Consider the following 44,587-nt stretch of genomic DNA (forward strand, 5'->3'; position numbering starts at 1 on the left):
GGGTTTTTGGCATTGTCATCCGGGGTGACGGTGCCTTCGAAGCCGTCGAGAAGCCCGGCGTCCATGCCGGGTGCGTAGACGACGTTCGAACAGCCGCGCTCCTTGAGGATGCCCACGAGGGTGGAGTTCAGTTCAGACTCATCGGTGACGTGCACATCAGCCTTGTAGTCTTCGAGGCGGTCCACCAGCATCTCGCGCAGCTCATCTTCGTTGAGCGTGCCTTCCTTCTGGTACTCGCGCGGGATGTCTACGTGGTCCGGCAGGCCGGCCTGCTTCTGGGCGGCGGAAATGCGGTTGAGGATTTCCTCTTTGGCGGTGGTCACTTGATGCCCTCCTTCTTGGCTTGGGCGAGGAGTTCTTGAGCTTCGTCAGTGTTGAACCATTGGCGGAAGGACTTCTTCGGCGGAACGGCAGTATCGCGTACCTCGGACCAACCAGACATGAACAGCGGCAGCTTGTCGATGACTCCGTTGAAACCACCGAGGACACGGCCGAGTGCCACCATGTGGGTGATCTGGTTCCAGATCTTCGGGTTCTTCCACACCAGCTCCACGACCTGGAAGAGCTTCTCCTCGACCGGCGGGGTGGCGTGGGTGACCTTCTGGTAGCGGTTTTCCAGAATGACCTGGGAGAGTGGGATGCGCACCGGGCACACCTCGTCGCAGCGGCCGCACAGGGAGCAGGCATAGGGCAAGCTTGCCGACGGATCGTTGTGGTCCTTCATGCCAGTCAGCTGCGGCGTCAGGGAGATGCCGATCGGGCCTGGGTAGACCGAGCCATAGGCGTGGCCGCCGGCGCGCTCGTAGACCGGGCAGACGTTCAGGCAAGCAGAGCAACGGATGCATTTGAGCGCCTCGTGGCCGACGGGGGAAGACAGAGCAGCGGTGCGGCCGTTATCCAGCAGCACGATGTGGAAGTTCTGCGGGCCGTCGCCCTCGGTAACACCCGACCACATGGAGGTGTACGGGTTCATGCGCTCCGCGGTGGAGGAGCGCGGCAGCAGCTGCAGGAAGACCTCGAGGTCCTGGAAGGTCGGGACAAGCTTCTCAATACCCATCACGGTAATGAGGGTCTCCGGCAGGGTCAGGCACATGCGGCCATTGCCCTCGGACTCCACGATGTTGATGGTGCCGGTTTCTGCCACACCGAAGTTAGCGCCGGAGATGGCGACCTTGGCCTTCATGAACTGCTCGCGCAGGAACTGGCGGGATGCCTCAGCCAGTTCCGCCGGCTCGGCCTTGAGGGAGTCATCGGTATTCGGCATCTTGTTGACAAAGATGTCGCGAATCTCCGCGCGGTTGCGGTGGATAGCCGGGACCAGAATGTGGGAAGGCTTGTCCTCACCCAGCTGGACGATGAGCTCCGCCAGGTCAGTTTCCTGGGCGTGGATGCCGGCCTCTTCCAGGTGCTCGTTGAGCGCGATTTCCTGGGTGGCCATGGACTTGATCTTGACCACCTCGGTCTCACCGGTCTCGCGGATAAGACCCTCGATGATCTCGTTGGCTTCCTTGGCGTCGCGTGCCCAGTGGACGATGCCTCCGCGCTTGGTCACCTGCTCTTCGAATTGGAGCAGCAGTTCGCCCATGCGCACGGCGACGTCATCCTTGAGTGCCGAGCCGGCGTCGCGAAGCTGCTCCCAGTCCGGTGTTTCATCCACGGCGTGCTGGCGCTTGTCACGAATCGTGGTGGTGGCGTGGTGCAGGTTGCGGCGCTGGGTGGCGTTGTTGAGGCCCACGTGAGCCAGCGGCACGAAGGCCTTCGAGCCGCGCAGGTTGCCGTAGCCTTCAGGAGCGCGCGGAGGAGTGGTGTCGAGGAAGGAAGTCATTAGAGCATCTTCTCCTTGGAGTAGGCCGCAGAGGTAGGAGTCCACGGGTGTTCCTTGGTGGAGGCGAGGATTTCCGCCAAGTGGATAGCGCGAACACCGGAGCGCTGGCGGGCCAGGGCACCACCGATGTTCATCAGGCAGGAGGAGTCACCGCCGGTGACGTATTCGGCCTCGGTTTCGCGGATGTGGCGGGTTTTGTCACCCACCATCGCGGCAGAAACCTCGGCGTTCTTGAGCGCGAAGGTGCCGCCGAAGCCACAGCACTCTTCAGCATTAGGCAGCGGGGCGAGGTCGATTCCTTCGACCTCCTTAAGAAGCTGGTAGGGGCGGTCACCCAGTTTGAGGAAACGTAGGCCGTGGCAGGAGGGGTGGTAGGTCACGCGGTGAGGGAAGAAGGCGCCGACGTTGGTGACACCGGCGACGTCGACAAGAAACTCCGGCAAGTCCAGGGTCTTGCCGGCTGCCTTCTTGGCGCCGTCCACATCAGCGGAGGTGCCGAAGCGGTCCGCGATCATCTCGTGCTGCTCGCGCACGGCGCCCACGCAGGAGCCGGAGGCAGAAACCACGTAATCAATGGAGGGATCCGCGAAGGCGTCCGCATAGGTGCGGATCATGCCCAAGGTCTGCTCCTGGTAGCCGGTGTTGATGTGCATCTGGCCGCAACAAGTCTGTTCCTCGGGGAAGACGACGTCGTAGCCCAGGCGGGAGAGGATCAGGGCCGTGGCCTTGTGGGCATCGGGGAAAAGTGAGTCACCGATGCAGGTGGAAAACAATGCTATTCGCATTTGTGAGCGCTCCTTAATCTGCCTCCATGTGGCTTGTCCCGTGCTGTGCACAGCGGAGTTGTGCTCGGATGCGCGCTACCAGGACAGCCGCACTGGGCATTTTTCGAGTGTGTACCTTTGAGCCTACCGCCCAAAACTCACATTATCGACACGGGATTACCCCTCCTACCTGGCTTTTTATCGCAACACTAATGTTGTGAAATTCCTAACGTGCGGTGATGGTCGCAGCGGTCGCGGCCGATATGAGGCAACCCCCAGACTGGGCGATGAAGACGCCCGAATCTGGGGGTAGTTAGTGGTGTAGAACTTTATGGCTAAACCCTTTTAGGGGACCAAGAAGCCCAGCACGTTGGTCATGAGGAAGACGATGACGCACACGACGGCGAGGAAGGCGACGGAGTAGCCCACGACCGCCTTGAAGATGCGGGATTCCTCGCCCTCCATCTGCACGGCGGTGGCGGCGATGGCCAGTGACTGCGGGGAGATCATCTTGCCCACAACGCCACCGGAGGTATTGGCGGCCAGCATGAGGTCCGGATTGACGCCGATGCGCTCGGCGGCGGTGACCTGCAGGTTGGCAAAGAGTGCGTTGGCGGAGGTATCCGAGCCGGTGACGGCGGTGCCGATCCAGCCCAGGACGGGGGAGAAGAGCGCGAAGATGCCGCCGACAGAAGCCACGAACTGGCCGATGGAGATGGTTTGGCCGGAGTAGTTCATGGTGTAGGCCAGTGCGAGGACCAGGATGATGGTCAGCGCGGAGAACTTCATGCGGGAGACAACCTCGCCGAACTTGGTCAGCGGCGCGGAGGCGTCCAGCTTGTAGCGGCCGTTCTCGTTGAAGGTCATGTAGATAAGGGCCACGATGATGCCGGAAATCAGCAGTAGGGTTCCCGGGTTGCCCAGCACGTTGAACGTGAAGGCGGTGTCCATGGCGTGGCCTTCGGCGTCGAAGACGGTGCCGTCGAGAAGCGGCCAGGCAACGTTGACCTGGAGGAAGCCGAAGATGGCCGGCCATGCGGTGGCGATGGCGAAGACAGCGGTGACCACGGCATAGGGCAGCAGGGCCATCCAAATGCGGCTGCCGTTGAGATCCGTGACCTCCTCCTGGGCGGGCAGCTCCATGCGCTCGCGCAGGCTGTCGACACCCTTGGGCTTCCACACATGCAGGAAGATGAAGCCCGCGCCGAGGGAGACGATGCAGGCCACGACGTTGGTGAGCTGGTAGGCGAAGAAGGTAGCCGCGGCCCACTGGGCAATGGCGAAGGAGATGCCGATGACGGCCGCGGCGGGGCCGGCCTCCTTAACACCGCGCATGCCGTCAAGGATAAAGAGGATGAAGAAAGGCACGACGGCGGCAATGAGCAGGACCTGGAGGGAAATCAACGCGGCGATGTCAGCGGTCTGCTCGGCGGTGCGCCCGCCGACCGAGCCCGCGGTGGTGACTGGGATGCCCACCGCGCCGAAGGCCACGGGCGCGGTGTTGGCAATGAGCACCGTGGTGGCCGCCTTGAGCGGCTTAACACCCAAGGCCAGGATCATGGTCGCCGTAATCGCGACGGGAGCGCCGAAGCCGGCGAGGGCCTCCAGCAGGCCACCGAAGCAGAAGGCGATGAGGATGGCCTGGATGCGGATATCGCCATCGCCCAGCAAGTCAAAGGTCTTGCGCAGGTCATTGAATCGTCCGGAAGCCACGGTCACTTCGTAGAACCAGATGGCGGTGATGATCACCCAGACGATGGGGAAGAGGCCAAAGAGTCCGCCGCGCACCGCGGAGGACAGGGCCATGCCGGTGGGCATGTCCATGCCAAAGACTGCGATGAGGAGTGCCACGAGAAGCGCTACCGCACCCGAGGTATGGGCGCGGGCCTTGAGGCCCAAGAGCATGATGAAGAACGCGATGAGCGGCAGCGTGGACACCAGCGCGGTAAGCCCCACGTTGCCAGCAATGGCGTCGGTGGTGATGTTGAAGGTTGACATAAATCTCAATTCCAGTTGGCTCCCGCTGGCGTCCTCGTGGAGATCCCCAGGATGCGGCACCGCATGTTTCGGCCGAGCGAGAGGGCGAAAGATTGAATCGATTCAGATAACGCCTTTTAGGGTAGAACTTGGCGCTTCGCTGTGCTGCATTGTTCACCCGATGGGGGTGAGTGACCTTGCTAACGTCTGAGACCTGGTAGCGCCTCCAAGCGGCGGAGACGATAGACTTTGGCCCTATGAATCCTGAAGATCTTTCCGTCCTGATCAAGAACACTGCCGCCGCCGTGCTCACCGAGCATGAGCTGGACTCCTCCGTCCTGCCGGAGACCGTGAGCGTGGAGCGCCCGCGCAACCCGGAGCACGGCGATTACGCCACCAACCTGGCACTCCAGGTGGCCAAGAAGGCCGGCACCCAGCCCCGCGAGCTGGCGCAGTGGCTGGCGGATGCCCTCGCCGGCAATGACGCCATCGATGAAGCATCCATCGCGGGCCCGGGATTCCTCAACATTCGCCTCGCTGCTGCTGCCCAGGGCGCCATCGTGGCCCAAGTCCTTAGCGCCGGTGCGGACTTTGGTAGCAACTCCACCTACCAGGGCAAGAAGATCAACCTGGAGTTCGTCTCCGCGAACCCGACTGGCCCGATCCACCTGGGCGGTACCCGCTGGGCCGCTGTGGGCGACTCGCTGGGCCGCGTGCTCGAAGCCTCTGGTGCGGAGGTGACCCGCGAGTACTACTTCAACGATCACGGCGGACAGATCGACCGCTTTGCGCGTTCGCTGGTGGCCGCAGCTAAGGGCGAGCCCACCCCGGAGGACGGCTACGGCGGCGATTACATCAAGGAGATCGCACAGGGAGTCCTCGCGCAGAACCCGGACGCCCTCGAGGGCAGCGATGCCGAGGTGCAGGAAGCCTTCCGCTCGGCGGGCGTGGAGATGATGTTCGCCCAGATTAAGGAGTCCCTCCACGAGTTCGGTGTGGACTTCGACGTCTACTTCCACGAAAACTCCCTCTTCGAGTCTGGCGCCGTGGAGAAGGCCATCCAGAAGCTCAAGGACAACGGCAAGCTCTACGAAGCTGAGGGTGCATGGTGGCTGAAGTCCACCGAATACGGTGATGACAAGGACCGCGTGGTCATCAAGTCCGATGGCAACGCGGCCTACATCGCCGGCGATATCGCCTACGTGGCCGATAAGTTCGACCGTGGGCACGACCTAGCCATCTACATGCTGGGCGCGGATCACCACGGCTACATCGCCCGCCTGCGAGCCTCGGCCCAGGCTTTGGGTTATGACCCGGAGGCCGTCGAGGTCCTCATCGGCCAGATGGTCAACCTGGTCCGCGATGGCCAGGCGGTCAAGATGTCCAAGCGTGCCGGCACCGTCATCACCCTTGATGACCTTGTCGAGGCCATTGGCGTCGACGGCGCCCGCTACTCCCTGGTGCGCTCCTCCGTGGATTCCAGCCTGGACATCGACTTGGGCCTGTGGGCTTCCCAGTCGGCGGATAACCCGGTCTACTACGTGCAGTATGGCCACGCCCGTATTTGCTCCATCCTGCGCAAGGCAGCAGAGCTGGGCTTCGACACCGCCGCGCTTGCCGACGGCCCCCTCGACCTCCTCACCCACGAGAAGGAAGGCGACCTCATCCGCACCCTAGGCGAGTTCCCCGAGGTTGTGGCCACCGCCGCTACGCTGCGTGAACCGCACCGCATCGCGCGTTACGCCGAGGAGCTTGCCGCCGTGTTCCACCGCTTCTATGACCAGTGCCAAGTGCTGCCGAAGGCTGGTGAAGAGACCGAGCCGATTCACTCCGCACGCCTCGCCCTGGCCAGCGCCACCCGCCAGGTCATGGCCAATGCCTTGACCATGGTCGGGGTTAGCGCACCGGAGAAGATGTAAGAAAAGGTATCGATGACTGATTTCAATTCTCTTCCGGCCCACGTGTGGCCGCGCAACGCAGCGCGTGACTCCGATGGCGTGGTCTCGATTGGTGGCGTTTCCCTGACCGAGCTGGCCGAAGAATACGGCACCCCGCTCTTTGTTTTCGATGAACAGGACTTCCGCTCGCGCTGCCGGGACATGGCCCAGGCCTTCGGCGGCCCTGACCACGTGCACTACGCCTCCAAGGCTTTCATCACCAAGCGCATCGTGCGCTGGGTAGACGAGGAGGGCCTGTGCCTCGACGTCGCCTCCCTCAATGAGGCCAAGCTAGCGCTCGCCGCGGACTTCCCGCCCGAGCGCATGACCGCGCATGGCAATAACAAGGAAGACGAGTACCTCGAGCTGTGCGTTAACGAGCGGATTGGCCATGTGGTGCTGGATAACGCGGAGGAGCTCTCGCGCCTCAACAGCATTGCTGCGGCCGCCGGCCGCGTGCAGCCGGTGATGATTCGCGTGAAGCCTGGCGTGGATGCCCACACGCACGAATTCATCGCCACGGCTCACGAGGACCAAAAGTTCGGCATCTCCCTGTCCACCGGCGCTGCCTTCGAGGTGGCTCGCACGGTGCTGGAATCCGCGAACCTTAAGCTCGTGGGATTGCACTGCCACGTGGGCTCCTCGGTGTTTAATGCCGATGGTTTCAAGCTGGCAGCCGAGCGCGTGCTGAGCCTGTACAAGCGCATTCACTCCGAGCTCGGCGTTGCCCTCGAGGAGTTGGACTTGGGCGGCGGCTTCGGCATTCCCTACATGGAATACGAGGAAGCCCTCGACGTCGCCACGCTGGCCAAGGACCTGCTCGACGCCGTGGAGCGCACCGCTACTGAGCTCGGCATCAAGCCGCCTTTCGTGTTGGTGGAGCCCGGCCGCTCGCTGGTGGGGGCCTCCGCGGTCACCGTCTACCGCGTGGGCACGGTCAAGGATGTGGAGACCGGCAAGGCGGATCTGCCGATGCGCCGCTACCTCTCCGTGGACGGTGGCATGTCCGATAACATCCGGCCGGCGCTCTATGGCTCGGAGTACGACGTGCGCGTGGTCAACCGCCGCACCCAGGGCGAGCCCGTAGATTCGCGCATCGTGGGCTTCCACTGCGAGTCCGGCGACATTCTGGTCAACGAGCGCCGTTTCCCCTCGGATATCACTACCGGGGATCTCCTCGCTTTCGCCACCACCGGTGCCTATCAGTACATGATGGCCTCGCGCTATAACGGTGCTTTGCGCCCGGCGGTCGTCTCCGTGCGTGACGGCAAAGCCTCGCTCATGCTGCGCCGGGAAACGGTGGAGGACTTGTTGGCGTTGGACGTCGACTAGCGCGGCGTTGCCACAGCTCACCGCATTTTATTCACAAAGATATGGCCGGTCGCGCGTTGTGCCGGCCACTTCGCGTAGAAATAGACAGCTCGTTCTGTATAGTGATGGGCTAGCACGTAACAATCATTCGCAATTTCAACAAGGGGACACCATGACGATGACGAACCGTAGCAAGAAACCCGAAGGCGAACCCGTAGGAATCGCGCTGCTTGGATTTGGCACCGTGGGCGCCGAGGTTTTCCGCCTCGTGCAGGAAAACGCTAACGCTTTTGCGCACCGCATTGGCGGCCCCGTGGAGATCCGCGGCGTCGCCGTGCACAACAAGAACAAGCTGCGCCCGGGCGTGCCGGCGGAGCTACTGACCGACGACGCCAAGGCACTTGTCCTGCGCGATGATATCGACCTCGTCGTCGAGGTCATCGGCGGCATTGATTTCCCGCGCGAGCTCGTCCTCGCGGCCCTCAACGCCGGCAAGTCCGTGGTTACCGCCAACAAGGCTCTCGTGGCCGCGCATGCGGATGAGCTCGCTGAGGCCGCCGACCGCGCTGACGTCGACCTTTATTTCGAGGCCGCCGTGGCCGCTGCCATCCCGGTGGTCGGCATGCTGCGCCGTTCCCTGGCCGGCGACAAGATCCAGCGCATCTCCGGAATCGTCAACGGCACCACGAACTTCATCCTGGACGCCATGGAGTCCACTGGTGCCTCCTATGAGGACGCACTGGCTGAGGCCACCCGCCTGGGCTACGCCGAGGCCGATCCCACCGCTGACGTGGAGGGCCACGACGCTGCCTCCAAGGCCGCCATCCTGGCTTCCCTGGGCTTCTACACCCGCCTGACCTTCGACGATGTCTACTGCGAGGGTATTTCCAAGATCACCGCGGATGACATCAAGGCTGCCAACCAGGCTGGCTACTCCATCAAGCTGCTCGCCATCTGCGAGCGCCTCGTCGATGAGGAGACCGGTGCGGAATCCGTTAATGCCCGCGTGCACCCGACGCTGGTTCCGAAGGAGCACCCGCTGGCTTCGGTCAGCCAGTCCTACAACGCCATCTTCGTTGAAGCGGAGGCCGCTGGCTCTCTGATGTTCTACGGCAATGGTGCCGGCGGTAACCCCACGGCATCCGCTGTGCTGGGTGATGTCATCGGTGCGGCACGCAACATTGTCCACGGCGGCCGTGCGCCGGGGGAGAACACCTACGCCAACCTACCTATTGCGGAGTTCGGAGAAGTGGAAACTCGTTATCACGTCGACATGGAAGTTGAAGACCGCACCGGCGTGCTCTCCGCCATCTCCGGTGTCTTTGCCCGACACGGGGTCTCCCTGCGCACCGTGCGCCAGGAAGACGGCGACGCCACCGCTCGCCTCATCGTGGTCACCCACGCGGCGAAGGAAGCGGTGCTTGAGGACATCGTCGCCGCCCTCGGCGAGCTCGATGAGGTCAAGGCCGTCCACTCCGTCATCCGCCTCGGCGTCTAAGGGTCTTAGGTACAACAATGAGTATCGATATCGAAGTAGGCACCAAGGTCACCGTCCAGGTCCCGGCCTCCTCGGCCAACCTGGGCCCCGGCTACGACACCCTCGGCATCGCGCTGAGCCTTTACGACACCGTGGAGGCAGAAGTCACCCGCTCCGGCTTGGAGGTAGAAATCTTCGGCGAGGGCGCCGAAGAGCTGCCGCGCGACGGCTCCCATCTCGTGGTCAAGGCCATCCGTTCTGCGCTCAAGGCTGCCGACGTTGAAGTCTCCGGCCTGCGCGTGGTGTGCACGAATAACATCCCTCAGTCCCGTGGCTTGGGCTCCTCAGCGTCTGCCGCGGTGGCAGGTGTTGCCGCGGGCAACGGCCTGGCTGGGTTCCCGCTCTCGGAGGAACAGGTCGTGCAGCTGTCCTCGGCGTTTGAGGGTCACCCGGATAACGCCGCGGCCTCAGTATTGGGCAATGCCGTGGTCTCCTGGACCACCGTGCCTGTCGACGGCCGCTCGCTTCCGGAGTACCGCGCCGCCACCTTAGAGGTGCACCCAAGCATCAAGGCCACGGCCTTGGTCCCGGACTTCCATGCCTCGACGCAGGCAGTGCGCCGCGTGCTGCCCTCGCACGTCACGCATGCAGACGCCGCCTTCAACGTCTCCCGCACCGCGGTGAACGTGGCGGCGCTGACCGCTTACCCGGACCTGCTGTGGGAGGGCACCCGCGACCGTCTGCACCAGCCTTATCGCGCTGACGTGCTGCCAGTTACCGCGGAGTGGGTCAACCGCCTGCGCAATCGCGGCTATGCCGCCTACCTGTCGGGCGCTGGCCCCACCGTCATGGTCCTGCACACCGAGCCCATAGAGGAAGCGATCCTCGACGATGCCCGCGAGCAGAACCTGCGCGTACTGGAGCTGGAGGTCGCCGGGCCGGTCTCCGTCGAGCGTGGTTAGGCTAGCTAGCTGGGCTTTTCCACGCTGATCCGGCACACACCGTTGCCGGACTTGGGGATAAGTTTCAGGCTCAGCCGCCCGCCGGAATCGGCCGCCGCCTGCTCCAAGTAGCCATCGTGGATGGCGCAGACGAAGGGGGAGGGCTCTACTCCGGCGGTCACAAACGGGCAGGCGTGCAGCTCCACATCGGTGCGGCCCTCCTGGTCGAATTGCTCGGCTGAGGTTACTGGGTCAAAGCCCATTTCGCGCATCATCCGATGAAGCGAACCGAGCGCCTCAGCACCATGGCTGCTGGCAGCGGTCTTCGCCCACTCGCGGCCAAGCTCCCGCGCCTGCTCTGAGGCATAATCATTGAGCTGCTCCTTAGCCGCCAGGGCTTTAATCAACACACTGATCAGCGTGACGTACTCCTCCGCGACCGAACGGTTGTCCGGCACCCGCACTTGGAAGATCAGGGAGGGGCGCCCGCGCCCCTGCGCTGGGGCGGTGACTACTCGCACCGCGCCAGCGTTGACGAGTTCATCCAGATGCCCGCGCGCGGTGTTAACGTGCATGCCCATTTTCTTAGCAACTTCTGCGGCCCGTGCTCCTTGCGGGAACTTCTGCAAAACCGAGAGGACTTCGCGCTGCTTGGGGGAGAGCTTCATCGTGTCGGGAAAGAGCTCGGTCGATGAGCGAGGACTTTGTGTAGAAAATGTGGACATGGACTGTAGCTCCTTGATTAACGCTACGAGGATCCTACATCCAGACCGCTGTTTTTCTACTATTGCGGTCAGTACATATACCGAGATCTCCCTCACGACATGGGTAAATACACTGGATTAAGTACGGGTGTAGACCGTGAGGGCGCTGGCGTCGAGGGCCACGGGCACCACCTGGCCGGGAGCGTTTCTACGCGCTGGCTGGCCCACCGTGACCCGTTGGCCGTCAATATCAACGAGGGTAGTGCTTCCCAAATCAGCCACAATGGTGGCACTCAAACTGGTGGCGCCCTGCGCGCCAATGGGGTCGAAGCACAGCGCGGTTTGAGGGAAGGCCGCCCAGTGTTCGCCGTTGCGGTCTGGAGCAAACGTGTCTCCTCTGAAGGAACCGCGCAGTACATTAACGCCCGCTAGTTCTGCCATGAAGCGGGTGGTAGGTTGCTCCAGTAGTCGGTCTGCAGGGCCCTGGGAGACAATGTCGCCAGCTTCCATTACAGCGATATCGTCTGCCAGAGTTTCGAGGTCCACACGGCTGTGGGTGACAATGACCGTGGTGCGATCAGCGGCTGAGATACGCAGAAGGTGGCGCCACCGGGCGGCGGATTCGACGTCCATAGCGGCAAAGGGCTCGTCCACAATCAATACCTCTGGACGAGCGGCAAGCGCGCGCAGGAGGGCGACCTGCGCGGCTTGCCCGCCGGAAAGCTCGGAGACATGCCCGAGCTTCTGCAATCCGGCTGCGCTCAGAAGCTCCTGGGTGCGTCGTGCGTCCTTGGTCACCATGGTCAACGCTTGAGCCACGGTGGCAGTGGGTGGTAGCCCGGGGTCTTGGGAGAGCATGACCACGCGCTCGGCGTTAGTCTGGGCTCCTTGCAAGCGCCCGCTAATAAAGCGCATCAGCGTGGTCTTGCCGGCGCCGTTGGGGCCAACCACCGCGGTTACGCGCCCGCCACGGAAAGTTGTGGTGGTGTTGTCGACCGTTACGGAAAGCTCGTGGGGTGGCGCCAGCGGGGCAGTCGCCGCGCGGAGTGCATCTGGGTCCATCGGTTTCAAAGCGCGTACAGCCTGCTCGCGGCGGCGCCGCAGTAGCAGAGGCATTCCGGCTGCGGTGAGGGTGAGGATGGCTATCCCGATTAACACGGCCGACAGAGCATAGGCATTGTCCGCGCTGACCTCACGCTCAAGATAGATACCGCTCGGCATGGTTCGGGTAGAACCGGGCAGGGAACCGGCGAAGGTGATCGTCGTTCCGAATTCGCCCAGTGAGCGTGCGAATGCGAGCGCACCGCCAGTAAGCACGGCAGGAAGGATAGCGGGGAGGATGATGCGCCGAAGGATGGTCCCTGAGCTCAGGCCGATGCCCCGGGCGCTGGCCACGACCTCAGGATCGAGCTGCCGCAGCGCAGAATCCACCGCCACCACCACGAAGGGCAGGGTGACAAAGAGATGCGCTGCCACAACACCTGGGAAGGCGAAAGACACGTGCAGCCCGGCTTGCTCTAAAAACGGGCCAAGGAGTCCGCGGCGCCCGAGCAGTGCGGTGAGTGCCAAGCCGCCCACCACGGGAGGCATGGCCAAAGGGAGGTAGACCACCAGCCGCACAAGGTGAGATACGCGGCGCAGCTGCTGGAGCCACAGAGCCAGGCAGGTGCCTAGGAACGTGGATAGCAAGGTTGACAATACCGCTGCGGACAGACTGACCCGGAGGAGGTCATGGGTCGTCGGTGCGTTCAGCGTGTCTGAGAGCTGTCCCCAAGGCACCCGCAGGCCCAGGGCGAGGACAGGGGCAAGGATGTAAATAGCGGCGAGCGTGCCGGCGGCGATGACCGGCCAGGTTGTCCGCGGGCGCTGCTCGCGCAAAAACGTGGGTGACACTTAGTTCACCGGGGTGAAACCGTACTTTTCCCAGGTGCTATCAAAATCCGACTCGAGGAGGTTGAGGACTTCTTGGGCTTCTTCGTGGCGGGGTGAATCAGACACCACCGCGCCCATGATCTCGTTACGGAAGTCTTCCGCGTGGTCGAGCGGGATGGCTTCGACATCTTCGCTAGCGGCGGCGTCGGTGGAATAGACCCATCCGGCGTCCGCCTCGCCGGAGGCGACCTTACCTAGGACGTCAGCTACCTGTCCCTCCAGGGAGGAGGCGTGCAGGTCCCAGTTGTTGGCCTCCATGATGCGCGTGGAAATGGCACCGCACGGCACGTTTGGGTCGCAGAGGACCAAGCGAGCGGAGGAATCCAGGTCTGCCGCGGAGCGCAGACCTAAAGGATTGCCCTTCGGCACGACCATGACCATGACGTTGCTCGCGAGGGCCACGGGGGCGTCAACGTTTCCCTGAGCGGTTGCATCATCCATGGTCTCGCGAGAGGCAGTAAGCAGCAGATCTGCGGGAGCGCCTTCATTGATCTGCTGAACGAGCGCGGAAGAGCCGCCATTGTTGAAGGCCAGCGGAGTTTCAGAAGCACTGGAGAGGTCGTCGTTGAGCACGCGCGTGGAGGACGCTGCAAATACCTGCAATGGCTCGTCGGAGCTGGAGGCACAGCCGGCAACAGTCAGCGCGGCGGCAAGGACGGGGACGGCAATTTTCAAACGGCGCATGGTCAGTTACGTTACGGCATCTTTACGCGGTCCGCGTGAATTTAATATGGACTTCCTTTGGTTCCTTCTTGAGGTATTCACGGTCGAAGGATTCTTCGCGCTGGTCCACCTCTGTGAGCAACGGAAGCGGGTCGTGCGGAGCGATGAGAATCATGGATTCGCCCACGTTGAGGGTGCCCAGCGCTCCATGGATGGCGCCGTGGCGCACCGCGTGGGGAATTTCGGAGGCGTTGAGGGTGGGGATGTCGTGGCCCTTGGAGGCGTCGAAAAGCGGCAAGTTCATTGATGGATTCCTTTCGAGTTCTAGCAGAGTGGGCGTTGCTGCCCGGGCCATCAATTTACTACGATTATATCCGTGCAAATAACAATGTCAGATATGTCTTTGCGTGATGTCTCCCTGGCTTCGCGCCGGCGCTGGCACACCATTGCTTTCAGCCTCGTCGCGTTCTGGATTGTGGCAGGCGTGGGGATCACCGTGGCGAATATCTGGGGCGCGCCCGTCGTATGGTGGGACCTCATTCATCCTTTCACCCTCGGGGCGCTGACCACCGCCATCCTCGTATTCAGCACCCACTTCACGGAGGCGCTGACCCGCACTCCGGCCGCCGGTTTCCGCGGGGTGGGCGCGCGGGTAGGGCTGGTCCAGGTGGGGCTGGTTCTTCTACTCGTTGATCGCGCAGGCTACGACTGGGGCGTGCTCTCGGATAGTGGCTCCGCTCTCGTCATCGCTGCCGTTGCGTGGCACCTGTGGGCGCTGTGGGGCAAGCTCCGGGGGTCATTGTCTGGTTCCTTCGCCGTCACCGTGCCCTTTTATCTGGCTGCGGCCTGCTTCATGATCTTCTCAGTAGTCCTGGTGATTCTGGCTGCGCACGGGGTAGGGAATTACTCGCTGCTGGTGGCCGCGCACTCACGCGGGATGGTGTGGGGCTTCGGCCTGCTTACCATCCTGGGCACGGTCATCACGCTTGTGCCGACGTTTACCCGGACCCCCATTTCCTCGGTGGCCCGGGCGCGGTGCAGCCGGGCTTTGGCAGTGCATTGCGTGGGCCTAGCGGCGGCCATGCTTGCCGACGCCTCCGGGCTCACCCGCGCCGCCGGTATGGCGCAGCTGCTCACCGTGCTTGCTGCCGTGCTCATCATCCAGCCCGTGCTTGCCAGCGCTCTTGGCGGCGAAAAGACGACGGCAAGCGTGTCCGCGATGGCAGGCCTGGTGTGGATGGTGGCGCTCTGCGCCGGTGATGCCGCCGCTACCGTCGCAGGGGCCTACCCGCGTGCGGTTACCTTGCTGCTCATGCCGGCATTTCTCGGTGCCGGCCTACTGCAGCTCGTGACCGGGGTGCTCCACCACATGCTGCCCATCCTGGCCGGGGCGGCACGTCCCGCACGTGGGCACCTCGCAGGGTTCCTGCGCGTGGCACTCATCAATCTCGGCGGCGTGCTCAGCCTCCTTGGCATTGCTGGCGTGTCCTTCGCCGGGCTTATCATGATGGGGCTAGGCCTCATCGCCAATATTGTGGCCCTGGTGTGGGCCGTCTCGTCACCTCAAGGAGAAGTTCATGTCAAGCGTGCCCGTTAAACAGGAGCATTCTGAGAAGCAATGGGCATCCTGGCTCATTATCATCGTGGCGCTTCTCGCCGTCATTGGGCTGGCGGTGTTCAACTCGGCCACAGGCAAGCAGGACCCAGCTACGGTGGCATCCGCCGACGCCGTGACTGTTGATGTCTCCGTGGACGGCATGGCCTTTGTCCCGTCCTCCATTGACGTGGCCGCGGGCAGTCACCTCGTAGTGAACTTCACCAACACCGGCGACCAGGTACATGACCTGAAGATCGGACGCGAGGAGACCGGACGGGTAGAACCGGGCGAGACCGTGCAGCTGGATGCCGGGGTCATCGAGGAGTCCATCGAAGGATATTGCACGATCGCCGGCCACAAGATGCAGGGCATGACGTTCATGGTCAACGTCGATGACTCCGCTTCGAGTGGGCATGATCATGCGGGGGCGTCGGAAAGCACGGGCTCTGCCGCCGCACCCGCGACGGTGCCCTCGGTTGCCGAGCGCATGGCAGCCCGCGAAGGATTTGAGGCTTTTGATGCTTCCCTTGCCCCTGCTAAAGGTGACCTTCATGAGGAAACGTGGGTGATGACTGAGGAGGAGATGGAAGTCGCCCCAGGAGTCCGCCAAACCCGGTGGCTCTTCAACGGGCAGGCACCCGGCCCAACCCTTCGCGGCAAGGTAGGGGATACGTTCCGCATCACCATCAAGAATGAAGGCTCGATGGGACACTCGGTGGATTTTCACGCCGGTGAGGTCAACCCGGATGAGAACATGAAGACCATCCAGCCGGGCGAATCGCTGACCTATGAATTCGAGGCCCACAGGGCGGGTATCTGGATGTATCATTGCTCGACCATGCCGATGAGTCTGCACATTGCCAACGGCATGGCGGGAGCGGTCGTCATCGATCCGCACGGGAAGGATGCATTGACAGACGTCGATGCGGAGTACGTTATGACGGCGAGCGAGGTCTTTTTGGCCTCCGCAGGCAAGGAAGCTGAGGGCGCAAACGCGCAGCGAGTCAGCGACGGCGACTATGACCTTACGGCCTTCAATTACTATCCCAACCAATACGACGAGGGCTTAGCACCGCTGCGCGCCAAGGTGGGCGATACCGTGCGTATCTGGCTGCTTAATCTCGGCCCGGATTTGCCTCTGAGCTTCCACGTCGTGGGCGAGCAATTCGACACCGTGTACAAGGAAGGAGCCTATCTGCTTAAGGGCGCGAAGGATTCCGGTTCCCAAGCGCTCGACCTCTTGCCCGCCCAGGGCGGATTCGTGGAGATGACCTTCAACGAGCCGGGGACCTACTCCTTTGTCAACCACCTCATGACGAATGCGGAGAAGGGCCAGCACGGGCAGATCATCGTTGAGTAGCTCGCCGCTCGCGGAGTTCGTCCAAGGTATCTATATCGCGTACTGCGGCGGTGCCTTCGACCTCTGTGATGTTCTTCGCGAGTCTCAGTAAGCGCATGACTGACTTATTGCGGGGATTGCCGAGCTCGTGCAGAGCGCGGGTAATGGCCTCGGTGCGCCACAGTGCACACAGCGGTTGAAGGCGCCCATCGAAGGTGGCCACCGCGGCATCAGCGCCGGAGCTTTCTAAGGCCTGTTCGAGTACAGGCAGCATACGCGGGGAATCCGGGGCATCGACGGCCAAGATGGCGGTCGTGGACTCTGCGGCACCAACCAGCGCGGCGTGGCCCGCGGCGATTCCCGCGGCTGGCCCGCCGAAAAGAGGCCTTTCACATACTTGGGGCATCCCTAGGGGATAGGGTGAGACAACCGCCACCGGCGCATCATAAGGCAACTGGCGCAGGAGACGGTCGATAAGGCGCTCACCGGCGAGAGTGATACTTGCTTTGTCCACGCCTCCCATGCGCGTTCCGCGTCCGCCTGCCACAACAATGACACCTGGCATTGTTCTCTATCCTTCCGCGCCGGGCAGTTCGCGGGACCAATCACCCGAGCGACCGCCGGATTTTGCGGTGATGCCGCAGCGTCGGATATAAGCGGAGCGGTCAACGCCTTTCACCATGTCGATGAGCGCTAGGGCGGCGACGTTCACAGCGGTCAGCGCCTCCATTTCTACGCCGGTGCGGTCGGCGGTGCGCACGGTGGCCTCGATAAAAACGTGATCTTCGCGCAGCTCGATGTCGACCGCGCACCCGTGCACACCAATGGTGTGGGCCAGAGGCAAGAGATCCGGGACCTTCTTCGCCGCCGCAATACCGGCCACTCGAGCAACCGCAAGCACGTCGCCCTTCGGCACGGCTCCCTCCCGCAGTGCGGTGAGGACCTCTGGTGAACACGCCACCTCGCCTTGGGCGGTGGCGGTGCGCACGGTGGGCTGTTTTTCGGTGACGTCCACCATGTAGGCGGAGCCGGCCTCATTAAGGTGAGTGAACTTCATGGCAGCAGCGGGTCCTTTCCTCCGGTGGACCTAGCCTAGCTGACGAAGAGTGGGCCGATCCGCGTTTCTGAGGCGCGATCTTTGGCAGCAACGGAGGGGTGGGGGCTGTAGAAGGGGAGACCCTGAAGCTAGTAGGGGTAGACGGTAAGTTGCTCCCCTGCGGTGACGGGGCTCGTCAGCAGCGCGAAACCTTGCGTGCCCGGCAGTGCTGCAACGTGGTGGCTGCGCATGCGTGGACCAGGCGGCGGAGAGGCGGTAATGCTTCCCTCCAGAGCAATTGAGCACGGCTGAATCAGCGGGCGGTGCGGATGCGGGAAGTCGGCCCGGGCGACAGCCGTCAGATGCGGCCGGTCTAAAACTCCGGTGGGGCGGGGAAGGCCGCGCAAGGAACGCAGAAGCGGGGTGAGGTAAAGGTGTGCGGAGACGAACGCCGCCACCGGGTTGCCCGGCGAACACACCACGGGAACGCCGTTCCACAGCGCGTGGCCTTGCGGCGCGCCGGGGCGTTGGTTGACGTGCCCGAACCAGTAGGAATTGTCGTCCACGGCATCCTCAATGACCGCGCGAACCACGTCAAAGGCTCCTGCGGATACCCCGCCTGTGGTGACGATGAGATCGGATTCTGCGGCAGCCGCGTCGAAGCGGCGGCGCAGCTCAACGGGTGAATCGCCACATACCGTGCGGGCGATGTCAACGGGGCCGGTAGTGCTAAGGAGTGCGTCGAGCATCGGACCATTGGAATCCGGGAGCTGGCCGTTGCGCAGCTCCTCGCCCGTGGCGATAATGCTCACTCGCGGGATGCGGTGAACCACGGCGGTGTCGACGCCGGCGGAGAGAGCCGCGGCGATGAGGGAGGCGTCGACCAGCGTGGCGGCCCCGGCTAGTTGGTGCCCGGCGTCGATGTGGGAGCCGCGCCGCCGGATGTGGTTGCGCCCGGGTAGGCGGTACACCGTGACGGTCTCAGGCAGCGGCCCGGGTCCTGGGGGAATATCGGTGTCCTCAACGGGGATGACCAGACCATCAAAGCCTGCGGGTACTGCACCACCGGTCATGATGCGCAGCGCAGTGCCGGGCTGCGGGGCCCGGGCAGGCGCGCCGGCAGGCACATCACCCACGACAGGCAAAGTGAAGGGAACGGTGAGACTGTCTGGTGAGGAAGGCTGAGGAATGAGGAAGCCATCCATGGCCGAATTATCCTGCGGCGGGAGGGGAAGGCGGGCGACGAGGGGCTCAGCCAGGACGCGACCCTGCGATAAGGCAGCGCGTTCCGAAGGCAAGGCGCGGACCAGCGCGTGGAGGCGGTCGAAGTATTCCTCGATGCTTAAGTCAGTCCCGGTACTCGTCATTGCACCCAATCTAGCCACCGATGGCGGACATCGGGCGATCCGGCTGGAGGAAACCTTCATCATCCACCCCGTGGCCCGGTAATTTCCTCCACATTTCACCCGCCCACGCGGTGGCGAGCTCTTCATCGCTGGCGCCAGCGCGCATGAGGTCGCGCAGGGAGGTTTCCGAGTTGCCGAAGAGGCAATTGCGCACCGCGCCGTCTGCGGTCAGGCGCGTGCGGTCGCAGTCCCCGCAGAAGGGCCGAGTTACGGAGGCGATCACCCCGATGTGTCCTATGGGGAGGGAGCCATCGCGCGAGACCGCGGACCACAGTGCAGCCGGCGCGGAGCCGCGGGGTTTCTTAGCCGGGGCGAGCTCGAAGTCTTCGGCCAAGCGCCCCAAGATATCCTCCGCGGTGACCATCTGGGAACGCGTCCACTCCTCCCGTGGGCCCAGCGGCATCTGCTCAATGAATCGCAGTTGCGCGCCGCGTTCGAGGCAAAAGCGAGCCAGGGGAAGGATCGCAGACTCGTTGACACCCGGCATGATGACGGCGTTGATCTTGACTGGGTCCATGTCGGCGGCCAGCGCGGCATCGATGGATGTGAGCACATCTGCCAGGCGGTCGCGCCGGGTGAGCCGGGCATAGAGCTCCGGATCGAGGGTGTCTAAGGAGATGTTGACGCGGTCGAGCCCGGCGCGCTGCAGCCCCGGCAGGCGCTTATCTAGGCCCAGCCCGTTGGTGGTGAGAGCAGTAGTGGGTGCCGTACCTTCGTCGGTCCGCAGAGCTTTGGTCGCGGCGATGATTTTCTCTAAGGAGCCGCGCAGGAGCGGCTCCCCGCCGGTGAAGCGCACCTGCTGGATGCCGAGCTTGTCTACCGCGAGGCGGATGAGACGGATGGTTTCTTCATCGCTGAGCGTGTGTTCGGTGGGCAGCCACTCATAACCTTCGGCGGGCATGCAGTAGGTGCAGCGCAGATTGCAGCGATCCGTCAGGGAGACACGCAGGTCGCGGGCTTGGCGGCCGTAGCGATCCACGAGCGCGCGGCGGCCGTCGGGCCCTGGCGCCGGCAGGTCCGTGGGCGGAGTCCCCGCGCCCCGTACGCGCGGCAATGGCAGCGTCAGCGGGGCGGAGGTGTGTGGCGAAGGTTGGGATCGTTGGGCGGACACTGCTGGCAAGTCTAGATCGAAGCCTGCCGTATGAGTAGGAGGGGTGGGGCTAGTCCTCCCCGTCATCCTCTCCGGCATCGAGGCGCTGCGCCTCGCCCGGGCCCTTCAGCCGGATGATGTTGTACTCGCCCTCCGCCAGGTGGGCGCGCAGGTCCTTCTTGTCGAATTTGCCCACCGAAGTCTTATCGATGGATTTCACGAAGGTCCAGTACTCCGGCAGCATCCAGGAGGGAAGCTCAGAGCGCATCCCGTTGCGCAGGCGCTCGGCGGTCTCAATCGTGGGGCTGATGTCCGCGGCGAGCACGGTGACAGCCAGCGGGCGCTCCACCCACTGTTTGTCGGGGTAGCCAATGACGGCGCATTCCAGCACCACCGGGTTGGCCATGATGAGGTTCTCCAATTGGACGGAGTAGATCCACTCACCGCCGGAGCGGATGACATCGCGGGCGCGATCCTCCACGGTGAGGAAGCCATCCTCGGTGACGAAGCCGACGTCGCCGGTGCGCAGCCAGCCGTCGGCCGTGAACTTGGAGTCCGCGTCCTCGACATCCTTGCCACGGAACTCGTGGGCAGCACCGCCGTCCTCCGAAGCGGGCGAGTGGTAGTAAGAACCGGTGACCAAGTTGCCGCGGACCTGAATCTCGCCGGCATTGCGGTCCGTGGTGTTGACCACGTGGCCGTCATTGACCACGCGGTATTCCAGGGAGGCAGGGAAGCGCCCTTGGGAGATGCGGTAGGCCCAGCGAGCCTCGCCCGAGGCGCCTGAGGGTGGGCGGGCCACCGTGCCCACCGTGGTGGTTTCCGCCATGCCCCACACGTGGACCACGTCCACGCCGTAGCGCTCTTCCCAGCTTTTGATGAGCTGCGGTGGCACAGGCGAGCCGCCAGCGAAGATCTCCGTCAGCGTCATGCGCTCCGGTGGATTCTTGAGGTAGTGCACGAAGAGCTGAATCCAAATGGTGGGCACACCGTGCGCCACGCGCGGGGAGGTGGCGGCGATGATTTTGGCCAGGGTGGCGGGGGAGACGTCGGCGTCGGGAAGCACCAGCGGCGTGCCCGTCATCCACGCAGCAAAGGGAACACCCCAGCTCAGCACGTGATAGATGGGGATGCAGCACAGGAATGTCTCGCCGTGGGTCACACACAGGGAATCGGAGGAGCGCAGCTGCATTCCTTCCAAGTACAGAGCGCGGTGGGAGTAGAGCACGCCCTTTGGTGCACCAGTGGTGCCGGTGGAGTAACACAGTGCGGCGGCGGTGTGCTCATCCAAAACCGGCCAGTCATAGACGGTGGAGCGCCCATCCAGCAGTTGCTCGTAGCTGTAGATTTCAACGTTGCCCGGCAGAGCGGTGCTGGGCTTGCCGACGCCCGTGAATACCACCGCACGCACGCAGTCCACGCCTTCCAGAACCTGGGCCAGTTGCTCGGCGAGGCGACAGTCCGCGACGATGACGCGGACCTCAGCGTGGTTGATGATGTGCCGGATTTGGTCATTCATCAGCTGCTTGTTGAGCGGCGTGAACACCGCTCCCTTACAGGCGGTGCCAAAAAGCACTTCGAGGTGCTCGGCGCAGTTCCACATCAGTGAGCCCACGCGCTCGTCACCGGTGATGCCGAGCGTGTCATGCAGGGCGTGGGCGAAGGCGGCGGCGCGGGCGCCGACATCAGCGAAAGTGGTTTCCTCGCGTTCGTTGCCGGGATTGGCGCTGTGCCAGGTGATGACCTGGGTTTGGCCGTGGACGGAGGAACCGTACTCCAGGATGCGGGTCAGGGACAGCGGGATATCCTGCATTGTGGAGAGCATGCGCACTACTTTAGCCGTGTCAGTGTGAGCGCGGGGGAAGGATGCGGTATAGTTATCCGCGACTGGTGGGGAACGCTTTCCCCGCATCTCCGAGCTCCCTCCACGGCGCACACACCTGCGGTGACACTCTCATGGCAGTCCAACGGTGCGCGCGACGGTGAGAGGGGAGAGATACGCTCGCAGTCGCCTTCTTAAAATATCTCCCCGCGCTTGACCCGCGGCCGATTCCTTGAGTGCTTTCAGGAGTTCAACAAGGAGTCCTTCACGTTCCGTACCGCCGGGCCGGAGAGGGGGGAGAGCCAAGACAACCACCGCCCCACGGGGATCGCGGTTGCGTGAACTCGCTGGTGGCGGAGGACCATCCCAATTACACACTGGCTTCCAACGCCCGCTTGGAACAGCACCACGCACAGTGCAGGTGCGGCAGACAAGACGGCGCGCGTTGGTGAAGCGACGAAAGGATATCCGTGAGCGATACGGACAAGACCGCAGCACAGGATCTCGCCTCCCTGAAGCTGCCGGAATTGCGCAAGCTAGCTGCGGAGCGCGGACTTCGCGGCGTCTCCGGACTGCGCAAGGGGGATCTCATTACTGCCCTGACCACCGGCCAGGTGCCGGCGCGCGGCGCGAAGGCCGCTGCCCAGGGCGAGGCTAAGGACGCACCCGCCGCAGAGGACTCCGCACAGAAGGAGTCGAAGAAGGACGCGCAGCCGCGCCGCGCGACCCGCAAGGCTTCCCGCCCTGCCGGCGCTGCTGACCAGGCCTCCGAGAAGCAGGAGCCTGAGAACACCCACAAGGGCGAGGACGGCGCTCAGGAGTCCGAGCAGAAGGACGGCCACGACGAGCAACGCTACGAGTCCCGCTCCCAGGCCCGCCGCGCCCGCCGTAACCGCGCGCGCCGCCAGGAGCGCGAGGCCCGCGAAGAAGCCAAGGGCAATAACAACGGCAACGGAAATGGCAACGGCGCCGAGGACAAGCAGTCCAAGTCGGAGGGTAACCAGTCCCGTGGCGGCAACAACTCCGACAACTCCGATAACGGGGACCACGGCAACGGTGGCAACAACGGCGGTGGCAACAACGGCGGTGGCAATAACGGGGGCGGCAACAACAACCGCCGCGATAACCACCGCAACGATGATGACAACAACGGCGGCGGTGGCCGCCGCAATCGCCGTAACCGTCGCAACCGCCGCGGGCGTGACCGCGATGGCGGCGGCAACGGTGGCAATGACCTGCAGATCCGCGAGGGCGATGAAGTGCAGGTAGTGGGCGGCATCCTCGAGGTCGTCGACAACAACGTGGCCTTCCTGCGCACTACCGGCTACCGCGCGGCCAGCTCCGATGTCTTTGTCAACAACAACCTCGTGCGCCGCCTGGGCCTGCGTTCCGGCGACGCCCTGACCGGCAAGGTCAAGGTCTCGGGCCCGACCCACACCCACGGCAACGGCCGCAACCGCCGCAAGTACAACCAGCTCGTGGAGGTCGACACCGTCAACGGCCTGGATCCGTCGACCGCGAAGGAGCGCCCGGACTTCGCCAAGCTCACCCCGCTGTACCCGAACCAGCGCCTGCGCCTAGAGACGGACCCGAAGATCCTCACCACCCGCGTCATCGACCTCATCATGCCGATTGGTAAGGGCCAGCGCGCGCTCATCGTTTCCCCGCCGAAGGCCGGTAAGACGACGATCCTGCAAAATATCGCCAACGCCATCGCCACGAACAACCCGGAGTGCTACCTCATGGTCGTCCTCGTGGACGAGCGCCCCGAAGAGGTCACCGACATGCAGCGCAGTGTCAACGGTGAGGTCATCGCCTCCACCTTTGACCGCCCGCCGTCAGAGCACACCTCGGTGGCGGAGCTGGCCATCGAGCGCGCCAAGCGCTTGGTGGAGCAGGGCAAGGACGTCGTCGTCCTGCTCGACTCCATCACCCGCCTCGGCCGTGCTTACAACAACTCCTCCCCGGCATCCGGCCGCATCCTGTCCGGTGGTGTGGACTCCAACGCCCTGTACCCGCCGAAGCGCTTCCTGGGTGCTGCCCGCAACATCGAGAACGGCGGCTCGCTGACCATCATCGCTACCGCGATGGTGGAAACCGGCTCCACCGGTGACACCGTCATCTTCGAGGAGTTCAAGGGCACCGGCAACGCCGAGCTCAAGCTGGACCGCGCCATCTCCGAGCGCCGCATTTTCCCGGCCGTGGATGTCAACCCGTCCGGCACCCGCAAGGACGAGCTCCTGCTGGTTCCGGAGGAAGCACGCATCATGACCAAGCTGCGCCGCATCCTCTCCGGCCTGGACTCCTTCGCCGCTATTGACCTGCTGATTAAGCAGCTCAAGAAAACCCGCTCCAACGGCGAGTTCCTCATGCAGGTGGCCTCGTCCGCGCCCATGGCGGCTGACACGGATGAGGAGGACTACAAGTAATGTCTAACCAGGTTTCCCTCGTCGATGACATTGTCTCCGAGTTCCAAGGCATCGAAATGCAGATGGCTGACCCGGAGGTAGCCGGTGATCAGTCCCAATTCCGCAAGCTGTCCAAGCGCTACGCCGAACTGCGACCCATCGTCGCTGTGAACGACGAGTTGGTCCAGGCTCGCCAAGACCTGGCCGATGCCAAAGAGATGGCCTACGAGGACCACGAGTTCCAGCCCGAGGTCGACCGCCTTGAGCCACTCGTCGTCCAGCTGGAGGAAAAGCTCGCGGACCTACTGGCACCGCGCGATGAGCATGACTCCGAGGACATCATCATGGAGATCAAGGCCGGTGCCGGTGGCGAAGAGGCAGCACTCTTCGCCGGCGACCTGGCCCGCATGTACGAGCGCTACGCCGATAAGGTCGGCTTCCAGTGGGAGGTCCTAGGCCTCAACGAGTCCGACCTCGGTGGTGTGAAGGACATGTCCATCTCCTTCAAGTCCAAGACCCCCTCGCGCGATGGCGCGTGGAGCGTGTTCAAGTTCGAGGGCGGCGTCCACCGCGTGCAGCGCGTGCCGGTGACCGAGTCCCAGGGCCGAATCCAGACCTCCGCAGCTGGTGTGCTGGTCTACCCGGAACCGGAAGAAGTCGAAGCCGTAAACATCGATGATAAGGACATCCGCGTCGACGTGTACCGTTCCTCCGGTAAGGGCGGCCAGGGCGTGAATACCACTGACTCCGCGGTGCGTATTACCCACCTGCCGACCGGCCTGGTGGTGACCTGTCAGAAGGAACGCTCCCAGATCCAGAACAAGGCGCGCGCCCTGCAGGTGCTGCAGGCACGCCTGGACCAGATGGAGCGTGAGGCCCGCGAGGCTGAGGCCGGCGAGCAGCGCGCTTCCCAGGTGCGCACCATGGATCGCTCCGAGCGTATCCGTACCTATAACTGGCCGGAGAACCGCATCACCGACCACCGCATCGGATACAAGGCCAATAACCTGGATTCCGTGCTCAACGGTGACATGCAGGACCTCATCGACGCCCTGCAAGCCCAAGAACGCGCAGAGCGCCTTGAGGCTGAGGACTAGAAGAGAAAAGGCACGGTTTAATTCGGTGACTTTTCACACCTATCGGGAGGCGCTTCGTGATGCCACGGAGCGCCTTCGCGCTGCCGGGGTACCTTCATCCGAGTGGGACGCGCGCCTGCTGGCTGCCCACCTCATCCACTGCGGCCACATGGACATCCCGCTTAACGAGGCTCCGATGCCCGGCTTTGACGTGGCATATGGGGCGTTGGTGGGGCGTCGTGAAGCGCGCGAGCCCCTCCAGCACATCCTGGGCGTGGCGTGGTTCGGCGCCCTCGAACTCGAGGTGGGCCCCGGCGTGTTCATCCCGCGCCCGGAGACGGAGGTGCTCGCCGACTGGGGAGTTAAATCTCTTCAGAGATTTAACTCGGGGAAGATGACGAAACTTGACCCGCAATCTCCCCGCGTCGTGGATCTGTGCGCCGGATCCGGGGCGCTGGCGCTGTACGTCGCCCACTATGTGCCGCAGGCCCAGGTGTGGGCAGTGGAGCTTGCCGACGCCGCCCTGGCCTACACCCGGCGCAATGCCGCAACCGCTGCGCGCGGCCGGGCGGGTTCTGTGAACGTGGTGCAGGGCGACGTCACCGACGCCCAGCTCTTGTCGGAGCTGCACGACACCGTTGACCTCGTGCTCACCAACCCACCCTACGTTCCGGAGACCCCGGACCTGGACCCAGAGGTCTACCAGGATCCGCACGATGCGGTGTTTGGGGGAGCAGACGGCATGGAGACCATCACCGCGATGATCCCGACCATCGCCGCGCTGCTGCGCCCCGGCGGGCGGGTGGGCATTGAGCACGACGACGAGACCTCCCAACAAGTGCAGGAAGCCCTGCGCGCGCACGGCGGCTTCAGCGATATCGAGGTGCTCAAGGACCTCACTGGCACCGCACGATTTGTCACAGCGAAGCGGGGAGTACAGTAGATTGGTCGAAGATTGGTCGACAAGCCGATAGGAACGGGATTAAAGGAGAGACCAATGCAGGGACAGATTTATAACTGTGCGGACGCTGCTGAGCGCGAGGAAGGCATGGCACTTGCCGTCAAAGCAGCCAAGTCAGGCCGACTCGTCGTGATGCCCACCGACACGCTCTACGGGCTGGGCTGCGATGCTTTCGATAACGATGCCGTGGCCAGCCTTTTGGCCACCAAGCACCGCGGCCCGGACATGCCGGTGCCGGTGCTCGTCGGCTCCTGGGACACCGTCAAGGGGCTTGTCGCTTCGTTGGATGACACCGCGCAGACCCTCATCGAGGCCTTCTGGCCGGGTGGGCTGTCCATCGTGGTGCCGCAAGCGCCTTCGCTGCCTTGGAACTTGGGAGATACCCGCGGCACGGTGATGCTGCGCATGCCGTTGCACCCCATTGCCATTGAACTCCTCCGCGAGGTCGGCCCCATGGCGGTCTCCTCCGCGAACATTTCCGGACAAACCCCGCCGACCACCGCGATTGCCGCCAAGCAGCAGCTGGGCAAGGCCGTCACGGTCTACCTGGATGGGGGAGAAGCCGAGGTGGGCAAGCCGTCTACCATCATCGACTTGTCCGGTCCGCGCCCCTACCTCTTGCGCGAAGGCGCGCTGAGCGCCGAGCAGATTGGCGAGGTCATCGGAGTGTCTGCAAAGTCCTTGCGCACCCGGCCGGGTAGCCAATCCTCTTAAGGAGACATCAGTGGCTGGAACCGGAGTGCCGCTGCGCGAACTGGCGTTGATCATTTTCGTCGCGGCGGCGTTTACCTACATCACCACCGGACTGGTGCGCAGCGTCTTGGTGCGCAGCGGCCAGGTGGCGGAGATTCGTCTGCGTGATAGTCACTCGCAACCCACCCCGCAGTTGGGTGGCGTTGCCATGTTTACGGGGTTTGCGGCTGCTGTCTATCTCGCGGGCCAGCTTCCAGCCTTGACTCGCGGGTTTATGCCGGTCACGCCGGAGATGAACGCTGTGCTGTGGTCAGCCGCGGCCATTGTCATCGTCGGCGTGGTGGATGACCTGCTGGAACTGAGTGCTCTGGTCAAGCTGATCGGGCAATTGGTGGCGGCGGCCATCATGAGCGGTCTCGGTCTGACGTGGACTCTTCTCTTCTTGCCCTTTGGTGATGGAACCACGGTCATCCTCGACCAGGTCCAGGGAACACTCTTGACTACGTTCTTTACGGTCCTGCTCATCAACGCCATCAACTTCGTGGACGGGCTCGATGGGCTGGCTGCCGGGCTGGGCATGATTGCAGGTGGTGCCATCCTGGTTTTCTCGCTGACCGTGCTGCACGACCAGGGTGGGGCGGTCTCCGCCTATCCGCCGGCGATTATCGCGGCGGCGCTGGTGGGCGTGTGCGCCGGGTTCCTCCCGCATAACTTCGAGCCCTCTCGCATCTTCATGGGGGACAGCGGAGCGATGCTCATTGGCTTGCTGCTGGCGGCTGCATCCACCTCCGCGTCGGGCAAGATCAACATGTCGCTCTATGGAACCGTGGACATCGTGGCGCTGATGTCACCCGTTATCGTTGTTGTTGCTGCGGTCTTTATTCCAGTCCTCGACCTTGTCTGGGCTGTTATTCGCCGCGTATCTCAGGGGCGTTCGCCCTTTGCCGCGGACAAGGCCCACATCCACCACCGGCTGCTCTCGCTGGGGCACACCCACCGCCGCACCGTGTTGGTGCTGTACCTGTGGGTCTCTGCGGTGGCCTTCGGGGCGGTCTCTTTTTCCATCGTCCCCGCGCCCGTGGCCGTCGTACTAGCGCTTGTCGCGCTCGTTGTGGCCTTTGGCGTGACCCTGATTCCGCTGCGCCAGGGCAAGCTTGGGCGCCAGCCGCGTCCCACCAGCGTGGTGCTGGAAACGGATCCCTCCTGAGGTAGGGTATGGGGCTGTGACTGATTCAACGACCTCCGAAGAGCTTTCGCCGTACGACGATCATCGGCGTCCCCTCAAGCGTGCGCTCCGCCTTGGGGCCATCGGCCTTGTCGTCGTGACCATCGCGTCCCTGGCTATCTGGGGCGGTGTCCGTGGGTTGCCCGGAATCTGGGGTGTCCTCGTTGGCGCGGCCATTGGTGGCGGCTTCGTGCTCTTTACCGCGGCCTCAGTTCTTCTTACTGCGCGCACCACGCCGTCGACCACGATGGCGGTGGTGCTCGGCGGCTGGCTGCTCAAGGTGGTCATCCTGATTATGGTGCTGTTGCTGATTAAGGATCTTGAGTTCTACGACACGATGGCGCTGTTCGTCACCGTGCTGCTGGCGCTGGCGGTGACGCTCGGCACTGAGGTCTGGGGTGTGATTACATCCAACGTGACCTACGTGTCTTAGCCAACCTCGACCTTTTAGAGTGAGCCACTGCTTCCGGTGACCCCGGGAGGGTGGCTTTTTGTGTAGTTAAGTGGCCGCGGCGACAGCGCCCGTTACCCCCGTCAAGGTGGGAAAACACGGGTGTGTGACCAAATACACTTGGCAGGGTTTCGGCAGAATGTGGGCGTTTTATAGAGCCCACTGGCACTAGGCTGTGCCTTTAGGGCCGCAACGGGGCCCCCACGTGCGAAAACTTGAGGGCGAACTGATAGCATTCTCTTCGGGTTACCGCGGGTTAGCGTCATGCTATCCCGAAAAAGTACGGTTTATCCTTGCCCTGTTTACGCTGATGTGCGACGGAGTCCGTAGACAGGGCAAAGAGCTTGAGACGTCCATCGCACCACATAGCCTTCGACAAGCTGTGTGGCCCGAACACGGGAGAGAACGCTGAGCGTTACGACATTGGCCATGAAGGGTGAGTTTCACGCACCCGAACTGGATCCAGAATTTTTCCCGGGGCACGTAACCGATGATGGTGAAGTCGTCGATCTTCTTTTCGCCGATTTCGCCAACGGTTGGTTCGCTTTGGATCGCATCATGCTGGTTCGTCTGTTCATGGCGGCCATCCTGGTGCTCCTTTTTGTTGTCGCCTTCAGGAACCCGAAGCTGGTTCCTAAAGGATTGCAAAACGTAGCGGAGCATGCGATTGACTTCGTACGAATTCACATCGCAGAAGACATCTTGGGCCGCAAGGAAGGACGTCGATTCCTTCCGATCCTGGCCACGATCTTCTTCGGTGTTTTGTTCTGGAACGTAGCAACTATTGTTCCAGCTCTAAACATCTCTCCGAACGCTCGTATTGGTATGCCAATCGTGCTGGCTGTCGTCGCGTACATCGCCATGATTTACGCCGGCGCCAAGCGCTTTGGCTTCGGCAAGTTCATCAAGTCCTCGGTGGTTATTCCTAACCTGCCGCCGTTGCTGCACGTGCTTGTCGTACCGATTGAGGCTTTCTCTACGTTTGTCATGCGCCCAGTCACGCTGGCTCTTCGTCTGATGGCGAACTTCCTGGCTGGCCACCTCATTTTGGTCCTGTTGTACTCGGCAACGAACTTCTTCTTCTTCCAGTTCAACGGTTGGACTGCACTGAGTGGCCTCACTCTGGTCGCAGCGGTTCTGTTCACGCTGTACGAAATTATCGTCATCTTCCTGCAGGCATACATTTTCGCCCTGCTGACGGCGGTATACATCGAACTGTCGCTGCATGCAGATTCGCACTAACAACAACGCGAACCTCGCGGTTAACTAAATACCCCAAAACCACCACATCCCCCGCGGAAGAATCCGTGGGAAAACTTTGAAAGGGAACGACTTTCATCATGAACGAAATCATTCTTGCTCAGGCTGCTGACGAGTCCACCCTCAAGGGCCTCGGCGCCATCGGCTACGGCATCGCAACCATCGGCCCGGGTCTGGGCATCGGTATCCTCGTCGGCAAGACCGTCGAGGGCATGGCACGTCAGCCGGAGATGGCTGGCCAGCTGCGTACCACCATGTTCCTGGGTATCGCCTTCGTTGAGGCCCTCGCCCTGATTGGCCTCGTTGCAGGCTTCCTGTTCTAAAGAGCGCTTTACACAAAGTAAATCGAACTTTAAGAACGGAGCCCCATGAACAACGTCATTTACTACCTTGCAGCAGAAGGAAGTGAAACCCTGCCCCTCGAGTCGGGCAACTCTATCCTTCTGCCCAAGATGTACGACTTGGTCTGGTCGATCATTCCGTTCACCATCATCCTGATTGTGTTCTGGAAGCTCGTTCTTCCGGCATACAACAAGATGCTGCAGGAGCGTGAAGACCGGATCGAAGGTGGCCTTAAGCGTGCGGAGGCTCAGCAGGCCGAAGCAAAGGCCGCTCTGGAAAAGTACAATGCTCAGCTCGCTGACGCGCGAGCAGAGGCTGCGGAGATTCGTGAGCAGGCGCGCGAGCGCGGCAAGCTGATCGAGGCAGAGGCTAAGGAAGCTGCAGAAGAAGAGTCTCGTCGCATTCTGACCGCTGGCGAGAAGCAGCTTGAAGCTTCCCGCGCACAGGTCGTGTCTGAGCTGCGTTCCGACATCGGACAGAACTCCATCAACCTGGCAGAGAAGCTGCTCGGCGGCGAACTTTCGGACGCCACCAAGCAGTCCTCCACCATTGATAACTTCCTGTCCGAGCTCGACACTGTGGCACCGGCCGGAAAGTAGGCAACGATGAAGGCAGCTAGCCGCGAAGCACTCGCTACCGTTGAGTCCAAGCTGGATGAGTTCCTCTCCGGTGACCGCTCGGTGGCGACTGCTACCCAGGCAGGCCAGGACCTCTTTGAGGTGGTCCGCGTTCTCGACGGCGACCGCGAGCTGCGCGTCGCGCTGACCGACGACGCCTCCACCTCTGAGGAGCGCAAGTCCCTGGTCCAGACCCTTTTCGGCGGCAAGGTTTCCCCGGTAGCACTGCAGGTGCTCCAGGAGGCAGCCGCCGCACAGTGGTCGACCCCGCGTGGTATCGCCCGCGGCCTTATCATCCTTGGCCGTCGCGCACTGCTGCGCGGCGCTGAGTTTGAGGGCAAGCTGGGCCAGGTGGAAGACGAACTCTTCTCCCTGTCGCGCGTGCTTGACCGCGAAGGCGAACTGACCCAGCTGCTTTCAGACCGTACTGCGACGTCCGACCGCAAGGTTGGGCTGCTGGCAAGCGTGCTCTACGGCAAGGTCACGATGGTTACTGAAGCGCTTGCGCTGCAGGCCATTGGCCGCCCGGAGCAGAACCCGATTGATGATCTCGCCGGATTGGCGGACACTGCAGCCAAGCTGCAGGGCCGTACCATCGCGCGCGTGACCTCGGCGGGTGAGCTGAACGATAGCCAGCGGGCAGCACTCGCTGAAAAGCTGGGCAAAATTTATGGTCGTGCGATGTCCATCCACTCTGAGGTTGACACCAGCCTCCTCGGTGGTATGACCATCCGCGTCGGCGACGAAGTCATCGATGGTTCGACGGCAGGCAAGATTGCTCGCCTTCGCGCGCAGATGGCATAAGCCGAAACGACAGAAACGATTAAGTAATTGCTGGAAGATACTACCGAGAGCAGGAAGAACATGGCGGAGCTGACGATCTCCTCCGACGAGATCCGTAGCGCGATTGCGAACTACACCTCGAGCTACTCCGCGGAGGCCTCCCGTGAGGAGGTCGGCGTGGTCATTTCGGCAGCTGACGGTATTGCGCAGGTTTCGGGCCTGCCGTCCGTCATGGCGAATGAGCTGCTCGAGTTCCCCGGCGGCGTAATTGGCGTCGCACAGAACCTTGACACCAACTCCATCGGTGTCGTGGTCTTGGGCAACTTCGAGTCGCTTAAAGAAGGCGACGAGGTCAAGAGGACCGGCGAGGTTCTCTCCATCCCTGTGGGCGAGGAATTCCTCGGCCGCGTTATCAACCCCCTGGGCCAGCCGATTGACGGCATGGGCCCGATCACCGCTGAAGAGGACCGCGTCCTCGAGCTGCAGGCACCGTCCGTGCTGCAGCGTCAGCCGGTGGAAGAGCCGATGCAGACCGGCATCAAGGCTATTGACGCGATGACCCCGATTGGTCGCGGTCAGCGTCAGTTGATCATTGGTGACCGTAAGACGGGTAAGACCGCCGTTTGTATCGACACCATCCTGAACCAGAAGGCTAACTGGGAGTCTGGCGACAAGAACAAGCAGGTCCGCTGCATCTACGTCGCCATCGGCCAGAAGGGCTCCACCATTGCTGGTGTGCGCCACACCCTGGAGCAGCACGGCGCTCTGGAGTACACCACCATCGTGGCTGCTCCGGCATCCGACGCCGCCGGCTTCAAGTGGCTGGCACCGTTCTCCGGTGCAGCTCTGGGTCAGCACTGGATGTACCAGGGCAACCACGTCCTGATCATTTACGATGATCTGACCAAGCAGGCTGAGGCCTACCGTGCGATTTCCCTTCTGCTGCGCCGTCCGCCGGGCCGCGAGGCTTACCCGGGCGACGTCTTCTACCTCCACTCCCGTCTGCTGGAGCGTGCTGCAAAGCTCTCTGACGACATGGGTGCAGGTTCCATGACCGCACTGCCGATCATTGAGACCAAGGCGAACGACGTCTCCGCCTTCATTCCGACCAACGTTATTTCTATTACCGACGGCCAGGTCTTCCTGGAGTCCGACCTGTTCAACCAGGGCGTCCGTCCGGCAATTAACGTCGGTGTGTCCGTCTCCCGTGTTGGTGGTGCCGCACAGACCAAGGGTATGAAGAAGGTTGCCGGTAACCTCCGTCTCGAGCTGGCTGCCTACCGTGACCTGCAGGCCTTCGCGGCCTTCGCATCCGACCTGGATCCGGCTTCCAAGGCTCAGCTGGAGCGCGGTGAGCGCCTCGTCGAGCTGCTCAAGCAGTCCGAGTCCTCCCCGCAGCCTGTCGAGTACCAGATGGTGTCCATCTTCCTCGCAGACCAGGGCATCTTCGACGTCGTTCCCGTCGAGGACGTACGCCGCTTCGAGAAGGAGCTGCACGACCACCTCAACTCTGCAACCCCGCAGGTGTTCGAGCAGATCCAGGGCGGTACCGCTCTGACCGACGAGTCCAAGGATGCACTTGTTGCAGCAGCAAAGGACTTCACTCCGTCCTTCCGCACGACCGAGGGCAACAACCTTGGTACCGAGGCGCCGGTTGACCCGCTCGCCGCGGATGATGTGAATAAGACCGAGCTCAACGTCTCCCGCAAGACGGCCAAATAGAGTTTCGCACGCTCTAAGAATTAACCGTCTAGAAAAAGAAGGGAGGAGCGAACACCATGGCTAATCTTCGTGAACTGCGTGACCGTATCCGGTCCGTCAATTCCACCAAGAAGATCACCAAGGCACAGGAGCTCATTGCTACCTCGCGCATTACCAAGGCTCAGGCCAGGGTAGAAGCGGCGCAGCCTTATGCACGTGAACTGTCCAACGTGCTTAACAAGCTGGCGGCGCACACGTCCTTGGATCACCCGATGCTCCGGGAACGCGAAGATGCGAAGGTTGCCGCTATTCTCGTGGTCTCTTCGGACCGCGGTATGTGCGGTGGCTACAACAACAACATCTTCAAGAAGGCGGCCGAGCTGGAAGCCCTGCTCAAGAGCGAGGGTTTCGAGACCGTCCGCTACGTGACCGGCAACAAGGGCGTTGGCTTCTACAAGTTCCGTGAGGACGAGGTCGCAGGCAGCTGGACTGGATTCTCGCAGGATCCGACCTGGGAAAAGACGCACGATGTGCGCCGCCACATTATCGACGGCTTCGTCGCCGGTTCGAACGGCCAGGCCAAGACCCGCGAGGGCATTAACGTGGAGGGCGAGACCGTTCGCGGTTTCGACCAGGTACACGTCGTGTACACCGAGTTCGAGTCCATGCTGACCCAGACCGCGCGTGTGCAGCAGCTGCTGCCGGTGGTACCGGTTATCGAGGAAGAGGACTACAACCTGGGTGAGTCCGCGCTTTCCGACGCCGAGCCGAACAATCAGATCACCCCTGATTACGACTTCGAGCCGGATGCGGACACCCTGATGGAAGCGCTGCTTCCGCAGTACGTGTCTCGCCTCCTATTTGCGATGTTCTTGGAGTCCTCGGCCTCCGAGTCCGCCGCACGCCGTACCGCAATGAAGTCTGCAACCGACAACGCTACCGAGCTGGTCAAGGACCTCTCGCGCGTGGCCAACCAGGCCCGTCAGGCGCAGATTACCCAAGAAATCACAGAGATCGTCGGTGGCGCTGGGGCGCTCGCCGAAAGCGCAGAAAGTGACTAGATTATGACTACAGCTCTGCAAGAGCAGAACACACAGTCGTCGGCTACCGCCGGCCGTGTGGTGCGTGTCATCGGTCCGGTCGTCGACGTGGAGTTTCCGCGTGGCGGGCTGCCGGCACTGTACAACGCACTGACCGTCGAGGTGACCCTCGAGGCTGTTGCAAAGACCGTCACCCTTGAGGTCGCTCAGCACCTCGGTGACAACCTCGTCCGTGCCGTGTCCATGGCTCCGACCGACGGCCTCGTCCGCGGTGCCGCCGTGACCGACACCGGCAAGCCGATTTCCGTCCCGGTGGGCGATGTGGTCAAGGGCCACGTCTTCAACGCCCTCGGTGACTGCCTTGACCAGCCGGGTCTGGGCCGCGATGGCGAGCAGTGGGGCATCCACCGCGAGCCGCCGGCTTTCGACCAGCTCGAGGGTAAGACCGAGATTCTGGAGACCGGTATTAAGGTCATCGACCTGCTGACCCCGTACGTGAAGGGCGGCAAGATCGGCCTGTTCGGTGGTGCAGGTGTGGGTAAGACCGTTCTTATCCAGGAGATGATTACTCGTATCGCACGCGAGTTCTCCGGTACCTCCGTCTTCGCCGGCGTCGGCGAGCGCACCCGTGAGGGCACCGACCTCTTCCTCGAGATGGAAGAGATGGGCGTTCTCCAGGACACCGCACTTGTCTTCGGCCAGATGGATGAGCCGCCAGGAGTCCGTATGCGCGTGGCTCTGTCCGGCCTGACCATGGCGGAGTACTTCCGCGATGTGCAGAACCAGGACGTGCTGCTGTTCATCGACAACATCTTCCGTTTCACCCAGGCCGGTTCTGAGGTGTCGACCCTGCTGGGCCGCATGCCTTCCGCCGTGGGTTACCAGCCGACTCTGGCTGATGAGATGGGTGTGCTGCAGGAGCGTATTACCTCCACCAAGGGTAAGTCCATTACCTCCCTGCAGGCCGTCTACGTGCCGGCCGATGACTACACCGACCCGGCTCCGGCGACCACCTTCGCCCACCTCGATGCCACCACCGAGTTGGACCGTGGTATTGCTTCGAAGGGTATTTACCCGGCAGTGAACCCGCTGACCTCTACCTCTCGTATTCTGGAGCCGTCCATCGTGGGCGAGCGCCACTACGAGGTTGCACAGCGCGTCATCGGTATTCTGCAGAAGAACAAGGAGCTTCAGGACATCATCGCCATCCTTGGTATGGATGAGCTGTCTGAGGAAGACAAGATTACCGTTCAGCGTGCTCGCCGTATCGAGCGCTTCCTGGGCCAGAACTTCTTCGTCGCAGAGAAGTTCACCGGCCTGCCGGGCTCCTACGTGCCGCTGGCCGATACCATCGATGCTTTCGAGCGCATCTGCAACGGCGAATTCGACCACTACCCGGAGCAGGCCTTCAACGGCCTGGGTGGCTTGGACGACGTCGAGGCTGCGTACAAGAAGCTGACTGAGAAGAAGTAGGGAGAGGCACATGGCTGACATCACCGCCGAATTGGTTTCCGTCGAGCGCCTGCTGTGGACCGGCAAGGCCACCATGGTGACGGCTGAGACCACCGAGGGTGAGATCGGCGTGCTTCCTGGTCATGAGCCCATGGTCGGTCAGTTGATCGACAATGGTGTTGTGACCATCCACCCAGTCGACGGCGACCGTCGCGTCGCCGCTGTCCAGGGTGGCTTCCTCTCCGTGTCCGAGAACAAGATCACCGTCCTCGCCGATTGGGCCATCTGGGCCCGCGAGGTCGATGAAGCCCAGGCACAGGAAGACCTGAAGTCTGAGCGTGAGTTGACAAGGTCTCGCGGCGAAGCTGCACTGCGCGCCGTACGCCGCTTCAACAGCTAACGGATGAGCGGAGAGGGAACCGACGGGCAGCAATGACCGCCCTTCCCACTTTCACTTAGGAACCCCACAACCTCGCTAAGAGGGGGTGGGGTTCCTTCGTCTTCTCCGCCCCCAAGACGAGTAACTCTGAGCAATGACTAGCGTTGTCTACTCCAACGGCGGTACAATCAACCCATGAATTCTCAGGTGCTTCAGGGGCTAACAATTCTTTTAGGTCTGTGTGCACTGGTCCTTCTGGTTTTCCTCATCCTGGCGGCGGTGCGCTTTTTCACCGTGCGCTCCCGCGGCACGAGCATCCTTTTGCGCCAACTACCGTCGAAGGACTCTCATTCTTGGCGTCATGGTCTCGTGCGCTATGACGGCGAGTATATGAATTACTTTAAGCTTCGCTCCGTCATGCCGCGCGCCAACAAGCGTTTTAATCGCCTCGACATCGAATTGGGTAAGACTCGCCCGATGGACGATGACGAGGCTTCTTTTATGCCCTCGGATCACCAAATTATCCAGATTCGCATCGATGGGCGGGACTACGAGATTGCCTCCGATGCGCAGGGCATTATGGCCCTGAACGCGTGGGTGGAGTCGGCTCCGTCGAAGCGCCAAGAAAAGCTGGACTATCACCAGATGCGCCAACGGGCTACCCGTTTACCTAAGAAGTAGCGCTCAACGATAGGGTAGAGGACATGCGTCTTGTCATCGCCCAATGCTCCGTAGACTACGTCGGCCGCCTCGACGCCCACCTTCCGATGGCGGATCGGCTCATCCTCATTAAGGCCGATGGTTCGGTGTCCATCCACGCGGATGATCGCGCCTACAAGCCCTTGAACTGGATGACGCCGCCGTGCACCTTTGAGGAGTCAGCGATTGAGGATATCGATGGCGAAGACACCGGGGAAAAGCTGTGGCTGGTGGAGAACCCCAAGGGTGAGCAGCTGCGCATCACCATTGCTGCGATCCACCAGGATATCGACATGGAGCTAGGTGAAGATCCGGGCTTGGTCAAGGACGGTGTGGAGGCCCACCTGCAAGAGCTGCTGGCCGAGCACATCGAAACGTTGGGGGAGAAGTACTCTCTGGTGCGCCGCGAGTACCCCACGGCTATTGGCCCGGTGGACATTATGGCGAAGAACGCTGAGAACGAGTTCGTCGCCGTGGAGGTCAAACGCCGCGGGGGCATCGATGGCGTCGAGCAGCTCACGCGCTACCTCGAACTGCTTAACCGCGATGATTTGCTAGCACCCGTGCATGGTGTCTTCGCCGCGCAGGAAATCAAGCCCCAAGCCAGGACACTGGCGGAGGACCGCGGCATTCGCTGCGTGGTCCTGGACTATCAGGAGCTGCGCGGCATCGAATCCAACGAGCTGCGGTTGTTCTAGTGCCACGCCGCAACCGCAGAATCCGCGAGGAGCCGCGCTCGCTGCCGCGCGATGGCAGCGCCTTCCTGGGCTCGCAGACGGTGGCAGGGCCGAGCTGGACCAATGGCGAGCCCTTCATCATGCGGCACGTCGGCAGCGCTGCCGCCCAGAAGTATTACGTCTGTCCAGGATGCAACCAAAACATCCCTCCCGGGGTGGCGCACATCGTGGCCTGGCCACGGGATACCGGTGGGCGCGGTGAGGACCGTCGACACTGGCACCGGCACTGCTGGGACCGGCGGTAGGATGGCGGGCATGATTGTTGCCTTTTCCGTAGCGCCCACTGTCGTGGGCGATGAAAGCGCTGAAATGTCCGAGGCCGTGGCCGAAGCAGTGCGTGTTGTCCGTGCTTCGGGCTTGCCCAATGAGACCAATTCCATGTTCACCATCATCGAGGGTGAATGGGACGAGGTTTTCGCGGTCATTAAGGAGGCCACCGATGCCGTACGCGCCGTGTCGCCGCGCACGAGCCTGGTGATTAAGGCCGATATCCGCGAAGGCGTGACCGGGCAAATCACCCAAAAAGTAGATTCCGTTAACCGTTACCTGGAGGAGAATAAGTGACCGGACCGTACGTAGGAGGAGCCCTCGACCTGGGTGCTATCAAGCAGCAGGCGGAGGCACGGGCGCAAGCCCAGACACAGGCTGCAAGCGCCGGAGCCGCTAGCTCCGGCGGCTCCAGCGAAGGGATCGCGCCCTTCTTCGAGGTCACCGAGCAGAACTTTGAGAATGACTTGGTACGCCGCTCCGCGGAGGTGCCGGTTATTGCCTTGATCGGCTCGCCGCGCTCGCCTGCCTCCGAGCAGCTCAAGAAGGACTTCGAGGAGATGGCGGCCACCGGTGGGCTGAAGTTCATCGTGGGCTACATCAACGCCGATGTCGTGCCCCAGGTAGCGCAGGTCTTCGGCGTGCAGAATCTGCCGACCACCGTTGCCATTGCCGCCGGCCAGCCCGTCACCAACTTCGAGGGTGGACAGCCGCGTGAGAACCTCGAGCAGTGGGTTGCGGCGATCGTCGACAAGCTCGGCCCCCAGCTCAAGGGCCTACCCGAACAGGGCGAAGCAGGGGAGAACCCCGCAGAGGAAGTTGCTGATCCGCGCCTGAGCCTTGCGGAAGACGCACTCAACCGCGGCGATTTCGATTCCGCCATCGCCACCTACGAGGAGATCTTGGCCGCCGAGCCAGACAACGTGGAAATCAAGCAGGCCCGCGATACCACGCTGTTGCTCAAGCGTTTGGACCCAGCTAATCGCAGCGAGGATCCCGTCGCCGCTGCGGATGCCGCCCCGGAGGATGTGTCCAAGCAGCTCGATGCCGCCGACGCGGAGGTTGTCGCCGGTGCCCCTGACCGCGCCTTCGAGCGCCTCATCGACGCCATGAAGCGCACCGCCGGGGATGACAAGGAGCAGCTCAAGACTCGCCTCTTGGAGCTCTTTGGGCTCTTCGACTCCGGCGACCCTCGCGTGCTTGCTGCGCGCACGAAGCTGGCAAGCGCGCTGTACTAAAGACGGCGTAGTAATAGTGCCCGGCTTGTGCTGGGGCCGAGAGTGACCTTCCAGGACTGTCGCGGGTTGAACCCTCAGGATGACTCCGTTGAGTCCTCTCCTGAGGGTCTTTTGCGTTAAATCTATTATGTGAGTTGAAGCATGCTAAATTCCTTCTAGTGTTATCACGCACACTTGTTGTTTAACTCTTTCAGGAGGACTCTCATGCGCAAGCTCCTCGGCGTCGTCGGCGCCGCCTCTCTTGCTTTTACCCTTGCCGCCTGCGGAAGCGACGGCTCCGATAGTGCCGGCGGTGCCAACTATGTTCGCGTTCTGGGCACCGAGCCGCAGCAGGGGCTTATCCCCGCGATGACGAATGAGAACGGTGGCGGACGCATCGTCGACATGCTGTTTTCCGGATTGGTGTACTACGACGCTGACGGCAACGTGCACAACGAGATGGCCGAGTCCATTGACAAGGAAGGGGACAAGACTTACAAGGTCACGCTCAAGCCGGACCTGAAGTTCTCCGATGGTTCTGCCGTAACTGCGGCTACTTTCGTCGATACGTGGAACTACGCTGTAGCCAACGAACAGCTCAATGAGAGCTTCTTCTCCTCCATTAAGGGCTACGGTGAAGGCGTCAAAGAAATGGAGGGCCTCAAGGTCATCGATGAGCGCACCTTCACCATCGAGCTCACCCAACCGGAAAGCGACTTTCCGAGCCGCTTAGGTTACAACGCGTACTTCCCGGTGCCTGCGGCCGCACTGGAGGACCCACAGGCTTTCGGCGAGACCCCGGTGTCCAACGGTCCGTACAAGATCAAGGAATGGAACCACAACCAGAACCTGATCATCGAGCCGAACCCGGAGTATAAGGGCGACCGCGCAGCGCAGAACGACGGCATCGAATTCGCCTTCTACGCCGACTCTAGTGCTGCGTACATGGACCTGCTGGCGAATAACCTCGATGTGCTCGAAGCCATTCCTTCATCCGCTTTCGGCAGCTATGAGCAGGACCTGGCCGGCCGCGAGGAGACCAAGCCGGCTGCCACCTACCTGGAGATGTCCATCCACGTAGAAACGCCTCATTTCAGTGGGGAAGAGGGCACGCTGCGACGCAAGGCAATCTCGATGGCCATCAACCGTGAGGAGATCGCGGAGACCATCTTCCATGGCACCCGCACCCCGGCCCGGGAGTTCACCTCACCGGTGCTGAACGGGTACAACGACAGCCTGCCGGGTTCGGAGAACCTGGACTATAACCCGGAGGAAGCCAAGAAGCTGTGGGCGGAGGCCGACAAGAAGTACGGTGCTTTTGAAGGCACGTTCCCGATCAACTATAACACCGATGGTGACAACAAGGACTGGGCTGATGCGGTGGCTAACAGCATCAGCAACGCGCTGGGAATCCAGGCCGTGGGCAACCCTTACCCGGACTTCAAGTCCTTCCGCGATGCCTACCGCACCGAGCGTATGGACGGCGCCTACCGCACGGCGTGGTTCGCCGACTATCCCTCGATGGGTAACTTCCTTGGGCCAAACTTCACCACGGGCGTAGCTTCGAATGACTCGAAGTACTCCAACCCGGAATTCGATGAACTGATTGTGAAGGCCAACGGCGCCGCGAACGAGGAGGAAGCCGCGAAGCTCTACAACCAGGCACAGGAGCTGCTGCTGCGTGACCTTCCCTCCATCCCGCTGTTCTACCCGAACGTGGTCGGCGGGTGGTCGGAGAACGTCCAGGACGTGACATTCAACTGGAAGTCCCTGCCGGTGTACTACGCGGTGAAGAAGAACTAGGGATCTGGTCCTACAGACACACCGCAATATGACTAAAGTGCGGAGGCATGACCTCCGTACTTTTTCTTTGCAATACCAACCGGGGCAAGTCTCAGATGGCGGCTGCCTTAGCTAGGAAGCATGCGCCCGATTGGGAAGTTCACTCTGCAGGCGTAAAGACCACTGAACAGCACCGTGAGCAGGGGGTGAACGCTGAGGCGCAGGCTTCCCTTGCAAAGGTCGGAGCGGACATGGAAGGTACGCCGACGCTGCTTGATGCCGGCCTCGCGTCTTCGGTGGATCACGTCGTCATCGTCGGTGATGCCGACTATGACGGAGTGGCTGAGCGTTGGGAGATTGAGGACCCGTCCGTGCGTGGCCTAGAGGGAGAAGCGCGTATGGATGCGCTGCGCGATGACATTGATGCTCGCGTAAGAGCTTTCCTTGATGGTCACGCGCAGGACTGAAAACTGAAACTGCCTGAGTTGCCAAAACTAGGGGCTGGAATTCGATCCCAGCGGTGATCTTTGGCAACTCGGGCAGTTGTATTTTGAGAAACTAGCCACGGAAGGCATACCACTGCACCGAGTTGGCCGGCAGGTGCAGCTGTACGTGGTTGCCTTCGGAGCGCACGTGGTGGGCAAGGTCGTTGCCAGCGCCCTGGTAGACGGCGTCGTCTGTGTTGATGACCAGCTCCCACTCGCCATCGCGCGGCACCCAGAGGTCATAGTGGGGCACCGAGCTGCCGGAGAAGTTGCACACCGCCAACAAGGCGGAGCCGTCCTTGCCGTAGCGGACGTAGCCCAGCATGTTGTTATTCGAGTCATCAGCCTTGACCCACTGGAAGCCATCCTGCGTGAAGTCTTGTGTCCACAGGGCCGGCTGTTGCTTGTACACCGCGTTGAGGTCGCGCACCAGGCGCTTAATGCCGTGGTGCCACTCGTTGCCCCAGCCCTCCAAGTTGGACCAGTCCACAGAGTGGCCCTCTGCCCATTCGGTGGTCTGGCCAAACTCCTGGCCCATGAACATCAGTTGCTTGCCCGGGTGGGAGAACATGTAGCCGTATAGCGCACGCAGGCCCGCGGCCTTATTCCAGTCATCGCCCGGCATGCGCTCCCACAAGGAGCCCTTGCCGTGCACCACCTCGTCGTGGCTAAAGGGGAGCACGTAGCGCTCCGAGTAGGCGTAGACCATGGAGAAGGTGAGCTCGCCGTGGTGGTAGCGGCGGTGAATCGGTTCGTGTTTGAAGTACTCCAGGGTGTCGTTCATCCAGCCCATGTTCCACTTCAGGCTAAAGCCCAGTCCGCCCTCGTGGGTCGGTGCGGTCACGCCCGGCCAGGAGGTGGACTCTTCCGCGATGGTCAGCACGCCCGGGTGGGTGCGGTTCAGGGTGGCGTTGGTTTCCTGGAGGAATTGGACGGCCTCAAGGTTCTCGCGCCCGCCGTAGATATTGGGCAGCCATTCCTCGCGGGAGTAGTCCAGGTAGAGCATGGAAGCAACGGCGTCGACTCGCAGGCCATCCACGTGGAACTCCTCAGCCCAGTACAGGGCGTTAGCCACGAGGAAATTGCGCACCTCGTTGCGGCCGAAATCGAAGACGTACGTGCCCCAGTCAGCCTGTTCGCCGCGGCGCGGATCCGGGTGCTCGTAGAGTGCCTGCCCATCGAAGCGGCCCAGCGCCCACTCATCCTTGGGGAAGTGCGCGGGAACCCAGTCAACGAAGACGCCGATGCCTGCCTTGTGCAGGTCGTTGATGAGCGCGCGTAGCTCGTCCGGGGTGCCCCAGCGCGCGGAGGGAGCGTAGTAGCCGGAGACCTGGTAGCCCCAGGATCCACCGAAGGGGTGCTCGGCTACAGGTAGCAGTTCCACGTGGGTAAAGCCATGCTCCAACAGGTAGGGGATGAGCTCTTCGCGCAAGGTGTTGTAGTTAGCACCCACCTTCCAGGAACCGACGTGAAGTTCGTAGACGCTCATCGGGACGTCGAGGTCGCCGTTGCGCTTGCTCATCCACTCCTCGTCGCTCCACTCGAAGCTGGAGCGGGCCACCACGGAGGCGGTCTCCGGCGGGGCGATGGTGCGCTTGGCCAGGGGGTCGGCCTTGTCAATGCGCGGGGAGTTCTTGCCATGGACCGCGAACTTATAGCGCTCGCCCTCGCCTACACCCGGGATGAAAACCTCCCAAATGCCCGTGGAGCCGAGGCAACGCATGGGGTACTGGGTAGGGTTCCAACCGCAGAAGTCACCGACCACGGCCACGCCTTCCGCGTTGGGTGCCCACACGGCAAACGCCGTTCCTTCGACCTCACCCAAGTCGGTGGTGTAGCTCTTGAGGTTGGCGCCCAAGACCTCCCAGAGGCGCTCGTGGCGGCCTTCGCCAATGAGGTGCTGATCCAGGGTGCCCAGGGTAGGCAGGAAGTGGTAGCCGTCCGCTACCTCGACGGCGGGCTGGCCCGGGTAGGTGATGCGCAGGCGGTAGTCTGCTTCTTCGGCGAGCGAGGCCTCCCAGATATCATCCCCAACCGCGCGCATGGCGAGGGTTTCGGTGGCGGTGACGAGCTCGACGGCTTCGGCACCGGGGCGGCGAGTGCGGACGGTTCCGTCGTGCCACCCATAGAAATCATGGGGCGCGTGGTGGCGGCAGTGGTTGAGGCGTTCGAGGTCTGAGGCCGGGATGTTCATACAGACCAAATTACCGAACAACGCCCGCTCGCGGGGCCTAAAAGAAACCCCGCGCTACCTATGAAGGGGGTACGGGTTCAGCGCGGGGTTTCAGCGGCTTTAAAGCTTAGGCGCGGTAGTCGTTCACCCGGCGCCACGCTATGCGTTCCTGCAGGTCATGGTGGGCCGGCGGGAGGATGAAGATGTGGGCGACGTCACGCAGCGGTTCCAGGCGCACGAAGTTACGGTCGGACCACTCGTAGGCAGCTCCACTGATGGTGTCCTGCACCGTGAAGTGATCGCCCGGGTGGCGGCCCACGGCGGCAAGATCCAGGAAGACTGTGGCCTCCTGTGCATTGCGCGGATCCAGGTTGACCACCACGAGCACCACGTTGCCGGTGGTGGGATCAGCCTTGGAGTAGGCAATGATGGCCTCGTTATCGGTGTTGTGGAAGCGCAGCGTGCGCAGTTGCTGGAGGGCCGGGTTCTCGCGGCGGATGAGGTTGAGCAGGCGGATATAGGATTCCAGGGAGTCACCAGACTTGACTGCGGCCTGGAAGTCACGCGGGCGCAGCTCGTACTTCTCCGAATCGAGGTATTCCTCGCTGCCCGGCTTGACTGCTTGGTGCTCGTAGAGCTCGAAGCCGGAGTACACGCCCCACAGCGGGGAGAGCGTGGCCGCCAGGGTGGCGCGGATGGCGAACATGGCGCGCCCGCCGGTCTGCAGGGACTCGTGGAGGATATCCGGGGTATTGACAAAGAGGTTGGGCCGGCAGATATCGGCTTGCTCCACGTGCATCTGCGCGAATTCGGTGAGCTCGTGCTTGGAGGTCTGCCACGTGAAGTAGGTATAGGACTGCGTAAATCCTGCCTTGGCCAGACCGAACAGACGCGGGGCGCGGGTAAAGGCCTCGGAGAGGAAGATGACCTCCGGGTGGGTGATGTGCACCTTGGAGATCAGCCAGTTCCAAAAGTTGGTCGGCTTGGTGTGCGGGTTATCCACGCGGAATGTGGTGAC

At 62.5% G+C, this 44,587-nt stretch carries 40 protein-coding genes and 2 pseudogenes; 27 read left to right on the plus strand and 15 right to left on the minus strand.

Annotation, left to right across the window (positions count from 1 at the left end; translation table 11 throughout):
* From HMPREF3009_RS13755 to HMPREF3009_RS07245, 4 genes and pseudogenes are all read right to left on the minus strand, one after another.
* Nucleotides 1-323 (minus strand): annotated as a pseudogene (locus HMPREF3009_RS13755) (lactate utilization protein C); the annotation flags it as partial.
* Nucleotides 320-1,825 carry a LutB/LldF family L-lactate oxidation iron-sulfur protein gene (locus HMPREF3009_RS07235; protein WP_049155104.1) on the minus strand — a complete coding sequence of 502 codons (1,506 nt, stop codon included), beginning with the start codon at nucleotides 1,823-1,825 and terminating at the stop codon, nucleotides 320-322. The pseudogene HMPREF3009_RS13755 and the gene HMPREF3009_RS07235, both read right to left, overlap by 4 nt.
* A complete protein-coding gene (locus HMPREF3009_RS07240) occupies nucleotides 1,825-2,610 on the minus strand; it encodes a (Fe-S)-binding protein (RefSeq protein ID WP_010187137.1) in 786 nt (261 codons plus the stop codon). The genes HMPREF3009_RS07235 and HMPREF3009_RS07240 overlap by 1 nt, the downstream gene beginning before the upstream one ends.
* 324 nt (nucleotides 2,611-2,934) lie before the next feature.
* Nucleotides 2,935-4,587, minus strand: a complete 1,653-nt coding sequence (locus tag HMPREF3009_RS07245; protein ID WP_070681022.1) for an L-lactate permease — start codon at nucleotides 4,585-4,587, stop codon at nucleotides 2,935-2,937.
* A gap of 236 nt (nucleotides 4,588-4,823) precedes the next feature.
* Here HMPREF3009_RS07245 and argS point away from each other — a divergent pair, with 236 nt between their 5' ends.
* The 4 genes from argS (at nucleotide 4,824) to thrB (ending at nucleotide 10,253) form a co-directional block, all read left to right on the plus strand.
* Nucleotides 4,824-6,485, plus strand: a complete 1,662-nt coding sequence (argS, locus tag HMPREF3009_RS07250; protein ID WP_070547250.1) for an arginine--tRNA ligase — start codon at nucleotides 4,824-4,826, stop codon at nucleotides 6,483-6,485.
* Nucleotides 6,486-6,497: 12 nt separating this feature from the next.
* Nucleotides 6,498-7,835: a diaminopimelate decarboxylase gene (lysA, locus tag HMPREF3009_RS07255; protein WP_070547249.1), complete on the plus strand. Its 1,338-nt coding sequence runs from the start codon at nucleotides 6,498-6,500 to the stop codon at nucleotides 7,833-7,835.
* A gap of 151 nt (nucleotides 7,836-7,986) precedes the next feature.
* The gene (locus HMPREF3009_RS07260; RefSeq protein ID WP_049155096.1) at nucleotides 7,987-9,312 is read left to right on the plus strand and encodes a homoserine dehydrogenase; all 1,326 of its coding nucleotides are present in this window, start codon (nucleotides 7,987-7,989) and stop codon (nucleotides 9,310-9,312) included.
* A gap of 17 nt (nucleotides 9,313-9,329) precedes the next feature.
* A complete protein-coding gene (gene thrB / locus HMPREF3009_RS07265; RefSeq protein WP_070681024.1) occupies nucleotides 9,330-10,253 on the plus strand; it encodes a homoserine kinase in 924 nt (307 codons plus the stop codon).
* A gap of 5 nt (nucleotides 10,254-10,258) precedes the next feature.
* Here thrB and HMPREF3009_RS07270 read toward each other — a convergent pair whose 3' ends face one another.
* From HMPREF3009_RS07270 to HMPREF3009_RS07285, 4 genes are all read right to left on the minus strand, one after another.
* Nucleotides 10,259-10,957 (minus strand): helix-turn-helix transcriptional regulator, encoded by a 699-nt coding sequence (locus HMPREF3009_RS07270; RefSeq protein ID WP_049155094.1) that lies wholly within the window; start codon nucleotides 10,955-10,957, stop codon nucleotides 10,259-10,261.
* A 117-nt stretch (nucleotides 10,958-11,074) separates the two neighbouring features.
* Complete coding sequence (locus tag HMPREF3009_RS07275; RefSeq protein WP_070547248.1) at nucleotides 11,075-12,829, minus strand: ATP-binding cassette domain-containing protein; 1,755 nt, start codon at nucleotides 12,827-12,829, stop codon at nucleotides 11,075-11,077.
* The gene (modA, locus tag HMPREF3009_RS07280) at nucleotides 12,830-13,552 is read right to left on the minus strand and encodes a molybdate ABC transporter substrate-binding protein (RefSeq protein WP_070681034.1); all 723 of its coding nucleotides are present in this window, start codon (nucleotides 13,550-13,552) and stop codon (nucleotides 12,830-12,832) included.
* Between the two features lie 22 nt (nucleotides 13,553-13,574).
* Nucleotides 13,575-13,835: a DUF2249 domain-containing protein gene (locus tag HMPREF3009_RS07285; protein ID WP_070681037.1), complete on the minus strand. Its 261-nt coding sequence runs from the start codon at nucleotides 13,833-13,835 to the stop codon at nucleotides 13,575-13,577.
* Between the two features lie 93 nt (nucleotides 13,836-13,928).
* Between HMPREF3009_RS07285 and HMPREF3009_RS07290 the strand changes: the two genes are divergently transcribed.
* Together HMPREF3009_RS07290 and HMPREF3009_RS07295 are read left to right on the plus strand one after the other, a co-directional pair.
* Nucleotides 13,929-15,128, plus strand: coding sequence for a beta-carotene 15,15'-monooxygenase (locus tag HMPREF3009_RS07290; protein ID WP_070511559.1), 1,200 nt, complete (start codon nucleotides 13,929-13,931; stop codon nucleotides 15,126-15,128).
* Nucleotides 15,109-16,488: a multicopper oxidase domain-containing protein gene (locus HMPREF3009_RS07295; protein ID WP_070681040.1), complete on the plus strand. Its 1,380-nt coding sequence runs from the start codon at nucleotides 15,109-15,111 to the stop codon at nucleotides 16,486-16,488. Before HMPREF3009_RS07290 ends, HMPREF3009_RS07295 begins: the two co-directional genes overlap by 20 nt.
* Here HMPREF3009_RS07295 and HMPREF3009_RS07300 read toward each other — a convergent pair.
* From HMPREF3009_RS07300 to HMPREF3009_RS07320, 5 genes are all read right to left on the minus strand, one after another.
* The gene (locus HMPREF3009_RS07300; RefSeq protein WP_070681043.1) at nucleotides 16,475-17,032 is read right to left on the minus strand and encodes a molybdenum cofactor guanylyltransferase; all 558 of its coding nucleotides are present in this window, start codon (nucleotides 17,030-17,032) and stop codon (nucleotides 16,475-16,477) included. The genes HMPREF3009_RS07295 and HMPREF3009_RS07300 overlap by 14 nt on opposite strands.
* 6 nt (nucleotides 17,033-17,038) lie before the next feature.
* Complete coding sequence (gene moaC / locus HMPREF3009_RS07305) at nucleotides 17,039-17,524, minus strand: cyclic pyranopterin monophosphate synthase MoaC (RefSeq protein WP_070681046.1); 486 nt, start codon at nucleotides 17,522-17,524, stop codon at nucleotides 17,039-17,041.
* Nucleotides 17,525-17,652: 128 nt separating this feature from the next.
* Nucleotides 17,653-18,870, minus strand: a complete 1,218-nt coding sequence (locus tag HMPREF3009_RS07310; protein WP_070681047.1) for a molybdopterin molybdotransferase MoeA — start codon at nucleotides 18,868-18,870, stop codon at nucleotides 17,653-17,655.
* A gap of 10 nt (nucleotides 18,871-18,880) precedes the next feature.
* Nucleotides 18,881-20,020, minus strand: coding sequence for a GTP 3',8-cyclase MoaA (moaA, locus tag HMPREF3009_RS07315; protein ID WP_070681050.1), 1,140 nt, complete (start codon nucleotides 20,018-20,020; stop codon nucleotides 18,881-18,883).
* A 49-nt stretch (nucleotides 20,021-20,069) separates the two neighbouring features.
* A complete protein-coding gene (locus tag HMPREF3009_RS07320; protein ID WP_049155160.1) occupies nucleotides 20,070-21,824 on the minus strand; it encodes a long-chain fatty-acid--CoA ligase in 1,755 nt (584 codons plus the stop codon).
* Nucleotides 21,825-22,291: 467 nt separating this feature from the next.
* Here HMPREF3009_RS07320 and rho point away from each other — a divergent pair, with 467 nt between their 5' ends.
* The 21 genes from rho (at nucleotide 22,292) to HMPREF3009_RS07425 (ending at nucleotide 41,378) form a co-directional block, all read left to right on the plus strand.
* Nucleotides 22,292-24,250, plus strand: a complete 1,959-nt coding sequence (gene rho, locus HMPREF3009_RS07325) for a transcription termination factor Rho (protein WP_070681053.1) — start codon at nucleotides 22,292-22,294, stop codon at nucleotides 24,248-24,250.
* Complete coding sequence (prfA, locus tag HMPREF3009_RS07330) at nucleotides 24,250-25,326, plus strand: peptide chain release factor 1 (RefSeq protein ID WP_049155076.1); 1,077 nt, start codon at nucleotides 24,250-24,252, stop codon at nucleotides 25,324-25,326. Before rho ends, prfA begins: the two co-directional genes overlap by 1 nt.
* 25 nt (nucleotides 25,327-25,351) lie before the next feature.
* Entirely contained in the window at nucleotides 25,352-26,248 is an 897-nt protein-coding gene (gene prmC, locus HMPREF3009_RS07335; RefSeq protein WP_070681056.1) for a peptide chain release factor N(5)-glutamine methyltransferase, read from the plus strand.
* A 54-nt stretch (nucleotides 26,249-26,302) separates the two neighbouring features.
* Nucleotides 26,303-26,980: an L-threonylcarbamoyladenylate synthase gene (locus HMPREF3009_RS07340; RefSeq protein ID WP_049155072.1), complete on the plus strand. Its 678-nt coding sequence runs from the start codon at nucleotides 26,303-26,305 to the stop codon at nucleotides 26,978-26,980.
* A gap of 10 nt (nucleotides 26,981-26,990) precedes the next feature.
* Nucleotides 26,991-28,166, plus strand: a complete 1,176-nt coding sequence (locus HMPREF3009_RS07345; protein ID WP_049155071.1) for an MraY family glycosyltransferase — start codon at nucleotides 26,991-26,993, stop codon at nucleotides 28,164-28,166.
* A gap of 16 nt (nucleotides 28,167-28,182) precedes the next feature.
* Nucleotides 28,183-28,617 carry a Cg1360 family ATP-synthase-associated protein gene (locus HMPREF3009_RS07350; protein WP_049155069.1) on the plus strand — a complete coding sequence of 145 codons (435 nt, stop codon included), beginning with the start codon at nucleotides 28,183-28,185 and terminating at the stop codon, nucleotides 28,615-28,617.
* A 447-nt stretch (nucleotides 28,618-29,064) separates the two neighbouring features.
* Nucleotides 29,065-29,877, plus strand: coding sequence for a F0F1 ATP synthase subunit A (gene atpB / locus HMPREF3009_RS07355; RefSeq protein ID WP_049155068.1), 813 nt, complete (start codon nucleotides 29,065-29,067; stop codon nucleotides 29,875-29,877).
* Between the two features lie 98 nt (nucleotides 29,878-29,975).
* Complete coding sequence (locus HMPREF3009_RS07360; protein WP_010187073.1) at nucleotides 29,976-30,218, plus strand: ATP synthase F0 subunit C; 243 nt, start codon at nucleotides 29,976-29,978, stop codon at nucleotides 30,216-30,218.
* 45 nt (nucleotides 30,219-30,263) lie between these two features.
* A complete protein-coding gene (locus HMPREF3009_RS07365) occupies nucleotides 30,264-30,836 on the plus strand; it encodes a F0F1 ATP synthase subunit B (RefSeq protein ID WP_010187072.1) in 573 nt (190 codons plus the stop codon).
* A gap of 6 nt (nucleotides 30,837-30,842) precedes the next feature.
* Nucleotides 30,843-31,658, plus strand: coding sequence for a F0F1 ATP synthase subunit delta (locus HMPREF3009_RS07370; RefSeq protein WP_070681059.1), 816 nt, complete (start codon nucleotides 30,843-30,845; stop codon nucleotides 31,656-31,658).
* A 60-nt stretch (nucleotides 31,659-31,718) separates the two neighbouring features.
* Nucleotides 31,719-33,359 carry a F0F1 ATP synthase subunit alpha gene (atpA, locus tag HMPREF3009_RS07375; RefSeq protein WP_010187069.1) on the plus strand — a complete coding sequence of 547 codons (1,641 nt, stop codon included), beginning with the start codon at nucleotides 31,719-31,721 and terminating at the stop codon, nucleotides 33,357-33,359.
* Between the two features lie 56 nt (nucleotides 33,360-33,415).
* Nucleotides 33,416-34,399, plus strand: a complete 984-nt coding sequence (locus HMPREF3009_RS07380; protein WP_070511577.1) for a F0F1 ATP synthase subunit gamma — start codon at nucleotides 33,416-33,418, stop codon at nucleotides 34,397-34,399.
* A gap of 3 nt (nucleotides 34,400-34,402) precedes the next feature.
* A complete protein-coding gene (gene atpD, locus HMPREF3009_RS07385) occupies nucleotides 34,403-35,851 on the plus strand; it encodes a F0F1 ATP synthase subunit beta (RefSeq protein ID WP_010187062.1) in 1,449 nt (482 codons plus the stop codon).
* A 10-nt stretch (nucleotides 35,852-35,861) separates the two neighbouring features.
* Complete coding sequence (locus HMPREF3009_RS07390) at nucleotides 35,862-36,230, plus strand: F0F1 ATP synthase subunit epsilon (RefSeq protein ID WP_049155064.1); 369 nt, start codon at nucleotides 35,862-35,864, stop codon at nucleotides 36,228-36,230.
* A 174-nt stretch (nucleotides 36,231-36,404) separates the two neighbouring features.
* Entirely contained in the window at nucleotides 36,405-36,890 is a 486-nt protein-coding gene (locus HMPREF3009_RS07395) for a DUF2550 domain-containing protein (RefSeq protein ID WP_070511579.1), read from the plus strand.
* Nucleotides 36,891-36,913: 23 nt separating this feature from the next.
* Nucleotides 36,914-37,606, plus strand: coding sequence for an endonuclease NucS (gene nucS / locus HMPREF3009_RS07400; RefSeq protein WP_049155061.1), 693 nt, complete (start codon nucleotides 36,914-36,916; stop codon nucleotides 37,604-37,606).
* Nucleotides 37,606-37,890 carry a hypothetical protein gene (locus HMPREF3009_RS13760; protein ID WP_080975079.1) on the plus strand — a complete coding sequence of 95 codons (285 nt, stop codon included), beginning with the start codon at nucleotides 37,606-37,608 and terminating at the stop codon, nucleotides 37,888-37,890. Before nucS ends, HMPREF3009_RS13760 begins: the two co-directional genes overlap by 1 nt.
* Nucleotides 37,891-37,900: 10 nt before the next feature.
* Entirely contained in the window at nucleotides 37,901-38,209 is a 309-nt protein-coding gene (locus HMPREF3009_RS07410) for a thiamine-binding protein (protein WP_049155059.1), read from the plus strand.
* Nucleotides 38,206-39,150, plus strand: coding sequence for a tetratricopeptide repeat protein (locus tag HMPREF3009_RS07415; RefSeq protein WP_070515584.1), 945 nt, complete (start codon nucleotides 38,206-38,208; stop codon nucleotides 39,148-39,150). Before HMPREF3009_RS07410 ends, HMPREF3009_RS07415 begins: the two co-directional genes overlap by 4 nt.
* A 204-nt stretch (nucleotides 39,151-39,354) precedes the next feature.
* Entirely contained in the window at nucleotides 39,355-40,932 is a 1,578-nt protein-coding gene (locus HMPREF3009_RS07420) for a peptide ABC transporter substrate-binding protein (RefSeq protein ID WP_070511583.1), read from the plus strand.
* A 47-nt stretch (nucleotides 40,933-40,979) separates the two neighbouring features.
* Nucleotides 40,980-41,378, plus strand: coding sequence for an arsenate reductase/protein-tyrosine-phosphatase family protein (locus HMPREF3009_RS07425; protein WP_070515586.1), 399 nt, complete (start codon nucleotides 40,980-40,982; stop codon nucleotides 41,376-41,378).
* Between the two features lie 91 nt (nucleotides 41,379-41,469).
* Here the strand turns inward: HMPREF3009_RS07425 and glgB are convergent, their stop codons facing one another.
* Both glgB and HMPREF3009_RS13765 read right to left on the minus strand, forming a co-directional pair.
* The gene (glgB, locus tag HMPREF3009_RS07430; protein WP_070681064.1) at nucleotides 41,470-43,590 is read right to left on the minus strand and encodes a 1,4-alpha-glucan branching protein GlgB; all 2,121 of its coding nucleotides are present in this window, start codon (nucleotides 43,588-43,590) and stop codon (nucleotides 41,470-41,472) included.
* A gap of 106 nt (nucleotides 43,591-43,696) precedes the next feature.
* Nucleotides 43,697-44,587 (minus strand): annotated as a pseudogene (locus HMPREF3009_RS13765) (alpha-1,4-glucan--maltose-1-phosphate maltosyltransferase); the annotation flags it as partial.

It is taken from the genome of Corynebacterium sp. HMSC034H07 (assembly GCF_001815175.1).
Classification (GTDB): domain Bacteria; phylum Actinomycetota; class Actinomycetes; order Mycobacteriales; family Mycobacteriaceae; genus Corynebacterium; species Corynebacterium hiratae.

What these genes read in the sequence shown, in the direction of transcription:
- HMPREF3009_RS07235 (WP_049155104.1), bottom strand. Translation starts at nt 1,825, where the DNA reads ATGACTTCCTTCCTCGACACCACTCCTCCGCGCGCTCCTGAAGGCTAC.
- HMPREF3009_RS07240 (WP_010187137.1), bottom strand. Translation starts at nt 2,610, where the DNA reads ATGCGAATAGCATTGTTTTCCACCTGCATCGGTGACTCACTTTTCCCC.
- HMPREF3009_RS07245 (WP_070681022.1), bottom strand. Translation starts at nt 4,587, where the DNA reads ATGTCAACCTTCAACATCACCACCGACGCCATTGCTGGCAACGTGGGG.
- argS (WP_070547250.1), top strand. Translation starts at nt 4,824, where the DNA reads ATGAATCCTGAAGATCTTTCCGTCCTGATCAAGAACACTGCCGCCGCC.
- lysA (WP_070547249.1), top strand. Translation starts at nt 6,498, where the DNA reads ATGACTGATTTCAATTCTCTTCCGGCCCACGTGTGGCCGCGCAACGCA.
- HMPREF3009_RS07260 (WP_049155096.1), top strand. Translation starts at nt 7,987, where the DNA reads ATGACGATGACGAACCGTAGCAAGAAACCCGAAGGCGAACCCGTAGGA.
- thrB (WP_070681024.1), top strand. Translation starts at nt 9,330, where the DNA reads ATGAGTATCGATATCGAAGTAGGCACCAAGGTCACCGTCCAGGTCCCG.
- HMPREF3009_RS07270 (WP_049155094.1), bottom strand. Translation starts at nt 10,957, where the DNA reads ATGTCCACATTTTCTACACAAAGTCCTCGCTCATCGACCGAGCTCTTT.
- modA (WP_070681034.1), bottom strand. Translation starts at nt 13,552, where the DNA reads ATGCGCCGTTTGAAAATTGCCGTCCCCGTCCTTGCCGCCGCGCTGACT.
- HMPREF3009_RS07285 (WP_070681037.1), bottom strand. Translation starts at nt 13,835, where the DNA reads ATGAACTTGCCGCTTTTCGACGCCTCCAAGGGCCACGACATCCCCACC.
- HMPREF3009_RS07290 (WP_070511559.1), top strand. Translation starts at nt 13,929, where the DNA reads ATGTCTTTGCGTGATGTCTCCCTGGCTTCGCGCCGGCGCTGGCACACC.
- HMPREF3009_RS07295 (WP_070681040.1), top strand. Translation starts at nt 15,109, where the DNA reads ATGTCAAGCGTGCCCGTTAAACAGGAGCATTCTGAGAAGCAATGGGCA.
- HMPREF3009_RS07300 (WP_070681043.1), bottom strand. Translation starts at nt 17,032, where the DNA reads ATGCCAGGTGTCATTGTTGTGGCAGGCGGACGCGGAACGCGCATGGGA.
- moaC (WP_070681046.1), bottom strand. Translation starts at nt 17,524, where the DNA reads ATGAAGTTCACTCACCTTAATGAGGCCGGCTCCGCCTACATGGTGGAC.
- HMPREF3009_RS07310 (WP_070681047.1), bottom strand. Translation starts at nt 18,870, where the DNA reads ATGACGAGTACCGGGACTGACTTAAGCATCGAGGAATACTTCGACCGC.
- HMPREF3009_RS07320 (WP_049155160.1), bottom strand. Translation starts at nt 21,824, where the DNA reads ATGCTCTCCACAATGCAGGATATCCCGCTGTCCCTGACCCGCATCCTG.
- prfA (WP_049155076.1), top strand. Translation starts at nt 24,250, where the DNA reads ATGTCTAACCAGGTTTCCCTCGTCGATGACATTGTCTCCGAGTTCCAA.
- HMPREF3009_RS07340 (WP_049155072.1), top strand. Translation starts at nt 26,303, where the DNA reads ATGCAGGGACAGATTTATAACTGTGCGGACGCTGCTGAGCGCGAGGAA.
- atpB (WP_049155068.1), top strand. Translation starts at nt 29,065, where the DNA reads ATGAAGGGTGAGTTTCACGCACCCGAACTGGATCCAGAATTTTTCCCG.
- HMPREF3009_RS07360 (WP_010187073.1), top strand. Translation starts at nt 29,976, where the DNA reads ATGAACGAAATCATTCTTGCTCAGGCTGCTGACGAGTCCACCCTCAAG.
- HMPREF3009_RS07365 (WP_010187072.1), top strand. Translation starts at nt 30,264, where the DNA reads ATGAACAACGTCATTTACTACCTTGCAGCAGAAGGAAGTGAAACCCTG.
- HMPREF3009_RS07370 (WP_070681059.1), top strand. Translation starts at nt 30,843, where the DNA reads ATGAAGGCAGCTAGCCGCGAAGCACTCGCTACCGTTGAGTCCAAGCTG.
- atpA (WP_010187069.1), top strand. Translation starts at nt 31,719, where the DNA reads ATGGCGGAGCTGACGATCTCCTCCGACGAGATCCGTAGCGCGATTGCG.
- HMPREF3009_RS07380 (WP_070511577.1), top strand. Translation starts at nt 33,416, where the DNA reads ATGGCTAATCTTCGTGAACTGCGTGACCGTATCCGGTCCGTCAATTCC.
- atpD (WP_010187062.1), top strand. Translation starts at nt 34,403, where the DNA reads ATGACTACAGCTCTGCAAGAGCAGAACACACAGTCGTCGGCTACCGCC.
- HMPREF3009_RS07390 (WP_049155064.1), top strand. Translation starts at nt 35,862, where the DNA reads ATGGCTGACATCACCGCCGAATTGGTTTCCGTCGAGCGCCTGCTGTGG.
- HMPREF3009_RS07395 (WP_070511579.1), top strand. Translation starts at nt 36,405, where the DNA reads ATGAATTCTCAGGTGCTTCAGGGGCTAACAATTCTTTTAGGTCTGTGT.
- nucS (WP_049155061.1), top strand. Translation starts at nt 36,914, where the DNA reads ATGCGTCTTGTCATCGCCCAATGCTCCGTAGACTACGTCGGCCGCCTC.
- HMPREF3009_RS07410 (WP_049155059.1), top strand. Translation starts at nt 37,901, where the DNA reads ATGATTGTTGCCTTTTCCGTAGCGCCCACTGTCGTGGGCGATGAAAGC.
- HMPREF3009_RS07420 (WP_070511583.1), top strand. Translation starts at nt 39,355, where the DNA reads ATGCGCAAGCTCCTCGGCGTCGTCGGCGCCGCCTCTCTTGCTTTTACC.
- HMPREF3009_RS07425 (WP_070515586.1), top strand. Translation starts at nt 40,980, where the DNA reads ATGACCTCCGTACTTTTTCTTTGCAATACCAACCGGGGCAAGTCTCAG.
- glgB (WP_070681064.1), bottom strand. Translation starts at nt 43,590, where the DNA reads ATGAACATCCCGGCCTCAGACCTCGAACGCCTCAACCACTGCCGCCAC.